The following is a 57,051-nucleotide window of genomic DNA, read 5'->3' as shown; positions in this document are numbered from 1 at the left end:
ATGCAGCCGCGCGGCGAGCTGCGACAGCGTGTACGGCTGGCCGGCCGACGCGAGCGCTTCGAGCACCGCGAGGGCGCGCAGGACGCGCGCATCGTCGGCGGGCGCGCCGTCGGGCGGCGCGGGGGCGGTTTCGCGCATGTGTCTCCTCCGTCGGGATCGTCGTGCGTCCCGGGATGGTGTGTGCGAGGGAAATGAAACGAATTGAACGGTTTTTGTACCACATTCGCGGCGTGGACAATAAATCGGCTTGTATGCGTTCCGTGTGCTCAATAAATTTGGACAAAACATACCGGATTTTTCCAATACCCCGGAACGGAGACACGAATGACACGCAGCTTCGACTATGTCGTGGTCGGCGCGGGATCGGCCGGTTGCGTCCTCGCCAACCGGCTGTCCGACGGCGGCCGCCATACGGTGTGCCTGCTGGAAGCGGGCCCCGCCGACAACTCCATGTGGATCCACGTGCCGATCGGGTACGGCAAGACGATGTTCCACCCCGTGTACAACTGGGGTTTCCACACCGATCCCGATCCGAACATGCACAACCGCCGCCTGTACTGGCCGCGCGGCCGCACGCTCGGCGGCTGCAGCTCGATCAACGGGCTGATCTACGTGCGCGGGCAGCAGCAGGATTACGACCACTGGGCCGCGCTCGGCAATCGCGGCTGGAGCTGGCGCGAGTGCCTGCCGTATTTCCGCAAGCTCGAACACAACACGCTCGGCGAAGGGCCGACGCGCGGCACCGGCGGCCCGCTGTGGGCGTCCGCGATCCGGCAGCGGCACGAACTCGTCGACGCGTTCGTCGCCGCGTCGAACCGGCTCGGCGTGCGCACGGTCGACGATTTCAACACGGGTGACCAGGAGGGCGTGGGCTATTACCAGCTCACCACGCGCAACGGGCTGCGCTGCTCGACGGCGGTGGCCTACCTGAAGCCCGCGCGCGGACGGCCGAACCTGCATGTCGAAACCGATGCGCAGGCGCTGAAGGTGCTGTTCGATGGCGCGCAGGCATCCGGCGTGCGTTACGTGCAGCATGGCAAGGTTCACGATGTGCGTGCGTTGCGCGAGGTGGTGCTGGCCGCGGGTGCGCTGCAGTCGCCGCAACTGCTGCAGGTGTCGGGCGTCGGGCCCGTCGCGCTGCTCAACCGGCACGGGATTCCGGTCGTCGCCGATCGCGCGGGTGTCGGCGAGAACCTGCAGGATCATCTGCAGATTCGTCTGATCTACGAAGTGACGAAGCCGATCACCACCAACGACGAACTGCATTCGTGGGTCGGCCGCGCGAAGATGGGGCTGCAGTGGGCGCTGTTCCGCGGCGGCCCGCTCGCGATCGGCATCAACCAGGGCGGGATGTTCTGCCGTGCGCTGCCGGACGAATCGGCGACGCCCGACATCCAGTTCCATTTCTCGACGCTGTCGGCGGATTCGGCCGGCGGCAGCGTGCATCCGTTTCCCGGCTGCACGTATTCGATCTGCCAGCTGCGGCCCGAATCGCGCGGCACCGTGCGGATCCGCACCGACGATGCGCGCGACGCGCCGTCGATCCAGCCGAACTATCTCGACACCGAGCACGACCGCCGCACGACGGTGGCCGGCGTGCGCTTCGCGCGGCGCGTCGCGGCCGCCGAGCCGATGGCGCCGCTGATGAAGCGCGAGGTGCGGCCGGGCGCGGACGCGCAGACTGACGACGAACTGCTCGAGTTCTGCCGGGAATACGGGCAGACGATCTTTCATCCGTCCGGCACCGCGAAAATGGGCGTCGCGAGCGATCCGCTCGCGGTCGTCGACGAGCGGCTGCGCGTGTACGGCACGCGCGGGTTGCGCGTGGTCGACTGCTCGATCATGCCGACCCTCGTGTCGGGCAATACCAACGTGCCGATCGTGATGGTCGCCGAGAAGGCGTCCGACATGATCCTCGAGGATGCCCGTGCGGCCGATCGCGGCCGCGGCGTTGCAGCGGCCGCCGAGGCGCTCGCGTAGGGCCTCGCCACGCATCACCCGCGTGGCCCGTGCTCCTGCGCCCGGACGGCCGCCGCGCGTTCATCGATGCCCCCGCCGGCACGGCGCCGGGGCAGGTTGCGGCGCATCCTTACCTGGAGAAGCTCGCATGGCAATCGATTCCCGGGTCGTCCGACGCGTGGCCGCGGCCAGCGTGATCGGCGCGACCGTCGAGTGGTACGACTTTTTCCTGTACGGCGTGGTCGCCGGCATCGTGTTCGACAAGCAGTACTTTCCGTCCGGCGACGCGTTCGTGTCGACGATGCTCGCATATGCGACGTTCGCGGTCGGCTTCGTCACGCGGCCGCTCGGCGGCTTGCTGTTCGGCCATCTCGGCGACCGCGTCGGGCGCAAGTCCGCGCTGATCCTGACGATGCTGATCATGGGCGTGTCGACGGCCGGCGTCGCGTTCCTGCCGACCTACGCGCAGATCGGCATGTGGGCGCCGGTGCTGCTGCTGACGCTGCGCGTGCTGCAGGGCATCGGCCTCGGCGGCGAGTGGGGCGGCGCGGTGCTGATGGCCTACGAGTATGCGCCGCCGCATCGGCGCGGGCTGTATGCGAGCCTGCCGCAGATCGGGCTCGCGATCGGGCTGTGCCTCGCGGCCGGCGTGGTCGCGGCGCTATCGCGTGCGCTGCCGGACGCCGCGTTCCTCGCGTGGGGCTGGCGCGTCGCGTTCGCGGCATCGCTGCTGCTCGTCGCGGTGGGCTTCTACATCCGCACGCGCGTGGCCGATACGCCCGAGTTCGTCGCGCTCAAGCGGCAGCGGCGCGACACGAAGCTGCCGGTCGTCGAACTGCTCGCCAACTATCGGCAGGCGATCCTGCTCGGGATGGGCGCGCGCTATATCGACGGCGTGTTCTTCAACGTGTTCGCGGTGTTCTCGATCGGCTACATGACGCGCAACCTGTCGATCTCGCGCGGCGACGCGCTGCTCGGCGTGATGAGCGCGGCGGTCGTGATGTGCGTGTTCATCCCCGTGTTCGGCAGCCTGTCGGACCGGCTCGGCCGTGCCCGCGTGTACCGGTGGGGCGCGACGCTGTGTGGGCTGTCGGTGCTGCCCGCGTTCTGGCTGCTGCAGACGCAGTCGACCCACCTGCTTGCCGTGTGGCTCGCGCTGGTGATCCCGTTCGGGATCTTCTATGCAATGGCGTACGGGCCGGAGGCCGCGCTGTTCGCGGAGCTGTTCGACGCGAACGTGCGTTACACGGGCATCTCGTTCGTCTACCAGGTGTCGGGCATCTTCGCGAGCGGGCTCACGCCGATCGTCGCGACCGCGTTGCTGCGCGTGAACGGCGGTGCGCCGTGGCTCGTCGGGGTTTACGTGATGTTGTCTGCACTCCTGTCGATCGTGTCGGCGCGGGCGATCGAGAAGCGTGGCGGCATGGACGGTGTCGCGGTGCGCGCGATGTGACGGCGGGCGGGGTGGGGCGCGGCGCGGGGTCGTATCGGCGCCCTGGTTCTCTGGCGGTGTCGTGCCTGCACCGCTGACCGCCGCTCACCGCCGCTCACCGACGCCGTCTGCCGGTCGCTCGCTGTCGCCCGCCATTCGGTGTCCCGGCCGTCCGGCGGCGTTGTACCTGCACCGTTGATCCTTGTTGACCGACGCCGTCTGCTGGCTGCCCGCCATTCGGCGTCCCGATCGTCCGGCGGCGTTGTGCCAGTGCGGCTGATCCCTTTCGACCGTCGCCATCCACCGGCTACCCGCCGCCCGCCATCCCGCGCGCTGGTCCAAGCGAATCCGGCCCACTGGCCCTACCTGCGAAAAATCGGCCTGCCTACACTTTCCTCGACAGATCGCCGCATTGAAGCATCTGCACACGATCGACCCGAAGAGAACGATCAGGAGACAGGCATGACCAACAGGCAGTCGGCAGCATTCGCCCGCGCGGCGAGCGCGCGCCCCGCATCAGTCAGTCGAATCGCCTCGTGCGCCCGTTGCGGCGTGGCGGGCCAGCCCGCGTCGGAGGTCTGAGCATGTCGACCCCTTCCATCGAACGCACCGCGAGCGGCTTCGCCGGCGGCCGGCCGAACGATACGCGTTACGACCCGACCTACGATCCGCTCGTGTCGCCGGGGCCCGGGTGCGGCAGGCAGTACGCGCCGACCTACTGGGTCGCGACGGCCGGCACGCCGCCGCCCGACGACGGCCCCGTCACGCGCGATCTCGATGTCGACGTCGCGATCATCGGCGCCGGCTACACGGGCCTCGCGACCGCGCTGTGCCTCGCGCGGGACCACGGCATCAAGGCCGTCGTGCTCGAGGCCAACCGCACGAGCTGGGGTTGCAGCAGCCGCAACGGCGGGCAGGGGCAGAACGCATCGGGCCGGCTGTCGCGCTCGCAGTGGATCGAGCGCTGGGGCAAGGACGTCGCGCTGAAGATGCACGACGAGATCCTCGAAGGCTTCGACCACTTCAAGTCGCTCGTGGCGGAAATCGACTGCGATCCGCAGCCGGGCGGCCATTTCCTGATCGCGCATCGTCCGCGCATCATGGCGAAGCTCGCGGCGGAGGCGAAGGTGTGGAAGGACGTGTTCGGCTATCCGTCCGAGCTGCTGAGCGCCGACACCTTCCGCCGCGAATTCATCAACGACCACGAGGCGGCCGGCGCGCTGCACGAGCCGGAAGGCATCGGTATCCACGCGCTGAAGCTCGCGTTCGGCTACCTGCGCCTCGCGCGCGAAGCCGGCGCAAAGGTGCATACGAGCAGCCCCGTGCTCGGCTTCGAGACGATCGACGGCGTGCATCACCTGCGCACGCCGGGCGGCGTCGTGCGGGCCCGCGCGGTCGGCATCGCGACCGGTGCGTACACCGCGCAGACGCTGCATCCGTCGCTGCGCAGCAAGGTGATGCCGATCCTGTCGAACTCGATGGTCACGCGCCCGCTTACCGACGCGGAGATCGACGCGTGCAATTTCCGCACGACGCAGGTGCTGACCGATACGCGCACGCTGCGCTTCTACTACCGTTTCCTGCCGGATCGCCGCTTGCAGATCGGCAGCCGCAGCGCGATCACCGGTGACGATGCGCCCAACCCGCGCCACTTCGAATTGCTGAAGGAAGGGATGGGGCGCAAGTTTCCCGCGCTGCGCGGCGTGGAGATCGACTATTCATGGTGGGGCTGGGTCGACGTGAGCCACGACATGATGCCGCGCGTGTGCCAGCCCGATCCGCGGCAGTCGGTGTACTACGCGCTCGGCTACGGCGGCAACGGCGTGTCGTACTCGCAGCAGGCCGGCCGCCGACTGGCCGAGCAGATCGCGGGGAAGGGCGCACGCCAGACGCTGCCGATCTTCACGTCGCCGCTGCCTGGCCACCCGTTCGCGCCATTCCGGCGCATCGGGCAGCGGATGCTCTACCTGTCGTACTTCAGGAACGACGAAAAGCCCTGAACGCAGTGCATATCGCCCGGCGTGATGCAACGTGCACCGGGCTGTCCAACACAATAAAAGCAACAGAAATCCGTGCGGCCGGGGCTGCAGGCGCCCCTGCACGCGCCGTCGCCGGCGGCGCCCGCGCTCACCTGAAGGTGGCGCGCGGACGGCGTCCGGACAACTGGATATGGAGAAGACATGCAACCCTCGAATCAGAGTGACCTGAAGTGTGGACTCAAGCAGCGCCACATGACGATGATCGCGCTTGGCGGCGTGATCGGTGCCGGGCTGTTCGTCGGCAGCGGTGTGGTGATTCAGCAGACCGGGCCGGCCGCGATCCTGTCGTTCCTGATCACGGGCGGGCTCGTCGTGCTCGTGATGCGGATGCTCGGCGAGATGGCCTGCGCGATGCCGGCCGTCGGTTCGTTCTACGAATACGCGCGGCTCGCGTTCGGCAACTGGCGCGGGCCCGGCAAGATGGCGGGCTTCCTGACCGGCTGGATGTACTGGTATTTCTGGGTGATCGTCGTCGCGCTCGAAGCGGTGGCTGGCGCGAAGCTGATCCAGTTCTGGCTGCCCGATACGCCGGCGTGGATCATCAGTCTCGCGCTGCTGGTCGTGCTGACGCTCACGAACCTGATCTCGGTCGGCAGCTACGGCGAGTTCGAATTCTGGTTCTCGTCGATCAAGGTCGGCGCGATCATCGTGTTCCTGTTCCTCGGCGGCCTCTACGTGCTCGGCCTGTGGCCCGCGTCGATGCACACGACGTCCGTGCTGCCGACGCTGCTCGGCCATGGCGGCTTCATGCCGCTCGGCATCGGACCGGTGATGAGCGGGGCGGTCGCGGCGACCGGGTTCTACTTCGGCGCTGAAATCGTCACGATCGCGGCGGCCGAAGCCAAGGAGCCGGCGAAAGCGGTTGCGAAGGCCACCAACTCGGTGATCACGCGCGTGCTGGTGTTCTACGTCGGCTCGGTCGCGCTCGTCGTCGCGCTGGTGCCGTGGAATTCGCATCAGATGGCCACGCCGTATGTGAGCGCGCTCGAAGTGATGGGCCTGCCGGCCGCCGCCAACGTGATGAACGCGATCGTGCTGACGGCCGTGCTGTCCGCGCTCAACTCGGGCCTCTATGCGGCATCGCGGATGCTGTTCGCGCTGACCCGCCACGGCGACGCGCCGGCCGCGCTCGCGAAGGTCAACAAGCGCGGTGTGCCGGTGCGCGCGATCCTGCTCGGCACGGTGTTCGGCTACGTGTCGGTGGTGATGTCGTACGTGTCGCCCGATACCGTGTTCGCGTTCCTCGTCAATTCGTACGGCACCGTCGCGCTGTTCGTGTACGTGCTGATCGCGTTCTCGCAGCTGCGCCTGCGCAAGCGTCTCGACCCGGTGGCCGCCAGCAAGCTGCGCGTCAAGATGTGGGCGTATCCGTACCTCACCTGGGTCGCGATCGTCGGGATGGTCGGCATCCTCGTCGCGATGGCGTTCATCCCGGACCAGCGCAAGCCGCTGTGGCTCGGTGTCGCCAGCCTCGGCGTGCTGGTCGTCGCCTACGGGCTCACGCGCCGCAGCCGCCGCGAGCATCTCGACGACAGCGAACTGCTCGCCTATCCGCCGCGGTGATGCATGTAATGCGCGGTAACGCCTGACGCCGAAGGCCCGGCCCGCAAGCCGGGCCTTTGCGTATGCAATTTCCGGCCCGATCCGATGGATCGCCGGGGCAACTATCGGGGCGACCGATAGCACCGATCAGAGGATGCGACTTTATGTCGGCCGCGTGCCGGCATAGCATGGATGAACCGATTCACGGGTGCGCCCCGGCGGGCGCGCCCTCATCCGCGAATCCGCGAACGAGGACAGACGATGGAACATCGGGCACGCGAGCGGGACGAGCAGGCCGAGATCAAGACGACGACGTGTTACATGTGCGCGTGCCGCTGCGGCATCCGCGTGCACCTGCGCGACGGCGAGGTGCGCTATATCGACGGCAATCCCGAGCATCCGCTGAACCAGGGCGTCATCTGCGCGAAAGGTTCGTCCGGAATCATGAAGCAGTATTCGCCCGCGCGGCTCACGCAGCCGCTGATGCGCAAGCCGGGTGCCGAGCGCGGCGACGCGCAGTTCGAGCCGGTGTCGTGGGAGGTCGCGTTCGACCTGCTCGAAAAGCGTCTCGCACACCTGCGCGCCACCGACCCGAAGCGGTTTGCGCTGTTCACGGGCCGCGACCAGATGCAGGCGCTCACCGGCCTGTTCGCGAAACAGTTCGGTACGCCGAACTATGCGGCGCATGGTGGGTTCTGCTCGGCGAACATGGCGGCCGGGATGATCTACACGATCGGCGGCTCGTTCTGGGAATTCGGCGGCCCCGATCTCGACAACGCGAAGCTGTTCTTCATGATCGGCACCGCGGAAGACCACCATTCGAATCCGCTGAAGATCGCGCTCGGCAAGTTCAAGCGCGCGGGCGGCCGCTTCATCGCGATCAATCCGGTGCGCACCGGCTACGCGGCGATCGCCGACGAATGGATTCCGATTCGCCCCGGCACCGACGGCGCACTGTTCATGGCGCTGATGCACGAGCTGATCGCGCGCAACGCGTTCGACCTCGAATTCGTGTCGCGCTTCACGAACGCGGCCGAGCTGGTCGACCAGCGCGACGGCGCCGACACGTTCGGGCTGTTCGTGCGCGATGCCGGCGCGCCGGAGGTCAACGCGCTGTACCCGCAGAACCGGATGTGGTGGGACACGAAGACGAACCGCGCGGTGCTGCATCACACGGAAGGCGCCGAACCGGCACTCGACGGCCGCTATACGCTCGACGACGGCACGCCCGTCGCGCCGTCGTTCACGCTGCTGCGCGAACAGGTGGCCGAATGCACGCCCGAGTGGGCGGCCGACATCACCGGCATCGCGGCCGACACGATCCGCCGCCTGGCGCGCGAGATGGAGACGGTCGCGCGCGACCACGCGATCGAGCTGCCGGTGCGCTGGACCGACTCATGGGGCAAGGCGCACGAATCGGTGAAGGGCGTGCCGATCGCGTTCCATGCGATGCGCGGGCTTGCCGCGCATTCGAACGGCTTCCAGACGATCCGCGCGCTCGCCGTGCTGATGTCGCTGCTCGGCACGATCGACCGGCCCGGTGGCTTCCGGCACAAGGCGCCGTATCCGCGCGCGGTGCCGCCGTCGGCGAAACCGCCGAACGACCCGGCGCAGATCAGGCCGAACACGCCGCTCGCCACCGGCCCGCTCGGCTGGCCAGCAGGCCCGGAGGACCTGTTCGTCCATCCGGACGGCACGCCCGCGCGGCTCGACAAGGCATTCTCGTGGGAATACCCGCTCGCGGTGCACGGGCTCATGCATTCGGTGATCACCAATGCGTGGCGCGGCGATCCCTATCCGATCGACACGCTGCTGATCTTCATGGCCAACATGGCGTGGAATTCGTCGATGAACACGACGGAAGTGCGCAAGATGCTGGTCGACAAGCGCGACGACGGCGAATACCGGATCCCGTTCCTCGTCGTGTGCGATGCGTTCGCGTCGGAGATGACGGCGTTCGCCGACCTGATCCTGCCGGACACGACTTACCTCGAGCGGCACGACGTTATGTCGGTGCTCGACCGGCCGATCTCCGAATTCGACGGGCCGGTCGACTCGGTGCGCGTGCCGGTCGTGCCGCCGACCGGCGAATGCAAGCCGTTCCAGGAAGTGCTGATCGAGCTCGCGAGCCGGCTGAAGTTTCCGGCCTTCACGACCGCGGACGGGCAGCGCAAGTACCGCGACTACCCGGATTTCGTCATCAACTTCCAGACCGCGCCCGATTCCGGCACCGGCTTCCTGATCGGCTGGCGCGGCAAGGACGGCGACAAGGCCGTCGTCGGCGAGCCGAATCCCGACCAGTGGAAGCGCTACGCCGAGAACAACTGCGTGTACCACCACCGGTTGCCGGAACCGCTGCAGTACATGCGCAACTGCAACGGCCCGTACATGCAGTGGGCGGTCGACAACGGGATGCGCAAGTTCGGCGTGCCGATCGTGATCCAGCTTTACTCGGACGTGATGCAGAAATTCCGGCTCGCCGCGCAGGGCCGCACGTCGGGCCGCCAGCCGCCCGACCATCTGCGCGAGCGCATCGCGCGCTATTTCGATCCGCTGCCGTTCTGGCACCGGTCGCTCGAAAGCGGGCTGACCGATGCGGGTCGCTATCCGCTCGCGGCAATCACGCAGCGGCCGATGGCGATGTACCACTCGTGGGATTCGCAGAACGCGTGGCTGCGGCAGATCCACGGCGAGAATCACCTGTTCGTGAATCCGCTGACGGCCACCGCGCAGCAGATCGAAGACGGCGCGTGGATCTACGTCGAATCGCCATGGGGCAAGGTACGTTGCCGCGCACGCTACAGCGAGGCGGTCGAGCCCGGCACCGTGTGGACCTGGAACGCGATCGGCAAGGCGGCCGGCGCGTGGAACCTCGGGCCGCAGGCGGGCGAGTCGCAGCGCGGCTTCCTGCTGAACCACGTGATCACCGACGAGCTGCCGGATGCGGCACGCGGCGGTGCGCGGATGTCGAACTCCGATCCGATTACGGGGCAGGCCGGCTGGTACGACGTGCAGGTGCGGATCTATCCGGCCGAAGCCGATGCGGCGACGACCTTGCCGCAGTTCGCGCCGATGCCGGCGCTGCCCGGCACGCCGCGCGTGCTGCAGCGCGTGCAGGCGTATTTCGCCGGAACCGGCGCATTCGCCGCGCGGCTGCGGCGTGCGACGTCCGCCGGCCCGAAGTCTGAAGATCGCTGATCGAAGGAGCACCACCATGACCCAGATGGCCCTCGTCATCGACCTGAACGTATGCGTCGGCTGCCATGCCTGCGTGACGAGCTGCAAGGAATGGAACACGTCGGGCGAAGCCGGCAGTCTCGCGGATATGCGCCCGTACGACGACGATCCGTCCGGCACGTTCTTCAACCGCGTGCAGACGTACGAAGCGGGCGTGTTCCCGATGACCGACACGATCCACTTCCCGAAGTCGTGCCTGCACTGCGAGGATCCGCCGTGCGTGCCCGTCTGTCCGACCGGCGCGAGCTACAAGCGCAAGTCGGAGGGGATCGTGCTGGTCGACTACGACAAGTGCATCGGCTGCAAGTACTGCGCGTGGGCGTGCCCGTACGGCGCACGCGAACTTGACGAAGGCCGCAAGGAGATGACGAAGTGCACGCTGTGCGCGGACCGCATCGACAACCCGGCGCTGCCCGAGCGCGACCGGAAACCGGCATGCGTGCTCGCGTGCCCGACGTCGGCGCGGCTGTTCGGCGACGTGCACGATCCGGAGTCGGAGGTGTCGCGCGCGATCCGCGAACGCGGCGGCTATCAGCTGATGCCCGAATGGGACACGCGGCCGTCGAATCATTACCTGCCGCGCATAAAGACCGAGTCATCGTGCGGTTGCGGGAGTAGCGGCGGATGCGGCAGCACGTCGAACGGCAGCGACGAGGACGAGTCGTTCGAAGCCCGCGCGGCGCGCGGCGACATCGATCTCGTGTCGCTTGCGACGCAGCGCTGAGCGCGCGGCCCTTCACTCATTCGAAAAAACGGAGTTCCCATGCGCCCAGCTTTTTCGGTCGTTTTCCTCACCACGCTGTGCGGTGCCGCACAGGGCCTGCTGCTGACGCTCGTGATCGTCGAGGCACTGGCGCGGCTGGCCGGCGTCGACGTGGCTGCCGCGTTCTACGTAACGGGCGCCGCGCTGTCGGTCGCGCTCGGCGCACTCGGCCTGCTGGCGTCGTTCTTCCATCTCGGCCACCCCGAACGCGCATGGCGCGCGATCGCGATGTGGCGCACGTCGTGGCTGTCGCGTGAATGCATCGCGCTGCCGGTGTTTCTCGCATGTGCGTTCGCGTATGGCGCGGCACACCTGTTCGGCTGGCCCGGCACGTTGCTGATCGGCGCGGCGGGCGCGTTCGCGAGCGTCGCGCTGTTCGTGTGTACCGCGATGATCTACGCGTGCCTGCGCTTCCTGCAGGAATGGGCGAGCCCGCTGACGCTCGTGAACTTCGTGCTGCTCGGCTGCGCGTCGGGCTGCACGCTGGCGACGGCGTGCGCCGCATGGCTCGCGCCGGCGCTGGTCGGCCGGCTCGCGGTGGCCGCGTGCGTGCTGACGCTCGCGGGCTGCGTGGCACGGCTCGCGTCGCTCGCACGCAATGCACGACTGCGGCCGAAGTCGACCGTGCAGAGCGCGACCGGGATCCGCAGCGAGAAGGTCGAGCAGAAATCGCGCGGCTTCACGGCCAGCGCGTTCAATACGCGGGAGTTCTTTCACGGGCAGGGCAACGGCACGCTGCGCGCGGTGAAGGCCGGCTTCCTGATCGGCGCATTCGCGGTGCCGTTCGTGCTGACCGGCGCGGGTGCGCTTGCGCCGACGTCGGTCGCGGCGGCCTTCGCGCTCGGCGCGGCATTCGTGATCCAGTATGCGGGGCTGGTCGCGGAACGCTGGTTCTTCTTCGCGGATGCGCGGCATCCGCAGAACATCTACTACCAGCGCGCATCGTGACGTTGCGTGGGCGTCTGCGCGCCGTGCAGGAACTAGAACGTTTCCGCGAGCGCGCCGGCCGCTTCCTGCAGGCGCGGCACGTGGTCGAGCAGCCGCGACAGCGGGGCGCGCGACACGGGCGCATGCACGGCGACCGCGGCGATGCACGCGCCGTTGTCGCCGACGATCGGTGCCGCGATGCACACGATGCCCGCGACGAATTCCTCGTTGTCGATCGCGACGCCCTTGTGCGCGGTGCGGTCGAGTTCGGCTTCGAGCAGCTCGGGATCCGAGATCGTGTTCGGCGTGTAGCGCGGCAGCGCCAGCGCACGCACCAGCGCGGCGCGTTCGTCGCGCGGCAGCAGCGCGAGCAGCAGCTTGCCGCTGGCGCTGCAGTGCGCGGGCACGCGCGAGCCGGGTTTCAGGTCGAGCCGCAGCGGCCAGTCGGCCTCGACGCGGTCGAGATAGACGACTTCCGTGTCGTGCAGCGTGGTCAGGTTGCAGGTTTCGCCGAGATCGGCGACGAGCCGTTCGAGGATCGCGTGACGCAGCCGGCGCGCGCCCGCATGCAGCATCACGCCAGTGCCGAGCCGCGCGAGGCGCGGGCCGACCGCATACGCGTTCTTGCGGCCCGGCTCGCGGATCACGAGGCCGCCGGCTTCGAGCGACGCGAGCATCCGGTGCAGCGACGCCTTCGGGATATCGACTTCGCGTGTGAGATCGGCGAGCGACACGGCATCGCCGGCCTGGACGAGATGTTCGAGCAGCGCGAAGGCGCGCAGCGTGGGCGTATCCGCGGGCAGCATGGCAGGCGTTCCGGAAACTGGATTGCGGCCATTGTACCGAACGGCCTGGAGGGCTGGCCGCACGGGGCAGGGGGCCACGCAATCCGGCACGGATTTTCGGCAACGGAACGAATCGTTCCGTAAACACGACTGGCGCGGGCACGACGATCGATGCCTGCGCAGCCAGCAACGACAGCAACGACAGGAGCGCAACGCAATGGATGGGGTGGCGAACAAGCCGGACTGCATGGTGTCGGTCCGCGAACGGTTCGGGTTCGATTCGGACCTGATGGTGCCCGCGTTCAGCACGCGCGACGATCACGTGCCCGATGTCGACGACGCGTACCGTTTCAACCCGGACGTCACGCTCGCGATTCTCGCCGGCTTTGCGCGCAACCGCCGCGTGCTCGTGCAGGGGATGCACGGCACCGGCAAGTCGACGCATATCGAGCAGGTCGCGGCGCGGCTGAACTGGCCGTGCGTGCGCGTGAACCTCGACGGCCACATCAGCCGGCTCGATCTCGTCGGCAAGGATGCGATCGTCGTGCGCGACGACGTGCAGGTGACCGAATTCCAGGAAGGGATCGTGCCGTGGGCGCTGCAGCGCCCGGTCGCGCTGATCTTCGACGAATACGATGCAGGGCGGCCGGACGTGATGTTCGTGATCCAGCGGATTCTCGAACGCGACGGCAAGTTCACGCTGCTCGACCAGAACCGCGTGATCCATCCGCATCCGTCGTTCCGGCTGTTCGCGACCGCGAACACGGTCGGGCTCGGCAACCTGAACGGGCTCTATCACGGCACGCAGATGCTCAACCATGCGCAGATGGATCGCTGGAACGTGGTCGCGACGCTCGACTACCTGCCGCGCGACGAGGAGATCGGCATCGTGCGCGCGCGCGTGCCGGAACTCGCGGACGAAGCCGGCCGCCCGCTGCTCGAATCGATGGTGAGCCTCGCGGAGCTGACGCGCAACGGCTTCGCGACCGGCGACCTGTCGACGCTGATGTCGCCGCGCACGGTGATCAACTGGGCCGAGAACTGCCAGATCTTCCGCGATCCGGCGCTCGCGTTCCGGCTCACGTTCCTGAACAAGTGCGACGACGCGGAGCGGCCGGTCGTCGCCGAGTATTACCAGCGCTGTTTCGGCGAGGAGCTGGCGGTCGCGTCGCGGGCCGGCGGCGGCGAGCCGGGAGCGGGGCGGTGAGCGCCGATCGCGACGCCGCGCGCCGCGCGTCGGCACGCGAAGCGCTGGGCGCGTCGACGGTGCGTGCGCTGACGCGTGACGCGGCGCTGCATTACCGCGCCGGCCGCGTGTGCCGCGACCTGCGGCCGTTGCCGATCCATGCGCCGCACCTGCGCGCGCAGGCCGCCGACGACGATCTCGCGTCATGGCGCGGCGCGGCCGACGGCGTCGCGCTGCGCATTCTGCATTCGGATGCCGACCTGCATCGCGCGCTGTCAGGCGACGATCCGGTCGAACGCGTGCTGTTCGAATTGCTCGAACAACTGCGCTGCGAGTCGCTGGCGCCGCCCGCCATGCGCGGTGTCGTGCAGAACCTGCGTCATCGTTTCGAGACCTGGTCGCGCGCGTTTCACCGGTCGGGGCAGGCCGATACGCATGTCGGGATCCTCGTGTACACGGTCGCGCAGATCGCATGGTCGCGGCTGACGGGCTGGCCGGTGCTCGAAGAAGCGGAAGACCTGATCGAAGCGTCGCGCGCGGCGATCGTGCCCGAGATCGGCATTCAGCTCGCCGGGCTCAAGCGCTGCCGGCACGATCAGCGTGCCTTCGCGGAACACGCACTGGCGCTCGCGAAGCGCATTGCATCGATGATTCGTGACGCGCGCGCGGCCGTCGTGGAAACGGCGACGGAAGACGCACGCGAGCAGGACGATGCGCTGACGAATTTCTCGCTATGGGTTGATTTCGACGACACGGGCATCGATATGCCGGCACTCGTGGAGACCGGCGACAGCGTCGTGTTGCAGGGCGGCGACGCCGCTTACCGCGCGTACACGACGCGCTACGACCGCGAGCTTCGGCCGGCCGCGCAGATCCGCGCGGCACTGCTGCGCGAGTATCGCGACCGGCTCGACGGCCAGGTCGCCGCGCAGCGGATCAACGTCACGCGGCTCGCGCGTGTGCTGCGTGCGGCGCTCGTCGTGCCGCAGGCCGACGGCTGGTCGTTCGGCGAGGAACACGGCCGCCTCGACGGCCGCCGGCTCGCGCAGCTCGTCAGCTCGCCGGCCGAACGGCGGCTGTTCCGGCTCGAACGCGTGCGGCCGCACGCCGACTGCGCGCTCGCGTTCCTGATCGACTGCTCGGGGTCGATGAAGACGTGGATCGACGGCGTCGCGCTGATGGTCGATACGCTGGCCCGCGCGGGCGATGCCGCCGGCCTCGCGACCGAAGTGCTCGGCTTCACGACGCTCGCCTGGAACGGCGGCCGCGCGCGGCAGGACTGGCTCGCGCGCGGCAAGCCGCGCCATCCGGGCCGGCTCAACGAAACCGGTCACCTGGTGTTCAAGGATGCGGACACGCGCTGGCGGCATGCGCGCACCGGCATTGTCGCGCTGTTCAAGGCCGATCTGTTCCGTGAAGGTGTGGACGGCGAAGCGGTCGAATGGGCGTGCGCACGGCTCGCGGCGCGGCCGGAGGCGCGCAGGATTCTCGTCGTGATCTCGGACGGCAGCCCGATGGACGGCGCGACGGCGCTCGCGAACGATCCGTTCTACCTCGACAACCATCTGAAGCAGGTGGTCGCGCGCCAGGAGGCGGGAGGCCGTGTCGAAGTGCTTGGGCTCGGCGTCGGGCTCGATCTCGGCCCGTACTACCGGCACCGGCTCGCAATCGATCTCGCGTCGGCGCCGGACATGAAGCGGCTCGTCGAAATCGCCGGATGGATCGGCGCGCGGCGGTGAAGCGGTCGACTGCATTCGACGCGGTCGCGGTGTACATGCACGCGTCGAGTCCGAATCGATTGCGGGGAACAGGGCGCTTCGACGCGGCGCACGCCGCGCGACATCAAGCGCGATGCAGCAGCGGCGGCAGCGACGTCGCGATCAGCCCGATGCCGATCGCCATCAGCACGCCGAACGCAAGCCGGCGCAGCGCGACCGGTGACAGCGGCGGCGGGTAATGGCGTGCGGCCACCGTCGTCAGCATCACGACCGGCGTCGCGATCGCGGCCAGCAGCCAGATGTCGCGATCGAGCTGGCCTTCGCATGCGCTGTACAGCACGCGCGTGGCCGAGGTCGTCGTGAACAGCACGATCAGCGCGCAGCGGATCTGCACGAGCGTCAGCGGCTGCCGGTAGAACTGGAAGATCAGCGGCGGCCCGGACACACCGAACATCCCGCTCAGCAACCCGCCGAACAGGCCGCTGACGAAGAAGCTGCGGTTGTCCGAGCGCTCGGTGAGCGGCGCCGGGCGCAGCGCGGCGCTCAGGCCGCCGTACAGCACGACCGCGCCGAGGATCAGTTGCAGCAGGTCGGCCGCCGAGCGGCTCAGGCATTCGAGCAGCAGCACGCCCGCGACGACCGACGGCAGGATGCCGAGCGTCGCCGCGCCCACCGCGCGCCAGTCGATGTGATGCAGCCGGCCGGGCAGCGCGGTCGCGCCGTTCGCAAGCGACACGACGCTCATCAGCGTCGCGACGGTCGCGAGCGGCGCGAGCCCGAAGCCGCTCGTCGCGCCCATCACGATCATCCCGAGCCCGAAGCCGGTGACGGTCTGGAAATAGCTGCCCGCGCCGATCACCGCGATCAGGATCGCCAGTTTGTCGGCTGTCATGCGTGCGCAGCCTCGCCGGTTGCGGTGCGTTGCGCGGCCGCCTGCGCCTGCACGGTGGTCGCCGCGATCACGTGATACACGTCGTCGGCGCTGCAGCCGCGCGACAGGTCGTTCGCGGGCCGGCGCAGCCCCTGCAGCAGCGGGCCGACGGCTTTCGCGCGGCCGATCCGCTCGGCGAGCTTGTAGCCGATGTTGCCGGCTTCGAGGCTCGGGAACACGAGCACGTTCGCGTGGCCGCCCACTTGCGAATGCGCGATCTTGCGCTCGGCGATCTCCGCGACGATCGCCGCGTCGAGCTGCACGTCGCCGTCGATCGCGAGCGCGGGGCGCCGTTCGCGCACCCGCGCGGTCGCGGCCGTCACCTTGTCGACCGCCGCGTGATGCGCGCTGCCGCTCGTCGAGAACGACAGCATCGCGACGCGCGGTTCCTCGCCGAGCAGTGCGTGTGCGCTGTCGGCGGCGGCCATCGCGATCTCGGCGAGCTGATTGGCATCCGGATCGACGACGAGTGCGCAGTCGGAGAAGATCAGTCCGCCCTTGATCGTGTGGAACGGCTCGCACAGCATCATCAGGAAGAAGCTCGATACGATCCGGAATGCCGGATCGACGCCGATCAGCTGGATCGCCGCGCGCACAACGTCGGCCGTCGCATGCACGGCGCCCGCGACCGAGCCGTCCGCGTCGCCGAGCCGCACCATCAGGTTCGCATGGCAGAGCGGGTCGAGCACCGCGTCGCGCGCGGCATCGGCCGTCATGCCCTTGCTCTTGCGCAGCGCATGCAGCGTGTCGGCATAGGCATCGCGTGGTGCGGCGGTGGCCGGATCGACGAGCGTCATGCCGTCGAGTTCGATCGCGTCGCGCGCGGCCGCCGCGTGAATGGCCGCACGGTTGCCGACGAGCACGATGCGGGCGATGCCGTCACGCGTTGCGCGCGCGGCGGCCTGCAGCACGCGCGGATCGTCGGCTTCGCACAGCGCGATGCGCATCGGCTGGCGGCGCGCGGCGTCGAGAATGCGGTCGAGGGCTTTCATCGTTCGCTCGGGTAAAAAAGGAAAAACGGCCGGATGCGGCGGCCCGCACGGGGCACGGCGTCCGGCCGGAGGGCCGGCCGCGCGAGAGGGGCGCGCGACCGGCAACGGGGTGCGTCGGCGACGCGGCGTTACACGTAGTCCTTGTACTTGTCGAGCATGCGCACCGGCTTCGACAGCGCATCGCGACGGAACGGATCGCCGAGTTCACGCGTGCACATGATCTCGATGATCGTGGTCTTGCCTTCGTTCATCTGCATGTCGATCGCGCGCTTGAGCGCGGGGCCCACATCTTCGAGGCGGTCGACCGTGATCCCTTCGGCACCCATCGCACGCGCGATCGCCGCGAAGCTCTGGTTGTCGAGTTCACCGGCGACGAAGCGGCGGTTGTAGAAGTCGACCTGGTTCTTCTTCTCCGCGCCCCACTGGCGGTTGTGGAACACGACGGCCGTGACCGGGATGTTGTGGCGCACGCAGGTCATCGTTTCCATCAGGCTCATGCCCCACGCACCATCGCCCGCATACGACACGGCCGGGCGGTGCGGGGCGGCGACCTTCGCGCCGATGATCGTCGGGAACGCGTAGCCGCAGTTGCCCCAGCTCATTGCCGCGAAGAAGCTGCGCGGCTTGTTGAAGCGCAGGTAGCTGTTCGCGACCGAGTTGATGTTGCCGATGTCGGTCGACACCATCACGTCCTCGGGCATCGCCTTCTCGAGCTCGCGCAGCACCTGGCGCGGGTGCAGGTACTGGCCGCCGCTGAACGGCTTCTCGTGCTTCTGCTCGTCGATCATGTCGAGGCTGTACGCGTCGCGCTCGTGCGTCCAGTCGTCGAGTTCCTTTTCCCACGCGGCCTTCTCGGTTGCGATCTGGTCGGCGCGATCGCCGCGCGAGCCGTCGCACGCGAGCGTGCGGCCTTCGAGGCGTTGCGTGAGCGCGATCGCCGCGGCCTTCGCGTCGCCGCAGATGCCGACCGAGATCTTCTTCACGAGGCCGAGCATCTTGTGATCGGCGTCGATCTGGATGATCTTCGCGTCCTTCGGCCAGTAGTCCATCCCGTGCTGCGGCAGCGTGCCGAACGGCCCGAGGCGCGAGCCGAGCGCGATCACGACGTCCGCGCGCGACAGCAGCTTCATCGCGGCCTTCGAGCCCTGGTAGCCGAGCGGGCCGCACCACAGCGGGTGGTTCGCCGGGAACGAGTCGTTGTGCAGGTAGCTGTTGACCACCGGTGCGCCGAGCCGTTCGGCGAGCGCCTTGCATTCCTCGATCGCGTCGGCCATCACGACGCCGCCGCCGGAGATGATCACCGGGAACTTCGCCTGCGCGATCAGCGCGGCCGCGTCGTCCAGGCTCTGTTCGCCACCGGCGCCGCGATCGAGCCGGCGCGGTTGCGGAATCTCGACCTTGACCTTGCCGTAGAAGTAGTCGCGCGGGATGTTCAGTTGCGTCGGGCCCATCTCGGCCTGCGCGCGGTCGAAGCAGCGCGCGGTGAATTCGGCCATCCGCGCCGGGTGCGTGACGTGGCCCTGGTACTTCGTGAATTCCTGGAACATCGGCAGCTGGTTCGCTTCCTGGAAGCCGCCGAGGCCGATGCCCATCGTGCCGGCTTCGGGCGTGACGATCACGACCGGGCTGTGGGCCCAGTACGCGGCCGCGATGGCCGTCACGCAGTTGCTGATGCCGGGGCCGTTCTGGCCGATCACGACGCCGTGGCGGCCCGACACGCGCGCATAGCCGTCGGCCATGTGGCCCGCGCCCTGTTCGTGCACCACCGGGATCAGGCGGATGCCGGCCGGCGCGAAGATGTCCATCGCATCCATGAACGCGGAGCCCATGATGCCGAACATGTCGGTCACGCCGTTGGCCGCGAGGGTCTCGACAAAGGCTTCGGACGGCGTCATGTCCTGCGGACCGTTCGCCGATGCATGCAGGGAAGTGGATTGTTCGCTCATGGGTTGTCTCCGATTGTTCAATTAATGGAACGTCTTGTTCCAGATGCTATTTGCTGGGGAAAGCCGGTCAAGCCATTCCGCCTGTCGTTGGGGAATGTGGAATGAAATGAATCGATTCGTTTCAAAATGCGCGCCGGGCAGGGTGGCGTGGTCGGCGCGCGAGGGGCGCGCTCAGGCCGGCTGCTTCGGCCGTTCCTTGCGGAAAGCGCGCTTGACGGCGATCAACCCGTCGCGGAATTCGAACAGGTCGCAGCCTTCGGCCTCGATGCGCCAGCCTTCGGCGTGCGTGCCGGTGAACACCCACTCGGAGACGCCGCGCTCGCCGGCGATGGTGTGGCGGCCGTGACCCCAATGTGCGTCGGGGAAGGTCTTGAACACGGCTTCGAACGCGGCGCGTACCGCGTCGCGGCCGACGAAGCGCGTGCCGTGGATGTCGGGGCCACCGGCCGCGTCGAACACGCAGTCCTCGGTCATGAAGCCCATCAACGCGTTGGCGTCGTGCCGGTTGAATGCGTCGGAAAAGGCCGCGAGCGTGGCGGCCGTGACGGGGGCGGCGGTGAGCGTGTCTGCCATAACGTGTCTCCTGTCGAATGGTGGGCGGTGCGCAAGGCGCTGGCGCGCATGCGGCACGCGGTATCGACACGTTAGTGAGCGCTCGTTTTTGGCGGTAGCGCCAGTTCGGGGGTTTCGCTTGGGCCAGCCCCGGCGCTTGTCTGCATCGGTGCGGCGGATGGACGGCGTCACATCTGTCGATGGTTCACCTGGTTCGAGCCGCTCGACGGAATGATGGCGATGATTGCGGGAAGAGCGAGCTTATATGGAAAGGCGAAATATGTTTCGTCTGGATGCCAAAAGGGCGGGAGATTTTAATTTCCTGAAAATCAACGCGGCGATGGGATTTTTTGATCTGGCGCAAAGTCATCCGGATTTTATTTTTTATTTATCTTGGCGTCAGGGTGTCGAAAGTAATTATGTAATCGGTCTGTATTTAAATGGTGTTCGGAAAGACAAAAAGCACCCGAACACCCCGTACCAATAGCCTATGTAATATTTTTTACCATCTTGTTAATTGTCGATGGCTTGACGATCCGATTCAGGGGCAGTGACCCCAGATCACCTTGCTCAGAATCGGCGTGGAGCTGCCGTTCAGATAGATCGACACCTTGAGCCCGTGCGGAATGAGCCCGCACGTTTGCGCGCAGGCCTTGATGGTTGCGCTGCCCGGGATGTGGACGGGCGACGTGACGCAGAAATTCCCGTAGATCGGGATGGTGAAGCAGATCTGATTGGTGCTCTGGTTGTACGACGCCGACACGCACACGGAGAGCTTCAACGCCTCGACGCCCTGAAGCTGCGCCTGCGTCTGGCTACTCAGCGCCTGGGTCGGCTCGTCGAATCCGCGCGTGGTGAAATCGGGGACGTGTTGGTCCGTCGTCTCTTGATTGCAATTCTCGCAACCGCCTGCAGCATTGCTCATTTTTTATCTCCATGATGAATCGATGACTGAGGTTCGATGCGGCGATCTCTGAAATATTTCGCCGCAAGTCTTGCGGCACGAATGCGAAGGTAATGGCTGGCATTATTGAGTTTTCAGGATTTTCAATCATGCCGTTCGCTTTCGGGCTGCGGGGTCATTATCGAGTGATGCAATCCGAATTCAAGCTGATTGAATTGTCAGGATGTAATTGAGAAATATAAAGGCTGATTATTTTTATATTCGCTGGGTGCGCAAATGGGGCGCCATGCGATATTCGTTCGCGGAAACCGTGACGAATGCACGTGATCGGCTCGCGACGGGAGGGGCGCAGCACGCCTTTATCTGTCGAATCGACAAGCGGGCGCCCGGAATCGACCAGACCGGAAGGCGGGGGAGGTCAACCTGGGGGCGGGGTATCCGGACCCGTGTTGCCCGACGCGGCGTCCGGTGCCCGACGTGTCCCGACGAGAAGGCCCGCGCGATTGCGGGCTTCGTTCATTTGGCGGGCTTCTGCGCCCGCACACCGTGCGCGAACGCTCGCACCGCCGGCTCGATCCGCGCCGGCGGAATCGCACAGAAGCCGATCCGGAAGCGGCGGCGCGCCTTGCTGTCGTCGTTCATGAAGAACACGCCGCCCGGTTGGTGTTCTCGCTTCGGGGATCGCGCGGCAGCGGTGCCGGCCGGCGAGGGGATACATCGGAAGGCCCGACGTACCCCCCGGTCATGCGGGCGTCAGGACGCCGTCATGCCGATGCCGAACACGTGCATCTTGCCGGCGCTCACCTGGCGCGGCAGCACGATGCTCGTCACCACCTTGCCGGGTGGCACCGGAATCTTCTGCGCGAAGATGTAGGTCTTGACGTTGTCCTGCTGGCCGTTGCCCGAATTGCGGTAAGCCATCGTGACCGCGACCGCCGCGCTGGCGTGCGCGCTGCCGCCGTTCAGCGTCCAGTCGTCGAACGCCAGCGTGACCGCCTGACTCGAACCGTCCGCGAAATTCAGCTGCGCCGTGCCGCTGCTCGGGCCATTGTTGGCCGAGCCGAGCACCACCACGCCGGTGCCGGCCGATCCCGGCGGCAGCATCACGGTCTGGCCGACGGTCACGGTGTTGTCGAGCGAGAGCGGCCCGCCCGCCACCGCCACGCTGGCGCCGGCCACCGCGAACGGCTTGCCGGGCTGCACGCCCGCCGCTGCCAGCGCATTCAGCGAGTAGCTGAACAGGCTGCCGTCGAAGTCCGCACCCTGGCCGTCGGTATTGGTCGCACCGTCCGCGCTGAAGCCGCGATTGTTGTAGCTGTCGGCCGCGTTGATCGCCACCGGCACGCCGAACGACGGCGGCTGCTTCCCGCTGCCCCATTGCGACGGCGCGCTGCCCATCGCGAAGCGCAGCGTCGCACCGTTCGCGATGTCGTCGTAGGCGACCCACGGAACATCGTGGGCGCGACCGTTGATCGACAGCGACTGCACATAATTGGACGCGGGCGCGCCGTCGGCACGAATCCGCCAGGTCCGGCCGTTGCCGAGCCGGACATCGATCTGCGGGAACTGCGGACTGCCGATCGCCAGGCCCGCCACGCCCGGGATCTGCGGATACAGGCCCAGCGCGCCCCAGACATACCAGCCCGACACGGCGCCGAGGTCGTCGTTGCCCGGCAAGCCGTCGGGGCCGGTGCCGAACGCGCTGGCCAGGATCTGCTGCACCACGCGCTGCGTGCCCGACGGCTGAGCGGCCCAGTTATAGAGCCACGGCACCTCGAAGGTCGGCTCGTTGCCCATGTAGAAGTTGGGCAGGCTCATGCCGGCATTGAGCACCGTGAAGAACTGGTCGAGCCGCGACGTCACCGTCGCATTGCCGCCCAGCTGCGCGAACAGGCCTGCGCCGTTGTACGGCACCATCCACGTGTACTGTTCTGCATTGCCTTCCACGTAGTTGTCGCCGCTGCTCGGCGTCTCGGGAATCCAGGCGCCGTTCGACTGGCGGGCCGCGATCAGCGGCGGCGTCAGCGCGGTGTCGAGCAGGTTCTGCCAGTAGGCCGAGCGGCTCAGCAGCATGCGCTGCGTGGCGGCATCGCCGAGCGCACCGGCGAAGCGCGAGATCGCGAAATCGCTGCTCGTATATTCGAGCGTGGACGAAGCCTGACCCCACTCGCCGTTGGTGATGTAGCCGGTCTGCAGGTAGCTCGCGCGACCGCCGTTGGTGGTCACGTTGTTGCAGGCCGTGCCGGGGATGTTCGCCATCTTCACCATGTGTTGCAGCGCGGCGCGCGTATCGAAGCGCCGCGCGCCGAACGCATAGGCATTCGAGACGATCAGCGAACCGGCGTCGCCCGGCATCACGCCGTCCTCGACGTTGTCGTTGACCCAGTGCGGAATCGCGCCGCATTGATCCGCGTCGTTGATCAGCGACTGGACCATGTCGCTCGTTTCGGACGGGTTGAGGATCGACTTCAGCTGGATCAGCGAGCGATAGATGTCCCAGCCCGAGAACGACGAGTACTGGGCCTGCTGACCCTTGGCGACCTGATGCACGGTGTTGTCGAAGCCGATGTACTGGCCGTTCACGTCGCTGAAGATGCTGGGTGCCCACAGTGCGTGATAGAGCGCCGTGTAGAACTTCTTCTTCGCGTCGAGCGTGCCGCCCGCCACGCGGATGCTGTTCAGGCGGTCATTCCAGATGCGATCGGCCTGCGTGCGCACGCCCGCGAAGTCCCAGCCGCGATTTTCCGCGTCGAGGTTGGCTTTCGCGTTGGCGACGCTGACGTAGGAGATACCGACCTTCATCCTGACCGTCTGGCCCGAGCGGAACCCAAGCTGGGCCACGCCGTGCGAGATCGAGGCCGACGTGAAGGCCTGGTCGAAGGCGGCGTAGAAGTAGACGGGTACCGGCACCGAGTTGCCGCAGAAACCGCCGCCGATCGTGCTGCCCGAGATGGCGCTGTCGGAAACCTGCGTAATGGCGCCGGTGGTCGAGGTCTTGGTGTTGGTGCGGGTCGCGTCGAGTACCAGCAGGGCGGGCTTGCCGGCCGGGTACGCGAACTGGCCGAAGCCGGTGCGCAGGGTGGCGGTCAGCTCCACCTTGATCTGCGAGTCGAGCAGCACGGAATAATAGCCCGGCCTGGTCGTTTCATTCGCATGACTGAAGGTTGGCGCGAGCTGTGTCGGGTCGGTGGTCGGCATGACCGGGAATTCGCCGTTGTTGCCGCTGCAGCCGGCGCCCGGCATGTGCGTCATGCTGAAGCCCTGGATCGAGTGGATGTCGTAGTAGTAGCCGGCGGGCGAGTTCGGTTCCTGGCTGCTGTTCGGCGCGGGCGTGGTGTTGGTGTCGGGCGCCCACTGCACCATGCCCGACGGCAGGCCGGCGGCCGGTTCGACGCTGCCGGCCTGTCCCGCCGGGACCGGATTCGGCGAATTGCTCGCGAGCGTGCCGATCAGCGGATCGACGTACTGTGTCAACGACAGGTTGCGGTTGTCATCGAGATTGGCCGTATCGGTCACGGCTTCCGACGGGCGAGCCGCCAGTACCGATGCCGCGGCTCCGTCGCTGCCGTCGCCGCCTCCGCACCCGCTCAACGCGTATGTCGCGGCCAGGATTGCCGCGAGCGTCGTGAATCGAATCATGATCGCCCCCTCCGGTTATCCATGCACTTTTTCTTCGGCAGTCCAATCGATCGAACCATCGGTTCGACGTCGCTTGTCGCCGTCTTTCAGCGTCGTAACACTAGGATTTGGATGAATCCGTTGTCAATCGGATTTGGAGAGTTGTAATGTTTTTATTGGATTTACTAAACGAATCGAAACGAGACGAATCCCGGCGATGTCGTGTTGAAGTCGCACTGTAGCGGTGTGCAAAAGCGCGCGACGCATGCGGCGTCCGATGGGGCGGCGGAACATGACTTGCCGGTCGAATCGATGCGTGTTGCGTTCACGCCAGCCGTTCATCGATACCCGAACAGGCGGCCCGCAAGCGCGCGGCCGTGAGTCACCCCGCAGGGTGAACCCGGCCGATCGTCGAAACGGGTTTCCAGACCGCCGCCCACGCGACGTTCATGCTTCCGGGTGACTGCGCGACGCCTGTTCGCCGCCGCTCAGGCCCCCGGTCGTTGCGTGCGCACGCATTGCGCGAGCGCCCGCACGCCCGGCTCGATCCGCTCGAGCGGGATCGCGGAAAACCCCATCCGGAAACAGCGTCGCGCGTCGCCTTCATCGTTCATGAAGAACACGCTGCCCGGCTCGATCAGGATGCCGGCTTCCTGGGCATCGGTCGCGAGCCGCGTCGCATCGAGCCACGGTGGCCCCTCGACCCAGCACGATGCGCCGCCCGTCACCTGCACGTAGCGCGCTTCCGGCAAATGCGCATCGAGCGCGGCCATCAGCGCCTGCGAGCGTTCGCTGTACGCATGCGCGAGCCGGCGCAGCAACGCGTCGTGATGGCCGAGCGCGAGAAAGGTTGCGAACGCGCGCTGGATATACGCGACCGGGTGGCGCACCATCAGGCGCCGCAGCGCGCGCAGCTCGCGGATCAGCTCGCGCGGCCCGACCACGTAGCCGAGCCGCAGCCCCGGCGCGAACGTCTTCGACAGGCTGCCGACGTAGATCACGCGGTCGGCCGTGTCGAGGCTCTTCAATGCCGGATGCGGCGTGCCGGAGAACGTGTTCTCGCTCTCGTAGTCGTCCTCGATGATCACGAAATCGTGCTGCTGCGCGCAATCGAGCAGTGCGCGGCGGCGTTCGACCGGCATCGTCGCGGTGGTCGGGCACTGGTGGCTCGGTGTCACGTACACGTAGTCGCAGCGCGACAGCGTGTTGTCGAGCGTGTCGGGTGCGATCCCGTGGCCGTCGACGGGCAGCGGCAGCAGCCGCGCGTTGCGGTTCTCGAAGATGTTGCGCGCGTCCGGATAGCCGGGGTTCTCGAAGCCGACCGTCGTGTGCTTGCCGCACAGCAAGTCGGCGATCAGGTACAGCGCCTGCTGGCAGCCGTTCGTGACGACGATCTCGTCGGGCATCGCGAACACGCCGCGTCGCGGCAGCACGCGCGTGCGGATCTGCTGGATCAGCGATTCGTCGTCGCGTTCGATCAGGTCGGGCGCCCAGTTGCGGATCTCCATCACCGACAGCGCCTTCAGGCAGCATTCGCGCCAGTCGTTGGTCGGGAACAGCGACTGGTCGAACTGCCCGTAGATGAACGGAAACTCGTAGTGCTGCCAGTTCGCGGGCTTCACGATGTTGCGCTGCCTCGACGGCGGATGCGCGATGCGTTTATCCCATGCGGGGCGGCCCGGCGTATCGGTGCTGCCGGCGGGCTGCGCAGCGGGCTTGGCGGCCGCGAAGCCGGGCAGGCCTTCGAGCATCTTCGGGTTCACGAAGTGCCCGCTGCGTTCGCGCGAGATCAGGTAGCCCTCTTCGACGAGCATCTGGTACGCGAGCACGACGGTGTTGCGCGCGACGCCGAGCTGGTCGGCGAGCTCGCGGCTCGACGGCAGCGCGGCCTCGGGTGCGAGCTGGCCGTCGAGGATCGCGGCCACGAGCATGCGCCGGATCTGGTCCTGCAGGCTCGACGCCGACGACCGCCGGAACTGCTGGGCCCATAGGGCGGTCGGGGTACGACTCGGCATGCTTCCTCCTGTGATCGGTACGGGAAACGCGAGGCGGTGCGCGTGGTGCACGCGCGGCCCGCGAGGGGCGCGGTGTCGCGAGAATGCGCGCGTCGCGCCGCGGATGTGGACTCAATGAATGGTGTCGTCTGGCACTACTGCGCGACGACGTGGCAAGACGATACTCAAACCGTCGCCCCTGGACGATCCGGATAAGTCCCCGGTTCGCGGGCGCAGGGAGGCGTGCGCGCATCGCGTTCGCCTGCAGCGTGATGCAAAGGAGAGGCGCGCCATGCACGTCGTCGTGTTCAGGGATCGCTGCGAGCGCGTGATCCGCATCGTGTTCGACGATGCACGTGCGACCGCGGTCGCGTATCGCGACGACGAGGCGATCGGCGAACTCGGCATCGACGATGACGGTGGCAGTGCCGTGCGATCGCCGTCGCTCACGCGGCTGTACGTCGAACCTGCATATCGGCGCAGCGGCATCGCGCACACGTTGCTGGCGTGTGCGTCGCGCGAATTCGGGCGGCCGATCCGCATCGACGCCCGCGTGCGTGAATGGCCCGATACGCCGGCATGGGCGACGCTGTGCCGCTGCCTCGAATACGAAGGGCTGGTGGTGGTGCGGTAACCGAAAGCGTGGCCACGATCACGCTACACAAGGATGGAGACGACATGAGCACGGTTCTGAGGCCGATTCCCGCATCCGACGTGCGGCACGAAGCGTTGCGCATCGACGGGCAGCGCGTGTGGCGCGACGCAGTCATCGACGTGCGCAATCCGTACGACGGCGCGCTGGTCGGCACCGTGCCGAAGGCGACGCTGGACGACGTGCGGCGCGCGTTCGCGGTCGCACGTGCTTACCGGCCGACGCTCACGCGTCACGATCGCGCGGCGATCCTGCGCCGTGCAGCCGACATCGTGCGTGCGCGCACCGCCGAGATTGCAGCGCTGATCACGGCCGAGTCCGGGCTGTGCCTCAAGGATTCGACGTACGAAGCGGGCCGCGTGGCCGACGTGCTGACGTTCGGTGCCGGCGAGGTGCTGAAGGACGACGGGCAGATCTTCTCGTGCGACCTGACACCGCACGGCAAGAAGCGCCGCGTGTACACGCAGCGCGACCCGCTGCTCGGCGTGATCTCGGCAATCACGCCGTTCAACCACCCGATGAACCAGGTCGCGCACAAGATCGTGCCGTCGGTCGCGACCAACAACCGGATCGTCGTGAAGCCGTCGGAGAAGGTGCCGCTGTCGTGCTACTTGTTCGCGGACATCCTGTACGAAGCCGGCCTGCCGCCACAGATGCTGCAAGTGCTCACCGGTGATCCGAAGGAGATCGCCGACGAGCTGATCACGAACCCGGCAATCGACCTCATCACGTTCACCGGCGGCGTATCGATCGGCAAGTCGATCGCGTCGCGGATGGGCTACCGGCGAGCGGTGCTCGAGCTCGGCGGCAACGATCCGATCATCGTGATGGAAGACGCCGATCTCGACGAAGCGAGCACGCTCGCGGTGTCGGGCTCGTACAAGAACTCGGGGCAGCGTTGCACTGCGATCAAGCGGATGCTCGTGCATGAGTCGGTAGCCGATCGCTTCACTGAGCTGGTAGTCGAGAAAACGCGCGCGTGGTCATACGGCAATCCGGCCGATCCGTCGGTCGACATGGGTACGGTGATCGACGAGGCGGCCGCGAAGTTCTGCGAGCAACAGGTGAACGATGCGATCGCGCGCGGTGCGCGGCTGCTGGTCGGAAACGTCCGCAACGGTGCGCTGTATTCGCCGACGGTGATCGATCGCGTGACGCCCGACATGCCGCTCGTGAAATATGAAACCTTCGGCCCCGTATCGCCGATCATGCGCTTCCGCGACATCGACGAAGCGATCCGGATGTCGAACAGCACCGACTATGCGCTGTCGTCGTCGGTCTGCACGAACCGCTTCGACCACATCACGCGCTTCATCACCGAGCTGGAAGTCGGTAGCGTGAACGTGCGCGAAGTGCCGGGCTACCGGCTCGAAGTGACGCCGTTCGGCGGTATGAAGGATTCGGGGCTGGGGTACAAGGAAGGCGTGCAGGAAGCGATGAAGAGCTTCACGAACGTGAAGACGTATTCGCTGCCGTGGTGAGCGCGGCGGGGAAGGGCGCATCGCGCCCGCCCGCCGCCAACGGCGTTACTGATAGAAGTTGAGCGTGACCATCGCCGAACGGCCCGGCGCCCACGTCGCGTAAATCGGATACGCGCTCGCGTAATACTTCTTGTCGAACAGGTTCTGCACGTTGAGCTGCACGTCCATCGTCTTGTTCACGCGCCACGTTGCAGCCGCGTCGAAGCGTGCGTAGCCGGGCGTCCATTTCTTCGTCGTCGCGGATACCGACGCATAGGTCTGGCTCATCACCGTCGCACCGGCGCCGAGCGTGAGCTTCGGCATCACGTCGTAGCTCGTCCACAGCGTGAAGTTGTGCTTCGGCACCATCACCATCGGCAGGCCCGATGCGCCCGGGCTGCCGGGGCCCGCGTCGGTCGTGATCGCGTTCAGGTACGAGTAGCCGCCGAACACGTGCCACTTCGGGCTCAGGTTGCCCGCGAAGCCGAATTCGACGCCGCGCACGCGCTGCTTGCCGGCGTTGACCGTGTGACCGAGGCCGTCGCTCACGCGCGCGTTGGTCTTCTCGGTCTGGAACAGCGCCGACGTCAGCGACAGCTGATCCTGCAGCACGTCCCACTTCGCGCCGATCTCGATGTTGCGCGAGCGCTCCGGCGCGAGATCCTGGTTCGTCGCGGTGATCTGGTCGGTGCCGCCGCCGAGGCCGCCGTTCGAGCCCGGCGGGTTCGACGACGTGCCGTACGACGCATACAGGCTCACGTTGCTCACCGGCTTGAACACGAGGCCGAACTGGTAGCTGAACAGGTTCGACGTGTTCGACAGGTCGGCCACGCCGGCCTGCTTGCCGGTCGTGTCGTAGCGGTCGAAACGCAGCCCCGTGTTGAACTGCCAGCGCTCGGACAGCTTCACGGTATCGAAGATGTACGCGGACACCGTGTCGGTGCGCGTGTTCGTCGTCGGGCCGGGGAAGCCCTTGTCGCCGTTCAGCACGATGCTGCCTGTCCACGGCATGTTCGGGTTCCAGCCGCCGGCGAGCGGCGTGCAGTTGCCGGCCACCGAGCACGGGCCGCCCGAGCGGATGTTGTTGCCGGCCGAATCCGACACGAGGTAGCCCTCGTAGCGGGCCTGTTCATGGCTGAACTCGACGCCGGCCGTCATCGTGTGCTTCATGCCGAACAGGCTCGCGCTGCCGGTCACTTCGGTCTGGTTCGAGAAGCCGTTGAGCGCGTACTTGCCGCTCTTCGCCTGCAGGCTCAGCATGTTCGGGTTCGACGCGAGGATCTGCGGGTTCGTCGCGACGTAGTCGAGCGTCGAGCGGCCGAACATCGTCGTGTTCTTCAGCTTCCAGTCGTCGTTGATCTTGTGCTCGACGCGCACCTGGGCGGTGTCGGTCTGCCCGTAGCGGTAGTCGCGCGTGTTCAGCCCGAAGAACTGCCCGCGATCGGTCGGCACCGGCGTGCCGCCCGACGCGCGGAACGGCACGCTGAAGTCCGGCATGTCGTAGGAGTTCATGTGGTAGTAGCTGACCGTGACCGTCGTCGGCGTATTCAGCCCGAACACGATCGACGGCGCGACGCCCCAGCGCTTGTTGTACACGTCGTTGCGGCCGGCCTGGTTCGCGTCGTGACCCATCACGTTCAGGCGCACGGCCGTCGTGTCGTTGATCTTGTGGTTCGCGTCGACCGTCGCGCGCTTGTAGCCGTCGGTGCCGAAGCCGATGCTGCTGTTGATGAAGTTGTCGTTCTTCGGCGTCTTCGTGACGATGTCGATACTGCCGCCCACCGAGCCGCGGCCCGCATAGACCGAGTCGGGGCCCTTGATCACGCTGATCTGCTCGACCGCGAACGTTTCGCGGTTCTGCAGCCCCGAGTCGCGCATCCCGTCGACGAAGATCGAGTTGCGCGATTCGAAGCCGCGGATCACCGGGCGGTCGGCCGACGGGTTCGCGGCCGCATCGCCGCCGAGGAACGTGATGCCCGGCACCGTGCGCAGCGCGTCCGCGAACGACGTGACGTTCTTTTCCTTGATCAGCTGCTCGGGGATCACAGTGACCGAGCGCGGCGTATCGAGCAGCGGCGCGGTGAACTTGTACGACGGCGAACGCTTCACCTGCATGTCCGACGGCGCGGTCGACTTGACGTTGATCGTCGGCAGCGTCCCCTGCACGTCGGCGGACGGGGCGGGCCGGTCGGCGGCAGCAGCAGGGGCGGTTTCGGCGGAGGCGAGCAGCGGTGTCAGGAAAACGGAGCAGGTCAGCGCCGATACGAGGGCGCGAGGCCTCGTCTTGAACTGGGCGGGCATATCGAGAGGCAGCAGAAGTTTCGGTGAGCGGGTGCGTTTTCTCGATGCCGGCCAGGCAGCGCGGAGCATCGGAAAACGTCAATGTAAATGCGTATGATTCGCGTTTGCGGTCGCAATTGTACGGATTGGTACCAATTCTGTAAACGATCGAATGGTTTTTGTACTCATTCGGTCAGGCTTTCGTGGGGGCGGGATCGCCTTTGCGTCGCGTGCAACACCGCTTTCCATCGCCCGGCCGGCGCGCGGCGGCATTGACTCGATACACTGCCGTACCGGTTGGACGGGCCCCGGCAAGCAGGCCCCGAGCAAGGAGACAACACACGATGGACACCCAACGCGCAGCAGTCGTCACGTACCGCGGCGATGCGATCGAGAACACGCACGTCGCCCATGTGGCGGTGGTCGATGCACGCGGCCGGCTGCTGGCCCGGTTCGGCGATCCGTTCCGGACGACGCTTGCGCGATCGGCGGCCAAGCCGGCCCAGGCGCTGTCGGTGATCGAGACGGGCGCGCCCGACCGCTTCGGCTTCGACGATGCGGACATCGCGCTGATGTGCGCGTCGCACAGCAGCGAGGACCGGCATATCGAACGCACGCGCGCGATGCTCGCCAAGGTCGCGGCGCACGAATCGGACTTGCGTTGCGGCGGCCATCCGCCGTTGTCCGATGCGGTGTACCGGTCGTGGATCAAGCGCGACTACACGCCGACCGGCGTGTGCAGCAACTGTTCGGGCAAGCATGTCGGGATGCTGGCCGGCGCGCGGGCGATCGGCGCCGCGATCGCCGATTACCATCTGCCCGAGCATCCGATGCAGGTGCGCGTGAAGCATGTGGTGGCCGATGCGTGCGGGCTGCGCGATGACGAAGTGGGCTGGGCGATCGACGGATGCAACCTGCCGACGCCGGCGTTTTCGCTGGATCGGCTCGCGCGTCTCTACGCATCGCTGGCCGACGGTGCGGATACGGTGGAAGCGGGCGGTGGCGCAATCACCGATCGCGTGCGGGCGCTGGCGCGCATTCATCATGCGATGACCGCTTATCCGGAACTGGTGGCCGGCGACGGGCGTTATTGCACGGTGCTGATGAACGCGTTCGACGGGCAGGTGGTCGGCAAGCTCGGCGCCGATGCGTGCTACGGGATCGGCGTGCGGGCGTCGGCGCGCACGCGGGCGCTGGGCGCCGACGGCGCGCTCGGCATCTCGGTGAAGATCGAGGACGGCAATCTCGACGTGCTGTACATGGTCGTCAGCGAACTCCTCGAGCGGCTGCAGATCGGCACGGCCGCGCAACGCGCGCCACTGGCCGGCTTCCATCGGCCGCGGATGCTCAACACGCAGGGTGTCGAGATCGGGCACGCCACGTTCCCGTTCGAGTTGCAGCCAGCCTGAACGGTGCGGATGCGTTGACGCCGTCGGCCCGCGACCCGGGCCGTGTGAAGCGGCGCGAGCGTGCCTGCTGGCCAGTGCGGCCAGTGCGAACCTGAATGCGAGCGCGTGCGCTACGCGCCGCGAATCTTCATCAGCTCCCGCTCCGACAGCTCGCCGATATGCGCGAGGTGTTCCGCGAGAAAGTCCTTCAGCACGCGCAGCTTTGCCGAGCTGCGCCGGTTCGCCAGATACGCGATGTAGATGTATTCGCCCGTCAGCCGGTTCTGCAGCCGGTAGCGCGGCAGCACGGCTTCGAGCCGGCCGCTCGCGAGCAGGTCGCGCACCAGCCAGATCTCGAACTCCGCGATGCCGAGCCCCGCGCAGGTCGCTTCGAGCAGCAGCTCCGAATGGTCGGTGACGAGGTTGCCGGCCGGCAGCAGGCTGTGATGCGCGTCGCCGTTCACGAGATCCCAGCGCGGATCGCCTTCCGGATGCACGTAGCGCAGGCAGTTGTGTTGCTTGAGGTCGTCCGGCGTGGACGGGCGCCCGCAGCGGTCGAGATAGCCGGGCGTCGCGCACAGGACGCTGTCGTTGCGCGACAGGCGGTGGACGACGAGGTTGTCCAGGTAGTTCTCGCCTTCGTGAATGTCGAGATCGAAGCCGCCGGCCACGAGGTCGTTGTGGTTGTCGGTGAGCCGCACGTCGAGCTGGATCGTCGGGTAGCGCGCGAGGAACGGTGCGACCAGCGGCGCGAGATGGCGGCGGCCGAAGGCCACCGGCGCGGTGAGCTTCAGCGGGCCGCTCGGCTGCGCATTCAGTTCGGCGACGACGCGCAAGGTGTCGTCGAGATCGGCGATCAGCGTGACGGCGCGCTCCAGGTAGATATGACCGGCTTCGGTGAGCGTCACGCTGTGCGTCGAGCGGTGCAGCAGCGCGACACCAAGCGCCTCCTCGATCGCCGTGACCTTGCGCGCGACGGTGGACGTCGATACGTGCATCTCCTTCGCGACCGCCGAAAAACTTCCCGTTTCGACCACTCTGACGAACGCGCGCATCGCGCCCATGTGATCGATGCCGGATTCTTTCGCGCCTTTTTTCATTCGATTCTCGCTGTTGCATCCCACGCAAAACCGCTTTCGATAATACAGAAGTGAGCTTGTTTTTGCAAAGGCATAGAATGCGAACCCGTCGCGTCGGGAAGCGGCGAACGACGAGCGGCACGAGACACCCAGGAGGGCACGATGACAGAAAACGGCTTCCGCGTCGAAGCGGATCTTTTAGGTAAACGAAGTATTCCGAACGAGGCGTACTACGGCGTCCATACGCTGCGCGCGAAGGAGAATTTCGACATTTCGGGCCGCACCATTGCGTCGCTGCCGTACCTCGTGATGGCGCTCGCCGCCGTGAAGGAGGCCGCGGCCGACGCGAATTGCGAGCTCGGGCTGCTGCCGCAGCCGTACCGCGATGCGATCGCCGCCGCGTGCGTCGAGATCCGCGAAGGGCGCCTGCACGACCAGTTCGTCGTCGACATCATCCAGGGCGGGGCCGGCACGTCGACCAACATGAACGCGAACGAGGTGATCTGCAACCGCGCGCTCGAAATCATGGGGTACGCGCGCGGGCAGTACGAATACCTGCATCCGAACGAGCACGTGAACCTTGCGCAGAGCACCAACGACGTTTATCCGACCGCGATCCGCGTCGCGACCTGCTTCGCGGTCGAGCATCTGCTCGAAGCGATGGCGCGCCTGCGCGATGCGTTCGCGGAGCGGGCCGACGCGTTCGCCGGCTTGCTGAAGCTCGGCCGCACGCAACTGCAGGACGCGGTGCCGATGACGCTCGGCCAGGAGTTCTCGACCTACGCGGTGATGCTGACGGAAGACATTGCGCGCCTGCAGGAAGCCGGCTGGCTGATTCGCGAGATCAACCTCGGCGCGACCGCGATCGGCACGGGGATCACCGCGCATCCGCAGTACGCGGAGAAGGCGCTCGCGGCGCTGCGGCGCATCACCGGGCTCGACCTGAGCACCGCGCCGAACCTGATCGAAGCGACGCAGGATTGCGGCGCGTTCGTGCAGGTGTCGGGCGTGCTCAAGCGGATCGCGGTGAAGCTGTCGAAGATCTGCAACGACCTGCGGCTGCTGTCGAGCGGCCCGCGCGCGGGGTTCGGCGAGATCAACCTGCCGCCGGTGCAAGCGGGCTCGTCGATCATGCCCGGCAAGGTGAATCCGGTGATCCCGGAAGTCGTGAACCAGGTCGCGTTCGAGGTGTTCGGCAACGACCTGACCGTGACCTTCGCGGCCGAGGGCGGGCAGCTTCAGCTCAATGCGTTCGAGCCGGTGATCGCCAGCGCGCTGTTCCGCAGCTTCAGCCACCTGACGGCGGCCTGCACGACGCTCGCGCAGCGGTGCGTGAGCGGGATCACCGCGAACCCTGAGCGGCTGCGCGAAACGATGGAGCGCTCGGTCGCGCTCGCGACCGCGCTGAACCCGTACATCGGCTACAAGCGCGCGACCGCCGTGGCGGCCGAGGCACACGCGACCGGCAAGTCGATCCGCGAGGTCGTGCTGGAGCGCGAGTGGATGACCGATGCGCAGGTCGAAGAAGCGCTGCGACCCGAGGCATTGATCCGGCCGCGCGTGCTTTGACGCCGGCTGCGCGGCGCCGGCGCATCCCGCCGGTGCTGCCCGCGCGTTCATTCCAGAAGCGCCCCCGCGCGGGGCGCGACACATCAAGAAACAACGGAGACTCACGATGAAACACAACAGCGAGCGCCCGGCCGATCCGGCCGGCGGCGCGGATGCCCGTCATGCCGACCCTGATGCGATGTTCGCGTCGCACGAAGCCGGCTACGCGAAGCAGTTGAAGCCGCGGCACGTGCAGATGATTGCGATGGGCGGCGCGATCGGCACCGGCCTCTTTCTCGGTGCGGGCGGGCGCCTGCAGCACGCGGGCCCCGCGCTTGCGCTCGTGTATCTCGTCTGCGGCGTGTTCGCGTTCCTGATCATGCGCGCGCTCGGCGAGCTCGTGATGCACCGGCCGACCAGCGGCAGCTTCGTGTCGTACGCACGGGAGTTCATGGGCGAGCGCGCATCGTTCGTCGCGGGCTGGATGTACTACCTGAACTGGGCGACGACCGGCATCGTCGACATCACCGCGGTCGCGATCTACATGAAGTACTGGGCCGTGTTCACGGACGTGCCGCAGTGGGTGTTCGCGCTCGGCGCGCTCGGGATCGTGTCGGTGATGAACATGATCGGCGTGAAGGTGTTCGGCGAGATGGAGTTCTGGTTCTCGATCGTCAAGGTCGGCACGCTCGCGGTGTTCCTCGCGGTCGGCGCCGTGTTTCTCGCGAGCGGCCATCCGGTCGCCGGGCAGATGCCGGGGCTGCATCTCGTCGCGGATCACGGCGGGATCTTTCCGCACGGCATCCTGCCGGCCGTGCTGATCGTGCAGGGCGTCGTGTTCGCATACGCGAGCATCGAGCTCGTCGGCGTCGCGGCGGGCGAGACCGCCGATGCGCGCAAGGTCTTGCCGAAAGCCATCAACAGCGTGATGTGGCGCATTGCGCTGTTCTACGTCGGCTCGGTCGTGCTGTTGACGATGCTGCTGCCGTGGACGGCGTACAGCGCGCACGAAAGCCCGTTCGTGACGTTCTTCAGCAAGCTCGGCGTGCCGTACGTCGGCACCGTGATGAACGTCGTCGTGCTGACCGCCGCGCTGTCGAGCCTGAACTCCGGCCTGTATTCGACCGGGCGCGTGCTGCGCTCGCTCGCGATGGGTGGTTCGGCGCCGCGCTTCGTGTCGCGGATGAACGCACGTGGCGTGCCGTACGGCGGGATCCTGATCACGGTCGCGATCAATGCGATCGGCGTGCCGCTGAACTACATCGTGCCGGCCCAGGCGTTCGAGATCGTGCTGAACATGGCATCGCTCGGGATCATCACGACGTGGGGCTTCATCGTCATGTGCCAGATCCTGTTCCGTCGCGCGGTCGATCGCGGCGAGCTGAAGGCCGTGTCGTTCCGGATGCCCGGCGCGCCGTTCACGTCGTGGCTCACGCTGGCCTTCCTCGTCGGCGTGCTGGTGCTGATGGCATTCGACTATCCGGGCGGCACGTGGACCATTGCGACGATTCCGGTCGTCGTGCTCGCGCTGGTGGTCGGCTGGAAGCTGGCGAAGCGCGGGGCCGCGCGGGAGCAGGCGGCGGATGCGCTTGCATCTGCGGCCACACGCGCCGTCGCCGATCCGGCGCGGGGCGCCTGAAAGCGGTACGCGCCGGGCGCGCCGGCTCGCTCACAGCCAGCGCCCCGGCGCGCCGTTACAGTCAGTTCAACCCGGCACGCTCGCCGACCCATCGGCCGAAATCGCGGGCCATCTCGGCGGTCAGTTCGTGGCCGGCCGCGTACAGCCGCGTATCGTGCGCGACGCCGAGCGCCGTGAGTTTCGCGTCGGCGGTGTCGGCCCACGCGACGGGCAGCTTGTCGTCGAAGCGGCCGTGCGCGACCAGCGCATGGAGCGGGCGAAGGGCGTCGCGCGGCGCGATCAGCGGATCGATTTCGGGCAGGATGCGCCCGCACAGCACCGCGAACGCGGCGACATCGCCCGGCGACGTGAGGCCGACGCCCGCGCTCATGATGCCGCCCTGGCTGAAGCCGGCGATCACCGTCGGCAATGCGGCATCCGCGTCATCGCGGGCGTGGAAGGCACGCAGCAGCGTGATCAGCTGAATGCGGCTCGCGTCGGCGCGGGCCGCGTCGATCTCGGGGCCGTTCGGGCCGAAGCGCACCGGAAACCACGCGTACTGGCTGGGCCCGAACGTGAGCGGGCCGCGCAGGAACGCGATCTCGATGCGCGGATCGATGACGCCGGCCAGGGTCAGCAGGTTGGTTTCGTTGCCGCCGACGCCATGCAGCAGCAACAGGCGGGCAACGGGGCGGCCGGTGGCCGGGCGCAGCCGGTACTGGAGGCCCGACTCGGGATCGGTGGTCAGCGGCAGGACGTCGGTCATTGCGTGGGTCCGGAAAGGGGAGCGATGCGACAGTCTAGAGCGTGCTGGCGGGGAGGTGAATCGCCGGATGGCGATTGATTGTTTCCTGGCGAGAATGAATCTGGTGCTCCGCGGCACCCGGCCGGTTGTTGTCCATATGCCGATCGGATGACTCGTCAACGGGACGCATCGTTGCTAAAATAGATACATTTTGTAGATACATGGTGGGGGTGGGGATGGATACTGCCAAGATTTTCAAGCATGGCGGATCGCAGGCTGTCCGTCTGCCGAAGGATTTCCGCTTCGAAACGACCGAGGTACGGATTCGTCGCCACGGGTCATCCGTCATTCTCGAACCGGTGCCGCAAGACTGGGCGTGGCTCACGCCGCTGATCGGCCCGGTCGACGCCGATTTCGAGGCTGCCGCAACGACCGAGCCTGCCGCTCAGGAGCGCCCGGGTCTGGACGTATTTGAATGAAATTTCTGCTGGATACCAATGCGGTAATCGCCATCATGAAAGGCGAGCCGGCCATGCTGGCTCGGCTGCGCACGTATCAACCGGCAGATTTCGGCATGCCGGCGATCGTCGCGCATGAGCTCTATTACGGCGCATACAAGAGCCAGAGAGCGGCAGCGAACGTGGCACGCGTCGAGGCACTTCAGTTCGAGGTGGTGTCGTTCGATGCGGAAGATGCCCAGCACGCCGGAGCGATTCGTGCGCAACTGACCGCGGCTGGAACCCCGATCGGTCCGTACGATGCGCTGATCGCAGGGCAGGCGCGCGCCCGGCGTCTGGTGCTTGTCACGCATAACATGCGCGAGTTTTCACGAGTCCCGGAGCTACAGGTCGAGGATTGGCTTGCCGAGCCGCGTGAAAACTGATCGCCTGGCGGTCATGCGGTAACGGGAGCGGGTTCGTCCTGCGGGCGCCGCCCGGACCTCACCGCAACCGAATCACCGTCGACTTCAACTCCGTATATTTCTCCAGCGCGTGCAGCGAGTTGTCGCGCCCGTTGCCCGATTCCTTGAAGCCGCCGAACGGGAAGTTCATGTCGTCGGTTTCCTCGTAGCCGTTCACCCACACCGTGCCGGCCCGCAACCGGCGCGCGGTTTCGTGCGCGGTCGTCAGGTTGGCCGTCCACACCGATGCCGCGAGCCCGTAGCGCGTGTCGTTCGCGTGCGCGATGGCCGTATCGAGATCGTCGAACGCCGTGACCGCCAGCACCGGTCCGAAAATCTCCTCGCGCACGATCCGCGCATCGGCACGTGGACAGTCGAACACGGTCGGTTCGACGTACTGCCCGCCGCTCCCGGTGCGCGCGCGCTTGCCGCCCGCGAGCAACGTCGCTTCGTCGCGGCCCGCATCGACGTAGCCGAGCACGCGCTCGACCTGCGCGGCATCGATCAGGCTGCCCATGCGCGTAGTGGGCGACAGCGGATCGCCGGGCGCGTACTCGGGCGCGATCGCGAGCACGCGCGCGACGAGTTCGTCACGGATCGCACGATGGACGAGCAAACGGGAGCCTGCCGTACACATCTGCCCGGTGTTGTAGAACACCGCATGCGCGACGGTGCGCGCCGCGCGTTCCAGATCCGGGCAGTCGGGCAGCACGATCTGCGGTGACTTGCCGCCGAGCTCGAGCCACACGCGCTTCAGGTTCGAATCGGCCGCGCAGCGCGCGACCTTGTGGCCAACCGCGGTCGAGCCGGTAAACGCGATGCAGTCGACGTCCGGATGCCGCGCGAGCGCTTCGCCCGCGTCGCCGAAGCCCGGCAGCACGTTCAGCACACCGGCCGGCAGCCCGGCTTGCGTGGCCAGCGCGGCGAGCCGCAGCGCACTGAGCGGCGACTTCTCCGACGGTTTCAGCACGACGCTGTTGCCGGCCGCGAGCGCCGGCGCGCACTTCCACATCGCGATCATCGCCGGGAAATTCCACGGCACGACCGCCGCGACCACGCCGATCGGCTCGCGCGTGACGAGCCCGACGAGATGCGCGTCGGCCGGCGCGACTTCGCCGCCCGTCTTGTCGATCGCTTCGGCGAACCACTCGGCGCAGTACGCGGTGGACGGGATGTCGATCGCGGTCGTGTCGCCGATCGGCTTGCCGGTGTCGAGCGTTTCGAGCAGCGCGAGATCGTCCGCGTGCGCGCGGATCAGCGCGGCCCAGCGCAGCAGCACGCGCTTGCGTTCGCGCGGCGACGCGTCGCGCCACGCACCGTTTTCGAACGCGCGCCGCGCGGCCGCGACCGCGAGGTCGGCGTCGGCCTGCCGGCAATGCGCGACCTGCGCGAGCGTGCGGCCGTCGATCGGGCTCGTGCACGTGAAGGTGGCGCCGTCGTGCGCGTCGCGGAACGTGCCGTCCACGAATGCGCGGGAATCGATGTCGAGCTGGCCGGCGCGCGTGCGCCAGGCGTCGTTCGTCTGCATGGGAACACTCCGTCGTGGGTCGGCGAGATCAGCGTGAAGCGGGCGTGGGGCGGCGGATCGCGATCGCGCGGCCCGCATGCGGCTCGTGCGGCGCGCGCGCATGTTCGGCGTGAATCGCGTCGAGATGCCGGCGCATCGCGGCAGGGAACGGCGCGGAGCGCTTCGCGCGCATGTCGACGTGGGTCAGCAGTTGCTCGCCGGTCGCGAGCTGCGCGCCCGTCGTTGCATGATGCATCGAATGGAACACGTGCAGCCGCCGGTCGTCCAGGTCGAGCAGCCGCACCGTGAGCCTGAGCGGTTCGCCGAGCATCGCTTCGCGCAGGTGGCGGATGTGCGTTTCCGCCGAGTAGATCGAGCAGCCGGCCTCGCGATAGTCGTCGTCGATGCCGAAGTAGCGGAAGAACGCATCGCTACTGTCGCCGAACACGAGCAGATAGCACGATTCGCTCATGTGGCCGTTGTAGTCGACCCACTCGGGCTGCACGGTGCAGCGATGCAGTTCGAGCGGTGTCGCGATCGGCGCGGCCGGGTCGTACGGGCGCGACTTCTGTCCTTCGTAGGCCGAGCGCAGGCGCGGCTCGGCGGCGGGGCTGAGGGTGGTCGTCATCCAGTGCACTCCGAGGTTCGGAACGGGCCCGCACGTCGTCCGCGGGGGCTGCCGGTCGATGTTATGACGGGTTGAACGTTTTTTCAATAAAGATATCGCCGATGCGTGTAAACACCGGTGCCGATTCGCCCCTCCATGGATTGAACATTCATTCAACGAAACCTATACTCGCCAGCGCCGCGATGCCGAAGCGAAGCAGGGCGGGCGGCGCATCTGCACGATACGCACAACGAAAAATCGATCCGCCTCGCGCGGAAACCGGAGACACCGAAAATGAAGAAGCGCTTCCTGCTGGCCGGCATGATGTCGGTGATGGTCCACGGCTATGCACACGCCCAGAGCAGCGTATCGCTGTACGGGATCATCGACGGCGGCATCACCTACGTGAACAATACGGGTGGCGGGCATGCGTACCTGTTCGACGACGGCGTGTCGTACGGCAACCGCGTCGGCCTGATGGGCACCGAGGATCTCGGCGGCGGCAACAAGGCCGTGTTCAAGCTCGAGAACGGCTTCCGGCTCGGCACCGGCAAGCTGAACCAGGGCGGCGCGATGTTCGGGCGCCAGGCTTACGTGGGGCTCGGCAACGACTGGGGCACGCTGACGTTCGGCAACCAGTACGATTTCGCATTCGATTTCACCGCGAACTACAACGTCAGCGCGTTCGGCAGCGGCTACGGCGTGCACCTCGGCGACTTCGACCGCCAGAGCGGCGACCGGCTGCAGAATGCGGTGAAGTTCGTCAGCAACGCCTTTCACGGGCTCGTGGTCGGCGGCATGTATTCGTTCAGCAACGATGCGGGCAGCTTCCACGACGGCAGTGCGTGGAGCCTGGGCGCGAGCTACACGCACGGCGATTTCTCGGCAGGCGGCAACTACACGCGGCTCAATTCGCCGCGCCGGCTCGCGGCGCTCGATCCGTATGCGCAGATGGGCGTGAGGACGATGCTCGGACAGACGGTCGCGACCGTCGATCCGGCGACGGGCGCCGTCACCGACCTGCACGATTCGACGCCGTTCTCGATCGACTCGCAGTCGATCTTCGGAATCGGCGCGTCGTACACGCTCGGCAAGCTGACGCTCAACGCGGATTTCAGCAACACGACGTTCAAGGGCTACGGGCAATCGTCGACGATGCGCGTGTACGAGGCGGGTGGCGTGTACCAGGCCACCGCGCCGCTGTCGCTCGTCGCGGGCTACCAGTACACGACGTTCGAAGGCCATCACTGGCACGAAGTCGCGCTCGGCACGCATTACGCGCTGTCCAAGCGCACCGACGTCTATGCGGCCGTCGACTGGATGCGCGCGTCGAACGGCGTCGATGCGGTGATCGGCTACAGCTTCACGCCGTCGACGAGCCGCACGCAGGCCGCCGCGCGCATCGGCATGCGGCACAACTTCTGATCGTTTTTCCCGCACGGGCCGGGCAGGGCCGGCCCCGTCGATCCGGTCCGTGCCTGCGTCGAACGGTGACGTCGTCGTCGCGCTGCGCGATGCGCCCGGCGACGATTGCATGAGCGCGGGCGGCCCGATCGGCGAGCGTCATTGAACGCGCTGCGGCGAAGCAACGTGCCCACGGTTGCCGCCGGCCCGCTCGCGCGACGCATGAGCGGGCCGACGGGTGTCACGCGTCGAGCCTCACCAGCGCATCGACGGCCACCGCGCCGCGCTCCATCACCAGCAACGGATTGACGTCGAGTTCGACGAGCGTGTCGGCGTGCGCCTGCGCGAAGCGCGCAATCGCCATCACGTTCGCCACCACCGCATCGAGATCGGCCTTCGGCCGTCCGCGATAGCCGGTCAGCAGCGGGCCGAGCTTCAGCCCGAGCAAGGCGTCGCGCACGTCGCTTTCGCGCACCGGCAACAGTAGCGTCGCGGTGTCGCGGATCAGCTCGACCAGCACGCCGCCGGTGCCGAGCACGAGCGCGAGGCCGAAGTTCGGCTCGCGCTTCACGCCGACGATCAGTTCGAGCAGCGGCGCGTCGGCCATCTTCTCGACGAGGATGCGCTCGACGTGCACGTCCGGCGCGTAGTGCGCGACCTGTTCGGTCATCCGCTCGACTGCGGCGGCGACGGCTTCGGGCGACGCGAGCTTCAGCGCGACCGCGCCGGCCTCGGTCTTGTGCGGCAGGCGATCGCTGACCACTTTCACGCAGACCGGAAACCCGAGCCGCTGCGCGGCGGCCGGCGCATCGGCGGGCGCGACGCATTCCGACGACGGCACGTCGAGCCCGTGCGCGGCCAGCATCCGCTTGCTCGCCCATTCGTCGTGCAGCGTCGTGGCGTCGCCGCTGCCGCCGCCGTTGCCGGCCCGCAGCACCGGCAGCGCGTTCAGCGCATCGGCGTCGAGCACGCGGCGGCGCGTGTCGCCGTAGGTCATTGCCGCGCCGATCGCGTCGATCCCGTCGGCGAGCCCCTGCAGCGGCGCGATGCCGGCTGCGGCCATGCGTGCCGCGTGATCGGGCGGTGTGAGGTCCGGAAACACCGAGATCACCGCGCCGACCACGCCGTGCTGGCGCGCGGATGCCGCGAACGCGTTCGCCGCGATGTCGCACAGCGGTCGCTCGCCGGTCGCGTCCTGCGGATAGTCGAGAATCATCGCGGCCGCGCCGGGGCGGTCGGCGAGCAGCGCGTCGCAGCACGCGCGCATCTTGTCGGGATCGCCCCACGGTGTCGTCGTGAAGTCGAGCGGGTTCGCGATCGTCGCGTACGCGGGCAGCACGTTGCCGAGCGCGTGGCGCCCACCGTCGCCGACCGGCGGGAACGCGATGCCGCGCGCGTCGCCGAGATCCGCGACGAGTCCCGCATCGCCGCCGGACGTCGCCAGCGCGGCGAGCGTGCGGCGTTCGGGCACACCGGCGATCGCGAGCAGCTTCAGCGTTTCGACGAGGCCGACCGGGTCCTTCGCGCGGATTACGCCGAGCCGCCGGAACAGTGCGTCGTACAGCGCGTCCGAGCCCGCGAGCGAGCTCGTGTGGCTGATCGCGAGCTGCGCGCCGAGCGCCGACGTTCCGCTCTTCAGTGCGACGATCGGCACGCCGCGCGCGAGCGCGTGGGCGGCGGCCTCGCTGAAAGCGCGCACGTCCTTCAGTCCTTCGAGATGCACGCCGATCGCGCGGATGCGCGGATCGTCGACGAACGCGTCGACGAGGCGCGCGATGTCGACCGACGCCTGGTTGCCGACGCTCGCCAGGTACGCGAACGGCACCGAGCGTGCGCTCATCGACAGGTTGTACGCGAGGTTGCCGCTTTGCGTGATCACCGCGACACCCGATTCGACGCGCGGCGCGCCGTGTGCGACCGGCCACAGCGCGCTGCCGTTCAGGCCGTTGATCAGCCCGTAGCAGTTGGGACCGAGCACGGCCATGTCGCCGGCCGCGTCGACGAGTGCCTGCTGCAATCCGGCGCCGTCGGCACCCGTTTCGGAGAAACCCGACGCATACACGATCGCGCCGCCGGCACCGCGCTCGGCGAGCGCGCGCACGACGTCGATCGCCTGCCGCGCGGGGACCGCGACGAACACCGCATCGGGCGCGGCGGGCAGGTCGGCGACGCTCACATGGCAGCGCACGCCGTCGATCTCGGCGTGGTTCGGATTGACGAGCCAGATGTCGCCGGCATAGCCGTAGTCGCGACAGCGCTGCACGGCGCCTGCGATGCCGCGTCCGCCGACGAACGCGATGCTGGCCGGCTCGAGCAGCCGGCGCAGGTTGGCTGCGGCCGCGGCACGGCGATCCCTGACTTCAGGGGAAGAGGTCATGATGGTCCTTTCTGAACGCGCGCCGGCTTGCGGGCCGGCGCGACGATTCGCGTCAGCTGTAGCGTCGGAGGATTTCCTTGGACAGGATGTGGCGCTGGATCTCGGACGTGCCTTCCCAGATGCGCTCGATGCGCGCATCGCGCCAGAAGCGCTCGATCGGCAGTTCGTCCATCAGCCCCATGCCGCCGTAGATCTGCACCGCGTGATCGGTCACGCGGCCGAGCGTTTCGGTGGCCAGCAGTTTCGCGAGGGCGGCGTCACCGTCGGTCATCGTGCCCAGATCGAGCTTCTGCGCGGTATAGAGCGTGACGAGTTCCGCCGCGCGGATCTCGGTCTGCATGTCGGCGAGCTTGAACGACGTGCCCTGGAAATCGCCGATGCGCTTGCCGAACTGATGGCGCGTCGCGGCCCATTCGGCGGCCATCTCGAACGCGCGCTGCGCGCGGCCGATGTTGTTCGCGGCGACCATCACGCGCCCGGCGGTGAGCCAGTCGTTCGCGAGCTCGAAGCCGCGATGCTCTTCGCCGAGGATCTGTGCGGCGCTCACGCGGCAATCGCTCAGGAAGATTTCCGACTGGTGATAGCCGCGCAGGCTCGTGCAGTGCGGGCCGCGGCGCACGGTCATGCCCGGCGTGTCCTTGTCGATCAGGAAGCAGGTCACGCGCTTGCGCTTCTGGCCACGCACTTCCTCCTCGCCGGTGACGGCGAACAGGATCACGAAGTCGGCCGTATCCGCGTGGCTGATGAAGTGCTTGCTGCCGTTGATCACGTAGTCGTCGCCGTCGCGCACCGCGCGCGTGCGGATACCCATCGCATCCGAGCCGGCACCCGGCTCGGTCAGCGCGAAGCAGTCGACGCGCTCGCCGCGCACGGCCGGTTTCAGGTAGCGCTCGATCTGGTCGCCCTTGCACGCCATCAGGATCTTGCTCGGCCGCGCGACGAACACGTGCAGCGCCCAGCTCGTGCGGCCGAGCTCGCGCTCGACGAGCGCTTGCGTCACGTAGTCGAGACCGGGCCCGCCGGCGCTTTCCGGCATGTTGAACGCATAGAAGCCAAGCTCGAGCGACTTGCGGCGGATCGAATCGGCGAGCTCGGGCGGCACGTCGTCCGCGCGATCGACCGCGAATTCATGGGGCTGCAGTTCCTTTTCGACGAACTGACGCAGCGACGTCACCAGCATTTCCTGCTCTTGGGTCAGCGAAAAATCCATCAATCATCTCCCGACAAAATGGGGTGCGCGACCGTCGACCGACGCGCGAAGCGCTTCCTGGCCGTCCTCGCTGTGACCGCAAGCGACGCCGGCTGCCAGCTCGCCGCGCAGTTGCTCGGCGAGGGAATGCGTGAGCGACTGCGCGAGCAGCGCCTTGGTATGGCCGAACGCGACGCTCGGCCCTTGTGCGAGCCGCGCGGCGAACGCGGTGACGTGCTCCGCGAACGCATCGACGTCGACGACTTCGGAGACCAGTCCGGCCGCGAGCGCATCCTGCGCGCTCCAGCGTTCGTTCAGGAAGATGAAGCGGCGTGCGACGTCGGGGCGTGCGAGGCGCGGCAGGAACCAGCTTCCGCCCATGTCGGGGCTGTAGCCCATGCCCGTATACCCGCAGCGCAGCGTCGCGGCCGTGCTCGCGATGCGGAAGTCGCACGCGAAGCCGATGTCGGTGCCCGCGCCGACCGTCGAGCCGTTCAGCGCCGCGACGGTGGGGCGCGGAAACGCGGCGAGCGCCTGCACGAAGCGGTGCGCGCGTTCGGTCCACCCGTAGGTGTCGAGTTCGCCGTTGCGCTCGGCCTCGGCCCATTCGTCGACGTCCGCGCCTGCGCAAAACGCGCTGCCGGTGCCGGTCAGCACGACGCAGCGCACCGCCGGATCGTTCGCGAGCGCGTCGAGCGTCTCGCGAAGAAAGTCGAGATGCGGCCGCGCGAGCGAATTGCGCTTCGCCGGGCGATTCAGTCGAAGGGTCACGACGCCGTCGTGCCGTTCGATTCGGATGTCCTCGATGCTCATGCTGATCACTGTCTCCTGGTTGTTGTGTGTCGGGGTGTGTCAGAGCCGGCAAGGGTCGCCGCTACTTGCGGACCGCATTTCGGCATAGTATAAGTTCTGTTAAATGAACGTTCAACCCAATTGTGAGTCGACCAGGAGACACACGATGAGCGCGGTGATGGAGACGTCGGCAGGTGTGGAGGAGGGGCGGCCCGGAGCGGAGGCGGCGCGCACGGCATCGGCCGCGCGCATCGTGAACGGCGCGGGCCTGCAGATCGATCGCGTGTCGAAGCGCTACGGCAGCGTGCATGCGCTGCGGGAAACGTCGATCGAGATTCCGCGCGGCGAATTCCTGACGATCCTCGGGCCGTCGGGTTCCGGCAAGACGACGCTGCTGACGATCGTCGCGGGCTTCGAACATCCGACCACCGGCGACCTGCGCGTGGGCGGCCGCAGCATCGTCGCGTTGCCGCCGGAGAAGCGCAACTTCGGGATGGTGTTCCAGGGCTATGCGCTGTTTCCGCACATGACGGTCGAACAGAACGTCGCGTATCCGCTGATGGTGCGCAAGCAGAAGGGGCCCGACGCGGTGAAGCGCGTGAAGGCCGCGCTCGATCTCGTGCGGCTCGGCCATCTTGCGGACCGGCTGCCGCGCCAGTTGTCGGGCGGCCAGCAGCAACGCGTCGCGATCGCGCGCGCGCTGGTGTTCGATCCGGACCTCGTGCTGCTCGACGAACCGCTTGGCGCGCTCGACCGCAAGCTGCGCGGCGAGGTGCAGGTCGAGCTGAAGGCGCTGCACGAACGGCTCGGCGCGACGTTCCTGTTCGTCACGCACGACCAGGAGGAAGCGCTGTCGATGTCGGACCGGATCGCGATCATGCGCGACGGCCGGCTCGAGCAGATCGGCACGCCGGACGGGCTGTACGAGCAGCCGGCCAACCGCTTCGTCGCGGACTTCCTCGGCAAGAGCAACTTCATCGAAGGCGTCGCGCTCGGCGGTGATGCGGCGACGACGCATTACCGCGTCGGCGATGCACGGTTCGTCGCGCCCGTGTGCGGCGCGCGGGCCGACGACACGCTGCTGTTCGCGCTGCGTCCCGAGAAGGTCGCCGTGTCGGCGACGTCGTGCGGCGGCGCGCACAACGAAGTGGCGGGGCGCATTCGTCACTGGAGCTATTTCGGCTCGTCGTACCGCTTCGAGATCGAGACGTCGGCGCTCGGCTGCATGACGGCGGACGTGCCCGCGTGGCGCGGGCTCGCGTCGCCGCGCACCGGCATGGACGTGTTCGTGCAGTGGGAGCGCGACGCGACCTGCCGGATCGCGGCCGACTGACGCGCGAACGCTGCATCCCGCGCGACGCGGCGCAGGCCGTCGTCGCCGATCGATTCACCGGTGCCCGGAAACGACGAGATGCGTGCGGGCGCTGCCCAGCCTGGAGGAGACACCATGACGAACCGCCATTTGCAGGACCTGCTCGACCAAGCACGCGATCTTCAACCCGCGACGTCGCAGCGGCGCCGCGATTTCCTCCGGCTGTGCGCGGCCGCCGGCATCGCGCCGACGCTGCTGTCGCTCGGCGCGAAGGAGGCGCAAGCCGCGAATCCAAAGGAAATCTTGCTCAGCGCGTGGGGCGGCGAAGCGCGTTCGGCGTTCCGCTCCGCGTACATGGACCCGTTCACGAAGGCGAGCGGCATCAGGATGGGCTACGACTCGTCGCCGGAGGACGGCAAGATCAAGGCGATGGTCGAGAACCGGAACGTGATCTGGGACGTGATGGACCTCGACGGCTTCGCGGCGATCAAGCTCGGCAAGCAGGGTTTCCTGCGGCCGATCGACTATTCGGTCGTCGGTCGCAATGCGCTGCCGGGGCTCGCATCGGACTTCGGCGTGCCGTCGTACCTGCTGAGCTACGTGCTGGTCTACGACGCGCGCAAGTTCGGCGCGAATCCGCCGAAGAACTGGGCCGATTTCTGGAATGTCGGCAAGTTTCCGGGCAAGCGCGGGCTGTGGAAGTGGATGGGCGGCGCGCTGGAAGCCGCGCTGATGGCCGACGGCGTCGACAAGGACAAGGTCTATCCGATCGACGTGCCGCGCGCGCTGAAAAAGCTCAAGGAACTGCGCTCGAACGTGCTGCTGTGGGATTCGGGCGCGGACAGCCTGCAGCTGCTGCGCAACGGCGAAGTCAGCATGGCGTGCATCTGGCATACGCGCGCGAACGTGATCCAGCGCGAAAGCAACGGCCGGTTCCGCTATACGTGGGAGCAGGGGCTCGCGTCGTGCGACGTGTGGGGCGTGCCGAAGAACAACCCCTCGGGCGACGCCGTGTGGCAGTTCATCAAGTTCGTGCAGGGCGTCGAGCCGCAGGTGCGCCTGCTGTCGCTGCTCGGCAACGGGCCGGTGACGCCTGCCGCGACGGCCGCGGTGCCGCAGGCGCTGCGCGCCGACAATCCCGGCACGCCCGAGAACTGGGCGAAGCAGTGCAAGGTGAATCCCGAATGGTGGGCGCAGCATTACGAAACGACGCTCGCGCAGTACACCGACCTGATGTCGTCCTGAGCCGCCGCCTCGTGAGCGTCACGCCATGAATACCCTGTCTACTCCCGTCGCGGGCTCCGTCCCGCTCGGCCGTGCGAAGGCCGACCGCTACTGGCTGCTCGTCGTGCCGCTGCTCGCGGTGCTGATCGTGCTGTACGTCTATCCGCTCGTGCGCGTGCTGTGGCTCGGCTTCACGGTGCCGGAGCCCGGGCTGCAGAACTACGCGCGTCTGCTGGAGAACCACGGCGTGCACCGCGTGCTGTGGACGACGCTGCGCGTGTGCGCGGTCACGACGGTCTTTTCGGTCGCGCTCGGCTACGCGATCGCCTATGCGATGGCGCATGTCGGCCCGCGCCAGCGGATGGCGCTGATGTTCGGGTTGCTCGTGCCGTTCTGGGCGTCGGTGCTGGTGCGCGCGTTCTCGTGGCTGTTCCTGCTCGGCGAGCAGGGGCTCGTCAACACGCTGCTGATGCGCATCGGGCTGACCGACGCGCCGCTGCCGCTGATGCGCAACGAGATCGGCGTCGTGATCGGGATGATCCACTTCATGATTCCGTATGCGGTGCTGCCGCTGTACGCGAACATGAAGGGCATCGACCCGCAGCTCGCGCGTGCGTCGCAGGGGCTCGGCGCGGGCGCGTTCGTCACGTTCCGCAAGGTGTATTTCCCGCAGACGCGGCCGGGTATCGTCGGCGCGGCGATCCTCGTGTTCATCTTCTCGCTCGGCTTCTACGTGACGCCGGTGATTCTCGGCGGCGGCCGCACGGTGATGATCGCCGAGTACATCAGCACGCAGATCCTGCAGCTCGTGAACTGGGGCAGCGGGGCGGCGCTCGCGTCGCTGCTGCTGGCGTCGATCCTGGCCGCGCTCGCGCTGCTCGCGCGTTTCGTCGATCTGCGCGAGCTGTTCGGCGCGCGCTGATTCGAACGGAGGACGAACCGATGAAGAACCGAATGACCGCAGGGCGCGCGCTGGTGGTCGGTGTCGCGTGGGCCGCGATCCTGTTCCTGATGCTGCCGCTGCTCGTGTCGGTGCCCGTATCGCTGACGCCGAGCGACTACCTGTCGATGCCGGACGGCGCGCTGTCGCTGCGCCACTACGGCGTGCTGCTCGACGACGACGGCTGGGTGTCGAGCTTTCTGCAAAGCGGGCTGATCGCGCTGGTGTCGTCGGCGATCTCGGTCACGCTCGGCACGCTGTGCGCGATCGGACTGTGGAAGGTCGCGTCGCGTCGCGGCGAGTTAGTGCGCGGCGTGATCCTGTTTCCGCTGATCGTGCCGCCGATCGTATCGGCGCTCGCGTTCTACCGGCTGTGGGGCGAGCTCGGGATGCTCGACAGCCTGCCGGCCGTGATCCTGTCGCACGTCGTGCTGTCGGTGCCTTACGTGGTGGTGGCCGTGTCTGCGTCGCTCGCGACCGTCGGCCTGCGGATCGAACAGGCGTCGCGCAGCCTCGGCGCGAACCTCGCGCAGACGCTGCGCTATGTGATCCTGCCGTCGATCCGGCCGGGCGTGCTGTCGGCGGCGGTGTTCGCGTTCATCCTGTCGTGGGATGAGCTGGTCGTCACGCTGTTCATCTCGAGCCGGAGCGTGTACACGCTGCCGCGCCGGATGTGGGACGGGATGCGCGAGAACGTCGACCCCGCGATCGCGTCGGTGTCCACGCTGCTGCTCGTCGCGACCTGCGTCGCGATCGGCCTGTCGCTGCTGCGCAAGCGCGCGGCCGGGTCCGTGTGAGTTCAACCCTTCAACGTTACGTTGCGGAGAAAAATCGCATCATGAAAGTCCTGATCGTTCACGCCCATCCCGAACCGCAGTCGTTCACGACGTCGATGCTGCACCGCGCGGTGAGTACGCTCGAAGCGCAGGGGCATACCGTGACGGTGTCCGACCTGTACGCGATGCAGTGGAATCCTGTTGCGAGCGCGGCCGATTTCGGCGTGCGCAAGAATCCCGACTATCTCGTCTACGCGCTTGAGCAGCGCGAGAACGTCGCCGCGCACGCGATCGCGCCGGACATCGCCGCGGAACTCGACAAGCTGGCCGCATGCGACCTGCTGATCCTGAGCTTCCCGCTGTTCTGGTGCTCGGTGCCGGCGATCATGAAGGGCTGGATAGACCGCGTGCTCGTGTCGGGCAAGGTGTACGGCGGCGTGCGCTTCTACGACCGCGGCGGGATGCGCGGCAAGCGCGCGTTGCTCGCCTATACGTGCGGCGGCCGCGACTACATGTTCGGTGCGGATGGTGTGCACGGCGAAATGGACCTGATGCTGCGCCACGTGCTGCGCGGCACGCTCGGCTATGCGGGCTTCGACGTGCTGCCGTCGTTCGTCGGCTATCACGTGCCGTACATCGGCGAGGCCGAGCGTGCGGCCGTGCTCGACCGCTATGACGATCATCTCGCGCAGCTCGACCGGCTCGAACCGATGGCGTTTCCGACGCTCGACGACTTCGACGGCGACATGCGGCCGCGCGAGCGCGCGCCGCAGGAAGCCGCGCAGGACTGACCGCGACACCCGGTCACGATGCCGATGCGCCTCTCAACCCTCCGACCGCATCCGAGTTCGAGCGATGACCCTGACGTCGAGCGACGTGCTGCTGTTCCTGACCGGCTTGCTGACACTGTTCTGTCCGCCGGTCGCGATCCCGATGTACGCGGCTGTTACCGGGCATTTTCCCGACGTGACGCAGCGGCAGATCGCGTTCAGGCTGTTCGCGTGGATTGCGGCGCTGATGGTCGGCGCGGTATGGGGCGGGCAGTTCCTGCTGCGGATGCTCGGCCTCACGCTCGGCGCGCTGACGCTGACGGGCGGCCTCGTGCTGTGCCTGTGGTCGATCCCGATGATGCGCGGCACGGCGAACGACGAACGCAGCGGCGGCGACCGGCGGCTCGAATATGCGCAGTGGCGCAACTACATCGCGGTGCCGTTGATCTTCCCGCTGTCGATCGGCAGCGCGGTGATGTCGCTCGTGATCACGACCGCGACGCGCTTTCACACGCCGTCCGACCTGCTCGCGCTGAGCGCGGCCTGCGTGCTGCATGCGGGCGTGATCGGGCTCACGTATGCGTGCTCGGCATCGTGGTGCCGCCGGCTCGGCGAGATCGGCAGGACGCTCGTCGAGCGGCTGTCGGGCATCGTGCTGACCGCGATCGCGTTCCAGATGCTCGCGCAGGGCGTGCGCGAGCTGTTGCCGGGTCTCGCACACTGATGGCCTCGCCGGCCGGTGCGCGATCCACCAACCTACCCTGAACGACGGAAAAGACATGAAAACAGTAGGCATGTACCTGGTCGACCTGCTCGCCGCATACGGCGTCGATACGGTGTTCGGCATTCCCGGCGTGCATACGATCGAGCTGTACCGCGGGCTGGCCGGCAGCGCGCTGCGTCATGTGAGCGCGCGCCACGAGCAGGGCCTCGGCTTCATGGCTGACGGCTATGCGCGCGCGACCGGCAAGCCCGGCGTGTGTTTCGTGATTACCGGCCCCGGGATGACGAACATCGCGACGTCGATGGCGCAGGCGTATGCGGACTCGATTCCGATGCTGGTTATTTCCAGCGTCAACGCGTCCGGCGATATCGGCTCCGGCAACGGCCATCTGCACGAACTCCCGGACCAGCACGCGTTCGCGGAGAACATCGCCGCGTTCAGCTATACGGTGCCGCGCGCCGACGCGCTGCCGCAGGCGATCGCGCGCGCGTTCGCGGTGTTCTCGGGCGGCCGGCCGCGCCCGGTGCACCTCCAGATTCCGCTGGACGTGCTCGCGGCGCCGGCCGACACGTTGCCGCCGGTGCCGGCTGCGCCACCGCGCATCGCGCCCGGCCCCGCGTCGGCCGACGGCATCGACGCATTGCGCGCGAAGGCGGCTGTCGCGCGCGCGCCGCTGATCCTCGCGGGCGGCGGCGCGCTCGACGCGGCCGCCGACGTGCGCTGGCTCGCGGAAACGCTCGACGCACCGGTCGTGATGACGATCAATGGACGCGGGGTGCTGCCGCCCGCGCATCCGCTTGGCGTTTCATGGTCGGCGTCGAGCGACGCGGTGCGTGCGCTGATGCGCGACAGCGACCTGATCGTCGCGCTCGGCACCGAGCTCGGGCCGACCGATTACGACCTGTATGCAACACGCAGCTTCTCGATGCCCGCGCCGCTCGTGCGGATCGACATCGACCCGCAGCAGCTGTGCCGCAACGCGGTGCCCGCGCTGCCGCTGCTCGGCGATGTCGGCGAAACCCTGCGCGCGCTGCGGCGCGGGTGGCCGGCCGATGCGCGTGCGCGCGTCGATGGCGACGGCATCGAGCGCGCGGCGATGTGCCGTGCGGCGGCGCGACAGGAACTGAACGACGAAATGCAGCGCGACCTGACGTTGCTCGACAGCGTGCGCGACGCGTTGCCCGATGCGGCGATCGTCGGCGATTCGACGCGCATCGTCTACGCGGGCAACGTCGGCTTTGCGGCGCCGCGCCCGCGCAGCTGGTTCAACGCGTCGGTCGGGTTCGGCTCGCTCGGCTACGGGCTGCCGGCCGCCGTCGGCGCGAGCCTCGGCGATGCGTCGCGGCCGGTGGTCTGCATCGCCGGCGATGGCGGATTCCAGTACACGCTCGCGGAGCTCGGCACGGCGGTGCAGCATCGTGCGCGCGTGATCGTCGTGCTGCTGAACAACGGCGGATACGGGGAAATCAAGCGCGCGATGGTCGACGGCGGCGTCGAGCCGGTCGGCGTGGATCTGCATACGCCGGATTTCGTCGCGATCGCACGGGCGTATGGATGGGGCGCGCAGCGGGTCGAGGAGGGTGGGTCGCTGGCTGGCGCACTCGGTGAAGCAGCGGCGCACGATGCGCCGTATCTGATCGAGATCCGCGCGCGCTGAGAACACGAACGGCCTCGCAATGCGAGGCCGTCGTGGGTGCCGCCGGATGGCCGGCGGCGATCCGGCGCCATGCTGCCGTTGTGGCGCGGCGTCCTACGCGCGCTTACGGGCCGTCTTCGGCGGCGGCAGGAACGTATCGACGACGCGCAGGCAGCTCGTCAGCGCGTCTTCCGCGGTAAACGACGTCGGGTCGCGCGCGAGCTCGAGCCAGAACCCGTCGATCACGGCCGTCAGCGTCAGCGCGGCGAGATCGCTGTCGACGGTCCCGCCGCGCACTTCCGCGATCTGGTCGAACAGCTTCTTCAAGGCTTGCCGGTAGCCGGCATACAGCTCCTTGTGCGCCTTGCGGATCACCGGATCGCTGTGCGCAACGCTCCAGAAGCCGAGCCATACCTTCACGTTCTTCGGCGCGAACACCGGTGCGGCGAAACACACCTTGATGATCGCGTCGAGCTTGTCCTCGGGGCCGGTCGCGTTCGCGGCGGCCGCGCGCGACACGTCGAGCAGGTCGGACGCGAGCCGCTTGTAGGTCTGCGCCATCAGCTCGTCTTTCGACTGGAAGTGATGGTTGATCAGCCCGCGCGATACCTTCGCTTCCGCGCAGATGCGGTCGATCGTGGTTTCCGAATAGCTGTAGCGCGCGATGCAGCGCATCGTCGCGTCGATGATCGATTGCTGCCGCACCGCGGGCGTTTCGCGGATACCGCGGCCGCGGGTCTGAACCGGTGCGCTGCCAGGAGTCTTTTTCACGGAGTGACCTTACGGAATCGTCATGGCACCGATTATAGGGGAGTGTCGGACGCTTGTTCAATTACACCATCGAAAGCGGCGTGGAACCCGCGAAAACCCTTGCTCCCGGATGATTGAAATCTGTTGAACCACCGTTCAACAGCGCCTATACTCGACTCCGCATGAGGTTGGTCGGCCATTCAACAAGACGCCGCGATCCCGCACGGGAAGGGCGTGAGAATTCGACACAGGAGACAGCATGTTGGCGCGGGTGGAGAGCGTGAAGGCGGCAGTCGAGGAGCGCGTGCAGGTGACGGACCTGCACAAGCGGTTCGGCGAGCTGGAGGTGTTGAAGGGCGTGTCGCTGAGCGCGCGCGAAGGCGAAGTGATCTCGCTGATCGGCGCGAGCGGCTCGGGCAAGAGCACGCTGCTTCGCTGCATCAACCTGCTGGAGACGCCGACTCGCGGGCGCATCGTGGTCGATGGCGAGGAGATCGGCCTGAAGGTCGACCGCAAGGGCCGCACGGTGCCGACCGATCCGCGCCAGGTCGAGCGCATTCGCACGCGGCTCGGCATGGTGTTCCAGAGCTTCAACCTGTGGGCGCACCGCACGGTGCTCGAGAACGTGATCGAGATGCCCGTGCATGTGCTGCGCGAACCGCGCGCCGAAGCGATCGCGCGCGCCGAGCAACTGCTCGAACGCGTCGGCCTCGCCGACAAGCGCAATGTCTATCCGGCGTTCCTGTCCGGCGGCCAGCAGCAGCGCGTCGCGATTGCGCGCGCGCTGGCGATGCGGCCCAGGGTAATGCTGTTCGACGAGCCGACGTCCGCGCTCGATCCCGAACGCGTCGGCGAAGTGCTGAAGGTGATTCGCGATCTCGCGTGCGAAGGCCGCACGATGATTCTCGTCACGCACGAGATGGCGTTTGCTCGCGACGTGTCGAACAAGGTGCTGTTTCTGCATGAAGGGCGCGTCGAGGAGAGCGGCACGCCGACCGAGATCTTCGATTCGCCGCAGAGCGAACGCTGCCGCCAGTTCGTCAACGCACACCGGCAACGCCACTGAACCGCGGGCGCGACCCGCGCGGTCGGCTGCCCCGATCCCCATCTTTCCTGCAAGGAGTCCGACCATGAAGCGTGTCGTACGCAGTCTGCTGTGCCTGTTGAGTCTCGTCCTCGCGGCGCTCGCGCCGTTCGGTTCCGCGCACGCGTCGTCCGGCGTGCTGCGCTTCGGGGTCGCCGCCGAGCCCTATCCGCCGTTCCTGATGAAAAGCCCGACGGGCCAGTGGAGCGGCTTCGAGGCCGACCTGATCCGCGCGCTGTGCGAGCAGATGAAGGCGAAGTGCGAGATCAAGGAAGTCGCGTGGGACGGCATCATCCCGGCGCTGCTCAGCGACAAGATCGACGTGATCTTCAATTCGATGTCGATCACGCCGGAGCGCCAGAAGGTGATCGCGTTCTCGCGGCCGTACTACGAGACGCCGGGCACCTTCGTCGGCGCGAAGAACCAGAAACTCACGCTGACGCCGGACGGGCTGAAGGGCAAGGTGATCGGCGTGCAGGGTTCGACCGCGAACGCCGAGTTCATCAAGATGGCCTACGGCAAGACCGCGACGGTGCGCCTGTACAACACGCAGGACGACTGCAACGCCGACCTCGTCGCCGGCCGCATCGACACGATGTACCTCGACCAGCTCGGCATCCTCGACTTCCTGAAGTCGAAGGACGGCGCCACGTTCGAGCTGAAGGGCCCCGGCAGCGTGAAGATGGACCCGGCGATCTTCGGCTACGGTGTCGGTGCGGGGATGCGCAAGGCCGATGCGCCGCTCAAGCAGCAGATGGACCAGGCGCTCGAGCAGCTGCATGCATCGGGCAAGTACGCACAGATCGCGAAGAAGTATTTCCCGATCGACCTCTGGCCGCACTGATCGCACGGATACGCGCACGGACGAGGAGGCGGCATGGACGGTTGGGGATGGGTGAGCTACCTGGGCATGGACCCGGACGGCTGGGGCGTCGCGCTCCTGCAGGGCGCGGGCGTGACGCTCGAGATTTCGCTCGGCGCGTTCGTCGTCGGCATCGTGCTCGGGCTGCTGGGTGCGGCCGCGAAGCTGTCCGGCGTACGCGTGCTCGAGCGGCTCGCGCAGGGTTACACGACGCTGTGCCGCGCGGTGCCCGAGCTGCTGCTGATCCTGCTGCTCTACTACGCGGGCACCGACGCGATCAACCTGCTGATGACGGCGATCGGCGCCGGGCCGGTCGCGGTCAACGGCTTCGCGGCGGCGGTGATCGTGCTCGGCATCGTGCAGGGCGCGTATGCGGCCGAGATCATCCGCGGCGCGATCCTCGCAATCCCGTACGGGCAGATCGAGGCCGCGCGCGCGTTCGGCGCGCCGCCGGCCCTCGTGTTCCGCCGCGTGACGCTGCCGGCGATGGCGCCGTATGCGCTGGCCGGTTTCACGAACCTGTGGCTGATCCTCGTGAAAGACAGTGCGCTGATCAGCGTGGTCGGCTACAGCGAGCTGCTCTACACCGCGAAGCAGGCGGCCGGGTCGACGCGCGAGTACATGCACTACTACCTGATGGTCGCGGCCGTGTACTTCGCGATCACGTCGCTGTCCGGCATGCTGTTTCGCGAGATCGAGCGGCGTTTCGGCCGGTGGATGCCGGCATCGTGAGCCGCGCCGGGTCTTCTCACGCATTTTCTGACCGAACCGGATCAACGTCATGGATCTGAGCGTACTGTCTTCCTACGGATCGCTGCTGCTGCTCGGCGTGCTGACCACCGTCAAGCTGCTCGTCATCTCGGCCGTGTTCGGCTTCGCGCTCGCGATCGTCGTCGCGTTC

General features: G+C 67.5%; 48 protein-coding genes (2 of these 48 only partly in view). 29 read left to right on the top strand and 19 right to left on the bottom strand.

What is annotated here, in order from left to right; all coding sequences use genetic code 11:
* A protein-coding gene (locus BDI24065_RS26985; protein WP_175033842.1) for an IclR family transcriptional regulator crosses the window boundary here: on the bottom strand, window positions 1–138 show its 5' portion. Its footprint begins 687 nt before the window's first position; only the first 138 of its 825 coding nucleotides appear in the window; it begins with the start codon at window positions 136–138; its stop codon lies beyond the left edge, outside the window.
* A gap of 186 nt (window positions 139–324) precedes the next feature.
* Here BDI24065_RS26985 and BDI24065_RS26980 point away from each other — a divergent pair, with 186 nt between their 5' ends.
* The 7 genes from BDI24065_RS26980 (at window position 325) to BDI24065_RS26950 (ending at window position 11,920) form a co-directional block, all read left to right on the top strand.
* On the top strand, window positions 325–1,980 hold the full coding sequence (locus tag BDI24065_RS26980; protein ID WP_175033841.1) for a GMC family oxidoreductase: 1,656 nt from the start codon (window positions 325–327) through the stop codon (window positions 1,978–1,980).
* Window positions 1,981–2,107: 127 nt separating this feature from the next.
* Window positions 2,108–3,412 carry an MFS transporter gene (locus tag BDI24065_RS26975; RefSeq protein ID WP_175033840.1) on the top strand — a complete coding sequence of 435 codons (1,305 nt, stop codon included), beginning with the start codon at window positions 2,108–2,110 and terminating at the stop codon, window positions 3,410–3,412.
* Window positions 3,413–3,975: 563 nt separating this feature from the next.
* Window positions 3,976–5,391 carry an NAD(P)/FAD-dependent oxidoreductase gene (locus tag BDI24065_RS26970; RefSeq protein WP_175033839.1) on the top strand — a complete coding sequence of 472 codons (1,416 nt, stop codon included), beginning with the start codon at window positions 3,976–3,978 and terminating at the stop codon, window positions 5,389–5,391.
* A 180-nt stretch (window positions 5,392–5,571) separates the two neighbouring features.
* Window positions 5,572–6,993: an amino acid permease gene (locus BDI24065_RS26965; RefSeq protein WP_175033838.1), complete on the top strand. Its 1,422-nt coding sequence runs from the start codon at window positions 5,572–5,574 to the stop codon at window positions 6,991–6,993.
* 240 nt (window positions 6,994–7,233) lie between these two features.
* A complete protein-coding gene (locus BDI24065_RS26960; RefSeq protein ID WP_175033837.1) occupies window positions 7,234–10,170 on the top strand; it encodes a molybdopterin oxidoreductase family protein in 2,937 nt (978 codons plus the stop codon).
* Window positions 10,171–10,186: 16 nt separating this feature from the next.
* Window positions 10,187–10,933, top strand: coding sequence for a 4Fe-4S dicluster domain-containing protein (locus BDI24065_RS26955; protein WP_175033836.1), 747 nt, complete (start codon window positions 10,187–10,189; stop codon window positions 10,931–10,933).
* Between the two features lie 39 nt (window positions 10,934–10,972).
* Window positions 10,973–11,920 carry a dimethyl sulfoxide reductase anchor subunit family protein gene (locus BDI24065_RS26950; RefSeq protein WP_175033835.1) on the top strand — a complete coding sequence of 316 codons (948 nt, stop codon included), beginning with the start codon at window positions 10,973–10,975 and terminating at the stop codon, window positions 11,918–11,920.
* A gap of 32 nt (window positions 11,921–11,952) precedes the next feature.
* On the opposite strand, the gene BDI24065_RS26945 is transcribed toward BDI24065_RS26950, so the two are convergent.
* On the bottom strand, window positions 11,953–12,705 hold the full coding sequence (locus tag BDI24065_RS26945) for an IclR family transcriptional regulator (RefSeq protein WP_175033834.1): 753 nt from the start codon (window positions 12,703–12,705) through the stop codon (window positions 11,953–11,955).
* A gap of 196 nt (window positions 12,706–12,901) precedes the next feature.
* Between BDI24065_RS26945 and BDI24065_RS26940 the strand changes: the two genes are divergently transcribed.
* Window positions 12,902–13,891 (top strand): AAA family ATPase, encoded by a 990-nt coding sequence (locus tag BDI24065_RS26940; RefSeq protein ID WP_175033833.1) that lies wholly within the window; start codon window positions 12,902–12,904, stop codon window positions 13,889–13,891.
* Entirely contained in the window at window positions 13,888–15,609 is a 1,722-nt protein-coding gene (locus BDI24065_RS26935) for a cobaltochelatase CobT-related protein (RefSeq protein WP_175033832.1), read from the top strand. Before BDI24065_RS26940 ends, BDI24065_RS26935 begins: the two co-directional genes overlap by 4 nt.
* Window positions 15,610–15,712: 103 nt before the next feature.
* Here the strand turns inward: BDI24065_RS26935 and BDI24065_RS26930 are convergent, their stop codons facing one another.
* The 4 genes from BDI24065_RS26930 to BDI24065_RS26915 all read right to left on the bottom strand — a co-directional run bounded on the left by BDI24065_RS26930 (window position 15,713) and on the right by BDI24065_RS26915 (window position 20,030).
* Window positions 15,713–16,480, bottom strand: a complete 768-nt coding sequence (locus tag BDI24065_RS26930; RefSeq protein ID WP_011355592.1) for a sulfite exporter TauE/SafE family protein — start codon at window positions 16,478–16,480, stop codon at window positions 15,713–15,715.
* A complete protein-coding gene (pta, locus tag BDI24065_RS26925) occupies window positions 16,477–17,511 on the bottom strand; it encodes a phosphate acetyltransferase (RefSeq protein ID WP_175033831.1) in 1,035 nt (344 codons plus the stop codon). The genes BDI24065_RS26930 and pta overlap by 4 nt, the downstream gene beginning before the upstream one ends.
* A 128-nt stretch (window positions 17,512–17,639) precedes the next feature.
* Window positions 17,640–19,457, bottom strand: a complete 1,818-nt coding sequence (gene xsc, locus BDI24065_RS26920; RefSeq protein WP_175033830.1) for a sulfoacetaldehyde acetyltransferase — start codon at window positions 19,455–19,457, stop codon at window positions 17,640–17,642.
* Between the two features lie 171 nt (window positions 19,458–19,628).
* Window positions 19,629–20,030: a nuclear transport factor 2 family protein gene (locus BDI24065_RS26915; RefSeq protein WP_175033829.1), complete on the bottom strand. Its 402-nt coding sequence runs from the start codon at window positions 20,028–20,030 to the stop codon at window positions 19,629–19,631.
* 259 nt (window positions 20,031–20,289) lie between these two features.
* Here BDI24065_RS26915 and BDI24065_RS26910 point away from each other — a divergent pair, with 259 nt between their 5' ends.
* A complete protein-coding gene (locus tag BDI24065_RS26910) occupies window positions 20,290–20,496 on the top strand; it encodes a hypothetical protein (RefSeq protein ID WP_175033828.1) in 207 nt (68 codons plus the stop codon).
* Window positions 20,497–20,550: 54 nt separating this feature from the next.
* Here the strand turns inward: BDI24065_RS26910 and BDI24065_RS26905 are convergent, their stop codons facing one another.
* The 4 genes from BDI24065_RS26905 to BDI24065_RS26895 form a co-directional block, all read right to left on the bottom strand.
* Window positions 20,551–20,934 carry a hypothetical protein gene (locus BDI24065_RS26905; RefSeq protein ID WP_175033827.1) on the bottom strand — a complete coding sequence of 128 codons (384 nt, stop codon included), beginning with the start codon at window positions 20,932–20,934 and terminating at the stop codon, window positions 20,551–20,553.
* Between the two features lie 495 nt (window positions 20,935–21,429).
* A complete protein-coding gene (locus BDI24065_RS41410; protein WP_302479476.1) occupies window positions 21,430–21,555 on the bottom strand; it encodes a hypothetical protein in 126 nt (41 codons plus the stop codon).
* A gap of 111 nt (window positions 21,556–21,666) precedes the next feature.
* Window positions 21,667–24,552 carry a GH92 family glycosyl hydrolase gene (locus BDI24065_RS26900; RefSeq protein WP_175033826.1) on the bottom strand — a complete coding sequence of 962 codons (2,886 nt, stop codon included), beginning with the start codon at window positions 24,550–24,552 and terminating at the stop codon, window positions 21,667–21,669.
* 467 nt (window positions 24,553–25,019) lie between these two features.
* Complete coding sequence (locus BDI24065_RS26895; RefSeq protein WP_175033825.1) at window positions 25,020–26,546, bottom strand: PLP-dependent aminotransferase family protein; 1,527 nt, start codon at window positions 26,544–26,546, stop codon at window positions 25,020–25,022.
* Window positions 26,547–26,817: 271 nt separating this feature from the next.
* Here BDI24065_RS26895 and BDI24065_RS26890 point away from each other — a divergent pair, with 271 nt between their 5' ends.
* Both BDI24065_RS26890 and phnY read left to right on the top strand, forming a co-directional pair.
* Complete coding sequence (locus tag BDI24065_RS26890) at window positions 26,818–27,159, top strand: GNAT family N-acetyltransferase (protein ID WP_175033824.1); 342 nt, start codon at window positions 26,818–26,820, stop codon at window positions 27,157–27,159.
* 44 nt (window positions 27,160–27,203) lie between these two features.
* A complete protein-coding gene (gene phnY, locus BDI24065_RS26885; protein ID WP_175033823.1) occupies window positions 27,204–28,658 on the top strand; it encodes a phosphonoacetaldehyde dehydrogenase in 1,455 nt (484 codons plus the stop codon).
* Window positions 28,659–28,703: 45 nt separating this feature from the next.
* On the opposite strand, the gene BDI24065_RS26880 is transcribed toward phnY, so the two are convergent.
* Entirely contained in the window at window positions 28,704–30,938 is a 2,235-nt protein-coding gene (locus BDI24065_RS26880) for a TonB-dependent receptor (protein ID WP_175033822.1), read from the bottom strand.
* Between the two features lie 323 nt (window positions 30,939–31,261).
* Between BDI24065_RS26880 and BDI24065_RS26875 the strand changes: the two genes are divergently transcribed.
* Entirely contained in the window at window positions 31,262–32,326 is a 1,065-nt protein-coding gene (locus BDI24065_RS26875; protein WP_175033821.1) for an asparaginase, read from the top strand.
* 110 nt (window positions 32,327–32,436) lie between these two features.
* On the opposite strand, the gene BDI24065_RS26870 is transcribed toward BDI24065_RS26875, so the two are convergent.
* A complete protein-coding gene (locus tag BDI24065_RS26870) occupies window positions 32,437–33,405 on the bottom strand; it encodes a LysR family transcriptional regulator (RefSeq protein ID WP_175033820.1) in 969 nt (322 codons plus the stop codon).
* 141 nt (window positions 33,406–33,546) lie between these two features.
* On the opposite strand from BDI24065_RS26870, the gene BDI24065_RS26865 reads away from it, so the two are divergent.
* Both BDI24065_RS26865 and BDI24065_RS26860 read left to right on the top strand, forming a co-directional pair.
* Window positions 33,547–34,953, top strand: coding sequence for an aspartate ammonia-lyase (locus BDI24065_RS26865; RefSeq protein ID WP_175033819.1), 1,407 nt, complete (start codon window positions 33,547–33,549; stop codon window positions 34,951–34,953).
* 106 nt (window positions 34,954–35,059) lie between these two features.
* Entirely contained in the window at window positions 35,060–36,571 is a 1,512-nt protein-coding gene (locus BDI24065_RS26860) for an amino acid permease (RefSeq protein ID WP_175033818.1), read from the top strand.
* A 61-nt stretch (window positions 36,572–36,632) separates the two neighbouring features.
* Here the strand turns inward: BDI24065_RS26860 and BDI24065_RS26855 are convergent, their stop codons facing one another.
* Entirely contained in the window at window positions 36,633–37,316 is a 684-nt protein-coding gene (locus BDI24065_RS26855; RefSeq protein ID WP_175033817.1) for an alpha/beta hydrolase, read from the bottom strand.
* A 215-nt stretch (window positions 37,317–37,531) separates the two neighbouring features.
* On the opposite strand from BDI24065_RS26855, the gene BDI24065_RS26850 reads away from it, so the two are divergent.
* Window positions 37,532–37,774: an antitoxin gene (locus BDI24065_RS26850; protein WP_043179333.1), complete on the top strand. Its 243-nt coding sequence runs from the start codon at window positions 37,532–37,534 to the stop codon at window positions 37,772–37,774.
* The gene (locus BDI24065_RS26845) at window positions 37,771–38,178 is read left to right on the top strand and encodes a type II toxin-antitoxin system VapC family toxin (protein ID WP_122949353.1); all 408 of its coding nucleotides are present in this window, start codon (window positions 37,771–37,773) and stop codon (window positions 38,176–38,178) included. The genes BDI24065_RS26850 and BDI24065_RS26845 overlap by 4 nt, the downstream gene beginning before the upstream one ends.
* Window positions 38,179–38,236: 58 nt before the next feature.
* Here BDI24065_RS26845 and BDI24065_RS26840 read toward each other — a convergent pair whose 3' ends face one another.
* Both BDI24065_RS26840 and BDI24065_RS26835 read right to left on the bottom strand, forming a co-directional pair.
* Window positions 38,237–39,724 carry an aldehyde dehydrogenase gene (locus BDI24065_RS26840; RefSeq protein ID WP_175033816.1) on the bottom strand — a complete coding sequence of 496 codons (1,488 nt, stop codon included), beginning with the start codon at window positions 39,722–39,724 and terminating at the stop codon, window positions 38,237–38,239.
* A gap of 28 nt (window positions 39,725–39,752) precedes the next feature.
* Window positions 39,753–40,331, bottom strand: coding sequence for a thioesterase family protein (locus tag BDI24065_RS26835; RefSeq protein ID WP_122949355.1), 579 nt, complete (start codon window positions 40,329–40,331; stop codon window positions 39,753–39,755).
* Between the two features lie 273 nt (window positions 40,332–40,604).
* On the opposite strand from BDI24065_RS26835, the gene BDI24065_RS26830 reads away from it, so the two are divergent.
* Window positions 40,605–41,735, top strand: coding sequence for a porin (locus BDI24065_RS26830; RefSeq protein ID WP_175033815.1), 1,131 nt, complete (start codon window positions 40,605–40,607; stop codon window positions 41,733–41,735).
* A 220-nt stretch (window positions 41,736–41,955) separates the two neighbouring features.
* Here BDI24065_RS26830 and BDI24065_RS26825 read toward each other — a convergent pair whose 3' ends face one another.
* From BDI24065_RS26825 to BDI24065_RS26815, 3 genes are read right to left on the bottom strand one after another with little or no spacing between them, the layout of a single operon-like run.
* Window positions 41,956–44,091: an acetate--CoA ligase family protein gene (locus BDI24065_RS26825; protein WP_175033814.1), complete on the bottom strand. Its 2,136-nt coding sequence runs from the start codon at window positions 44,089–44,091 to the stop codon at window positions 41,956–41,958.
* Window positions 44,092–44,143: 52 nt separating this feature from the next.
* Window positions 44,144–45,301 (bottom strand): acyl-CoA dehydrogenase family protein, encoded by a 1,158-nt coding sequence (locus BDI24065_RS26820; RefSeq protein WP_122949358.1) that lies wholly within the window; start codon window positions 45,299–45,301, stop codon window positions 44,144–44,146.
* 3 nt (window positions 45,302–45,304) lie between these two features.
* A complete protein-coding gene (locus BDI24065_RS26815; RefSeq protein ID WP_175033813.1) occupies window positions 45,305–46,093 on the bottom strand; it encodes an enoyl-CoA hydratase/isomerase family protein in 789 nt (262 codons plus the stop codon).
* Between the two features lie 145 nt (window positions 46,094–46,238).
* On the opposite strand from BDI24065_RS26815, the gene BDI24065_RS26810 reads away from it, so the two are divergent.
* From BDI24065_RS26810 to BDI24065_RS26780, 7 genes are all read left to right on the top strand, one after another.
* Window positions 46,239–47,405, top strand: a complete 1,167-nt coding sequence (locus BDI24065_RS26810) for an ABC transporter ATP-binding protein (protein WP_175033812.1) — start codon at window positions 46,239–46,241, stop codon at window positions 47,403–47,405.
* 114 nt (window positions 47,406–47,519) lie between these two features.
* The gene (locus BDI24065_RS26805) at window positions 47,520–48,629 is read left to right on the top strand and encodes an ABC transporter substrate-binding protein (RefSeq protein ID WP_175033811.1); all 1,110 of its coding nucleotides are present in this window, start codon (window positions 47,520–47,522) and stop codon (window positions 48,627–48,629) included.
* Between the two features lie 25 nt (window positions 48,630–48,654).
* Window positions 48,655–49,530 (top strand): ABC transporter permease, encoded by an 876-nt coding sequence (locus BDI24065_RS26800; protein ID WP_175033810.1) that lies wholly within the window; start codon window positions 48,655–48,657, stop codon window positions 49,528–49,530.
* A 20-nt stretch (window positions 49,531–49,550) separates the two neighbouring features.
* Window positions 49,551–50,345, top strand: a complete 795-nt coding sequence (locus tag BDI24065_RS26795) for an ABC transporter permease (RefSeq protein WP_175033809.1) — start codon at window positions 49,551–49,553, stop codon at window positions 50,343–50,345.
* Window positions 50,346–50,386: 41 nt separating this feature from the next.
* Window positions 50,387–51,115 carry an NAD(P)H-dependent oxidoreductase gene (locus tag BDI24065_RS26790; RefSeq protein ID WP_175033808.1) on the top strand — a complete coding sequence of 243 codons (729 nt, stop codon included), beginning with the start codon at window positions 50,387–50,389 and terminating at the stop codon, window positions 51,113–51,115.
* Window positions 51,116–51,179: 64 nt separating this feature from the next.
* Window positions 51,180–51,818, top strand: a complete 639-nt coding sequence (locus BDI24065_RS26785) for a MarC family protein (protein WP_122949365.1) — start codon at window positions 51,180–51,182, stop codon at window positions 51,816–51,818.
* Between the two features lie 55 nt (window positions 51,819–51,873).
* On the top strand, window positions 51,874–53,475 hold the full coding sequence (locus tag BDI24065_RS26780; protein WP_175033807.1) for a 5-guanidino-2-oxopentanoate decarboxylase: 1,602 nt from the start codon (window positions 51,874–51,876) through the stop codon (window positions 53,473–53,475).
* Between the two features lie 93 nt (window positions 53,476–53,568).
* Here the strand turns inward: BDI24065_RS26780 and BDI24065_RS26775 are convergent, their stop codons facing one another.
* The gene (locus BDI24065_RS26775; RefSeq protein ID WP_226212924.1) at window positions 53,569–54,225 is read right to left on the bottom strand and encodes a TetR family transcriptional regulator C-terminal domain-containing protein; all 657 of its coding nucleotides are present in this window, start codon (window positions 54,223–54,225) and stop codon (window positions 53,569–53,571) included.
* 259 nt (window positions 54,226–54,484) lie between these two features.
* Here BDI24065_RS26775 and BDI24065_RS26770 point away from each other — a divergent pair, with 259 nt between their 5' ends.
* The 4 genes from BDI24065_RS26770 to BDI24065_RS26755 form a co-directional block, all read left to right on the top strand.
* On the top strand, window positions 54,485–55,270 hold the full coding sequence (locus BDI24065_RS26770; protein WP_438820037.1) for an ABC transporter ATP-binding protein: 786 nt from the start codon (window positions 54,485–54,487) through the stop codon (window positions 55,268–55,270).
* Window positions 55,271–55,334: 64 nt separating this feature from the next.
* A complete protein-coding gene (locus BDI24065_RS26765; RefSeq protein WP_175033805.1) occupies window positions 55,335–56,132 on the top strand; it encodes a transporter substrate-binding domain-containing protein in 798 nt (265 codons plus the stop codon).
* 33 nt (window positions 56,133–56,165) lie between these two features.
* Window positions 56,166–56,882: an ABC transporter permease gene (locus BDI24065_RS26760; RefSeq protein ID WP_175001521.1), complete on the top strand. Its 717-nt coding sequence runs from the start codon at window positions 56,166–56,168 to the stop codon at window positions 56,880–56,882.
* Window positions 56,883–56,931: 49 nt separating this feature from the next.
* Window positions 56,932–57,051: the 5' portion of an ABC transporter permease gene (locus tag BDI24065_RS26755; protein WP_174983821.1), read on the top strand. The gene runs 576 nt beyond the window's last position; 120 of the gene's 696 nt are visible here — the first part of the coding sequence; it begins with the start codon at window positions 56,932–56,934; the stop codon falls past the right edge of the window.

Source organism: Burkholderia lata (assembly GCF_902499025.1).
Taxonomy (GTDB): Bacteria; Pseudomonadota; Gammaproteobacteria; order Burkholderiales; family Burkholderiaceae; genus Burkholderia; species Burkholderia lata_C.
This window is presented reverse-complemented; position numbering and strand designations above follow the sequence as displayed.

What these genes read in the sequence shown, in the direction of transcription:
- BDI24065_RS26820 (WP_122949358.1), bottom strand. Translation starts at nt 45,301, where the DNA reads ATGGATTTTTCGCTGACCCAAGAGCAGGAAATGCTGGTGACGTCGCTG.
- BDI24065_RS26930 (WP_011355592.1), bottom strand. Translation starts at nt 16,480, where the DNA reads ATGACAGCCGACAAACTGGCGATCCTGATCGCGGTGATCGGCGCGGGC.
- BDI24065_RS26790 (WP_175033808.1), top strand. Translation starts at nt 50,387, where the DNA reads ATGAAAGTCCTGATCGTTCACGCCCATCCCGAACCGCAGTCGTTCACG.
- BDI24065_RS26805 (WP_175033811.1), top strand. Translation starts at nt 47,520, where the DNA reads ATGACGAACCGCCATTTGCAGGACCTGCTCGACCAAGCACGCGATCTT.
- BDI24065_RS26890 (WP_175033824.1), top strand. Translation starts at nt 26,818, where the DNA reads ATGCACGTCGTCGTGTTCAGGGATCGCTGCGAGCGCGTGATCCGCATC.
- BDI24065_RS26845 (WP_122949353.1), top strand. Translation starts at nt 37,771, where the DNA reads ATGAAATTTCTGCTGGATACCAATGCGGTAATCGCCATCATGAAAGGC.
- BDI24065_RS26815 (WP_175033813.1), bottom strand. Translation starts at nt 46,093, where the DNA reads ATGAGCATCGAGGACATCCGAATCGAACGGCACGACGGCGTCGTGACC.
- BDI24065_RS26855 (WP_175033817.1), bottom strand. Translation starts at nt 37,316, where the DNA reads ATGACCGACGTCCTGCCGCTGACCACCGATCCCGAGTCGGGCCTCCAG.
- BDI24065_RS26780 (WP_175033807.1), top strand. Translation starts at nt 51,874, where the DNA reads ATGAAAACAGTAGGCATGTACCTGGTCGACCTGCTCGCCGCATACGGC.
- BDI24065_RS26765 (WP_175033805.1), top strand. Translation starts at nt 55,335, where the DNA reads ATGAAGCGTGTCGTACGCAGTCTGCTGTGCCTGTTGAGTCTCGTCCTC.
- BDI24065_RS26975 (WP_175033840.1), top strand. Translation starts at nt 2,108, where the DNA reads ATGGCAATCGATTCCCGGGTCGTCCGACGCGTGGCCGCGGCCAGCGTG.
- BDI24065_RS26875 (WP_175033821.1), top strand. Translation starts at nt 31,262, where the DNA reads ATGGACACCCAACGCGCAGCAGTCGTCACGTACCGCGGCGATGCGATC.
- BDI24065_RS26840 (WP_175033816.1), bottom strand. Translation starts at nt 39,724, where the DNA reads ATGCAGACGAACGACGCCTGGCGCACGCGCGCCGGCCAGCTCGACATC.
- BDI24065_RS26795 (WP_175033809.1), top strand. Translation starts at nt 49,551, where the DNA reads ATGAAGAACCGAATGACCGCAGGGCGCGCGCTGGTGGTCGGTGTCGCG.
- BDI24065_RS26880 (WP_175033822.1), bottom strand. Translation starts at nt 30,938, where the DNA reads ATGCCCGCCCAGTTCAAGACGAGGCCTCGCGCCCTCGTATCGGCGCTG.
- BDI24065_RS26835 (WP_122949355.1), bottom strand. Translation starts at nt 40,331, where the DNA reads ATGACGACCACCCTCAGCCCCGCCGCCGAGCCGCGCCTGCGCTCGGCC.
- BDI24065_RS26945 (WP_175033834.1), bottom strand. Translation starts at nt 12,705, where the DNA reads ATGCTGCCCGCGGATACGCCCACGCTGCGCGCCTTCGCGCTGCTCGAA.
- BDI24065_RS26825 (WP_175033814.1), bottom strand. Translation starts at nt 44,091, where the DNA reads ATGACCTCTTCCCCTGAAGTCAGGGATCGCCGTGCCGCGGCCGCAGCC.
- BDI24065_RS26900 (WP_175033826.1), bottom strand. Translation starts at nt 24,552, where the DNA reads ATGATTCGATTCACGACGCTCGCGGCAATCCTGGCCGCGACATACGCG.
- BDI24065_RS26870 (WP_175033820.1), bottom strand. Translation starts at nt 33,405, where the DNA reads ATGAAAAAAGGCGCGAAAGAATCCGGCATCGATCACATGGGCGCGATG.
- BDI24065_RS26785 (WP_122949365.1), top strand. Translation starts at nt 51,180, where the DNA reads ATGACCCTGACGTCGAGCGACGTGCTGCTGTTCCTGACCGGCTTGCTG.
- BDI24065_RS26895 (WP_175033825.1), bottom strand. Translation starts at nt 26,546, where the DNA reads ATGCCGAGTCGTACCCCGACCGCCCTATGGGCCCAGCAGTTCCGGCGG.
- BDI24065_RS26915 (WP_175033829.1), bottom strand. Translation starts at nt 20,030, where the DNA reads ATGGCAGACACGCTCACCGCCGCCCCCGTCACGGCCGCCACGCTCGCG.
- BDI24065_RS26760 (WP_175001521.1), top strand. Translation starts at nt 56,166, where the DNA reads ATGGACGGTTGGGGATGGGTGAGCTACCTGGGCATGGACCCGGACGGC.
- BDI24065_RS26800 (WP_175033810.1), top strand. Translation starts at nt 48,655, where the DNA reads ATGAATACCCTGTCTACTCCCGTCGCGGGCTCCGTCCCGCTCGGCCGT.
- BDI24065_RS26910 (WP_175033828.1), top strand. Translation starts at nt 20,290, where the DNA reads ATGTTTCGTCTGGATGCCAAAAGGGCGGGAGATTTTAATTTCCTGAAA.
- BDI24065_RS26960 (WP_175033837.1), top strand. Translation starts at nt 7,234, where the DNA reads ATGGAACATCGGGCACGCGAGCGGGACGAGCAGGCCGAGATCAAGACG.
- BDI24065_RS41410 (WP_302479476.1), bottom strand. Translation starts at nt 21,555, where the DNA reads ATGAACGACGACAGCAAGGCGCGCCGCCGCTTCCGGATCGGCTTCTGT.
- xsc (WP_175033830.1), bottom strand. Translation starts at nt 19,457, where the DNA reads ATGAGCGAACAATCCACTTCCCTGCATGCATCGGCGAACGGTCCGCAG.
- BDI24065_RS26865 (WP_175033819.1), top strand. Translation starts at nt 33,547, where the DNA reads ATGACAGAAAACGGCTTCCGCGTCGAAGCGGATCTTTTAGGTAAACGA.
- BDI24065_RS26955 (WP_175033836.1), top strand. Translation starts at nt 10,187, where the DNA reads ATGACCCAGATGGCCCTCGTCATCGACCTGAACGTATGCGTCGGCTGC.
- pta (WP_175033831.1), bottom strand. Translation starts at nt 17,511, where the DNA reads ATGAAAGCCCTCGACCGCATTCTCGACGCCGCGCGCCGCCAGCCGATG.
- BDI24065_RS26950 (WP_175033835.1), top strand. Translation starts at nt 10,973, where the DNA reads ATGCGCCCAGCTTTTTCGGTCGTTTTCCTCACCACGCTGTGCGGTGCC.
- BDI24065_RS26810 (WP_175033812.1), top strand. Translation starts at nt 46,239, where the DNA reads ATGAGCGCGGTGATGGAGACGTCGGCAGGTGTGGAGGAGGGGCGGCCC.
- BDI24065_RS26980 (WP_175033841.1), top strand. Translation starts at nt 325, where the DNA reads ATGACACGCAGCTTCGACTATGTCGTGGTCGGCGCGGGATCGGCCGGT.
- BDI24065_RS26970 (WP_175033839.1), top strand. Translation starts at nt 3,976, where the DNA reads ATGTCGACCCCTTCCATCGAACGCACCGCGAGCGGCTTCGCCGGCGGC.
- BDI24065_RS26905 (WP_175033827.1), bottom strand. Translation starts at nt 20,934, where the DNA reads ATGAGCAATGCTGCAGGCGGTTGCGAGAATTGCAATCAAGAGACGACG.
- BDI24065_RS26860 (WP_175033818.1), top strand. Translation starts at nt 35,060, where the DNA reads ATGAAACACAACAGCGAGCGCCCGGCCGATCCGGCCGGCGGCGCGGAT.
- BDI24065_RS26940 (WP_175033833.1), top strand. Translation starts at nt 12,902, where the DNA reads ATGGATGGGGTGGCGAACAAGCCGGACTGCATGGTGTCGGTCCGCGAA.
- BDI24065_RS26850 (WP_043179333.1), top strand. Translation starts at nt 37,532, where the DNA reads ATGGATACTGCCAAGATTTTCAAGCATGGCGGATCGCAGGCTGTCCGT.
- phnY (WP_175033823.1), top strand. Translation starts at nt 27,204, where the DNA reads ATGAGCACGGTTCTGAGGCCGATTCCCGCATCCGACGTGCGGCACGAA.
- BDI24065_RS26965 (WP_175033838.1), top strand. Translation starts at nt 5,572, where the DNA reads ATGCAACCCTCGAATCAGAGTGACCTGAAGTGTGGACTCAAGCAGCGC.
- BDI24065_RS26830 (WP_175033815.1), top strand. Translation starts at nt 40,605, where the DNA reads ATGAAGAAGCGCTTCCTGCTGGCCGGCATGATGTCGGTGATGGTCCAC.